General features: G+C 70.5%; 41 protein-coding genes and 1 tRNA gene. 16 read left to right on the forward strand and 26 right to left on the reverse strand.

Annotated elements, in window-relative coordinates; genetic code table 11:
- Positions 1-145: 145 nt before the first annotated feature.
- The 8 genes from DW299_RS08260 to DW299_RS08295 form a co-directional block, all read right to left on the reverse strand.
- Entirely contained in the window at positions 146-1,261 is a 1,116-nt protein-coding gene (locus DW299_RS08260; RefSeq protein ID WP_136030362.1) for an adenosine deaminase, read from the reverse strand.
- A 50-nt stretch (positions 1,262-1,311) separates the two neighbouring features.
- The gene (locus tag DW299_RS08265; protein ID WP_136036304.1) at positions 1,312-2,604 is read right to left on the reverse strand and encodes a thymidine phosphorylase; all 1,293 of its coding nucleotides are present in this window, start codon (positions 2,602-2,604) and stop codon (positions 1,312-1,314) included.
- Positions 2,601-3,059 (reverse strand): cytidine deaminase, encoded by a 459-nt coding sequence (locus DW299_RS08270; RefSeq protein ID WP_522731639.1) that lies wholly within the window; start codon positions 3,057-3,059, stop codon positions 2,601-2,603. Before DW299_RS08270 ends, DW299_RS08265 begins: the two co-directional genes overlap by 4 nt.
- Positions 3,025-4,311 carry an ABC transporter permease gene (locus tag DW299_RS08275; protein WP_136036306.1) on the reverse strand — a complete coding sequence of 429 codons (1,287 nt, stop codon included), beginning with the start codon at positions 4,309-4,311 and terminating at the stop codon, positions 3,025-3,027. Before DW299_RS08275 ends, DW299_RS08270 begins: the two co-directional genes overlap by 35 nt.
- On the reverse strand, positions 4,308-5,627 hold the full coding sequence (locus DW299_RS08280; protein WP_136036307.1) for an ABC transporter permease: 1,320 nt from the start codon (positions 5,625-5,627) through the stop codon (positions 4,308-4,310). Before DW299_RS08280 ends, DW299_RS08275 begins: the two co-directional genes overlap by 4 nt.
- Positions 5,624-7,138 (reverse strand): ABC transporter ATP-binding protein, encoded by a 1,515-nt coding sequence (locus DW299_RS08285; RefSeq protein ID WP_136036308.1) that lies wholly within the window; start codon positions 7,136-7,138, stop codon positions 5,624-5,626. Before DW299_RS08285 ends, DW299_RS08280 begins: the two co-directional genes overlap by 4 nt.
- 106 nt (positions 7,139-7,244) lie before the next feature.
- Entirely contained in the window at positions 7,245-8,357 is a 1,113-nt protein-coding gene (locus tag DW299_RS08290) for a BMP family lipoprotein (protein WP_136030376.1), read from the reverse strand.
- Positions 8,358-8,506: 149 nt separating this feature from the next.
- Positions 8,507-9,622: a mannose-1-phosphate guanylyltransferase gene (locus tag DW299_RS08295; protein WP_136030378.1), complete on the reverse strand. Its 1,116-nt coding sequence runs from the start codon at positions 9,620-9,622 to the stop codon at positions 8,507-8,509.
- Between the two features lie 227 nt (positions 9,623-9,849).
- Between DW299_RS08295 and sdhC the strand changes: the two genes are divergently transcribed.
- From sdhC to DW299_RS08325, 6 genes are all read left to right on the forward strand, one after another.
- On the forward strand, positions 9,850-10,284 hold the full coding sequence (gene sdhC, locus DW299_RS08300; protein WP_136030381.1) for a succinate dehydrogenase, cytochrome b556 subunit: 435 nt from the start codon (positions 9,850-9,852) through the stop codon (positions 10,282-10,284).
- Complete coding sequence (locus tag DW299_RS08305; protein WP_136030382.1) at positions 10,284-10,724, forward strand: succinate dehydrogenase hydrophobic membrane anchor subunit; 441 nt, start codon at positions 10,284-10,286, stop codon at positions 10,722-10,724. The genes sdhC and DW299_RS08305 overlap by 1 nt, the downstream gene beginning before the upstream one ends.
- 19 nt (positions 10,725-10,743) lie before the next feature.
- Positions 10,744-12,570, forward strand: a complete 1,827-nt coding sequence (gene sdhA, locus DW299_RS08310; protein ID WP_136030384.1) for a succinate dehydrogenase flavoprotein subunit — start codon at positions 10,744-10,746, stop codon at positions 12,568-12,570.
- 2 nt (positions 12,571-12,572) lie between these two features.
- Positions 12,573-13,340, forward strand: coding sequence for a succinate dehydrogenase iron-sulfur subunit (locus tag DW299_RS08315; RefSeq protein WP_136030386.1), 768 nt, complete (start codon positions 12,573-12,575; stop codon positions 13,338-13,340).
- A 101-nt stretch (positions 13,341-13,441) separates the two neighbouring features.
- Positions 13,442-14,656 (forward strand): YihY/virulence factor BrkB family protein, encoded by a 1,215-nt coding sequence (locus DW299_RS08320; protein WP_136030388.1) that lies wholly within the window; start codon positions 13,442-13,444, stop codon positions 14,654-14,656.
- Positions 14,657-14,665: 9 nt separating this feature from the next.
- On the forward strand, positions 14,666-15,505 hold the full coding sequence (locus tag DW299_RS08325) for an exodeoxyribonuclease III (RefSeq protein WP_136030390.1): 840 nt from the start codon (positions 14,666-14,668) through the stop codon (positions 15,503-15,505).
- Between the two features lie 135 nt (positions 15,506-15,640).
- Here the strand turns inward: DW299_RS08325 and DW299_RS08330 are convergent, their stop codons facing one another.
- A complete protein-coding gene (locus DW299_RS08330) occupies positions 15,641-16,300 on the reverse strand; it encodes a DUF4166 domain-containing protein (RefSeq protein WP_136036309.1) in 660 nt (219 codons plus the stop codon).
- A 60-nt stretch (positions 16,301-16,360) separates the two neighbouring features.
- Here DW299_RS08330 and trpS point away from each other — a divergent pair, with 60 nt between their 5' ends.
- Positions 16,361-17,365 carry a tryptophan--tRNA ligase gene (gene trpS, locus DW299_RS08335; protein ID WP_136036310.1) on the forward strand — a complete coding sequence of 335 codons (1,005 nt, stop codon included), beginning with the start codon at positions 16,361-16,363 and terminating at the stop codon, positions 17,363-17,365.
- A 49-nt stretch (positions 17,366-17,414) separates the two neighbouring features.
- On the forward strand, positions 17,415-18,092 hold the full coding sequence (locus DW299_RS19495; RefSeq protein WP_240745351.1) for a hypothetical protein: 678 nt from the start codon (positions 17,415-17,417) through the stop codon (positions 18,090-18,092).
- A 12-nt stretch (positions 18,093-18,104) separates the two neighbouring features.
- Here the strand turns inward: DW299_RS19495 and pth are convergent, their stop codons facing one another.
- Both pth and DW299_RS08350 read right to left on the reverse strand, forming a co-directional pair.
- Positions 18,105-18,686, reverse strand: coding sequence for an aminoacyl-tRNA hydrolase (gene pth / locus DW299_RS08345; RefSeq protein WP_136036311.1), 582 nt, complete (start codon positions 18,684-18,686; stop codon positions 18,105-18,107).
- A 96-nt stretch (positions 18,687-18,782) separates the two neighbouring features.
- Positions 18,783-19,397, reverse strand: a complete 615-nt coding sequence (locus DW299_RS08350; protein ID WP_136030399.1) for a 50S ribosomal protein L25/general stress protein Ctc — start codon at positions 19,395-19,397, stop codon at positions 18,783-18,785.
- Positions 19,398-19,619: 222 nt separating this feature from the next.
- Between DW299_RS08350 and DW299_RS19625 the strand changes: the two genes are divergently transcribed.
- Positions 19,620-19,745, forward strand: a complete 126-nt coding sequence (locus DW299_RS19625) for a hypothetical protein (protein WP_275090547.1) — start codon at positions 19,620-19,622, stop codon at positions 19,743-19,745.
- On the opposite strand, the gene DW299_RS08355 is transcribed toward DW299_RS19625, so the two are convergent.
- Positions 19,730-20,251, reverse strand: coding sequence for a gluconokinase (locus tag DW299_RS08355; RefSeq protein WP_136036312.1), 522 nt, complete (start codon positions 20,249-20,251; stop codon positions 19,730-19,732). The genes DW299_RS19625 and DW299_RS08355 overlap by 16 nt on opposite strands.
- Before the next feature lie 11 nt (positions 20,252-20,262).
- Positions 20,263-21,321 carry a D-2-hydroxyacid dehydrogenase gene (locus DW299_RS08360; protein WP_136030404.1) on the reverse strand — a complete coding sequence of 353 codons (1,059 nt, stop codon included), beginning with the start codon at positions 21,319-21,321 and terminating at the stop codon, positions 20,263-20,265.
- Positions 21,322-21,470: 149 nt separating this feature from the next.
- On the opposite strand from DW299_RS08360, the gene gnd reads away from it, so the two are divergent.
- Positions 21,471-22,925, forward strand: a complete 1,455-nt coding sequence (gnd, locus tag DW299_RS08365) for an NADP-dependent phosphogluconate dehydrogenase (RefSeq protein ID WP_136030406.1) — start codon at positions 21,471-21,473, stop codon at positions 22,923-22,925.
- A gap of 60 nt (positions 22,926-22,985) precedes the next feature.
- On the opposite strand, the gene DW299_RS08370 is transcribed toward gnd, so the two are convergent.
- Positions 22,986-24,236 carry an FAD-binding oxidoreductase gene (locus DW299_RS08370; RefSeq protein WP_168443099.1) on the reverse strand — a complete coding sequence of 417 codons (1,251 nt, stop codon included), beginning with the start codon at positions 24,234-24,236 and terminating at the stop codon, positions 22,986-22,988.
- A 104-nt stretch (positions 24,237-24,340) separates the two neighbouring features.
- Between DW299_RS08370 and DW299_RS08375 the strand changes: the two genes are divergently transcribed.
- Together DW299_RS08375 and DW299_RS08380 are read left to right on the forward strand one after the other, a co-directional pair.
- Entirely contained in the window at positions 24,341-25,069 is a 729-nt protein-coding gene (locus tag DW299_RS08375) for a response regulator transcription factor (RefSeq protein ID WP_136030408.1), read from the forward strand.
- 26 nt (positions 25,070-25,095) lie between these two features.
- Positions 25,096-26,589 (forward strand): sensor histidine kinase, encoded by a 1,494-nt coding sequence (locus DW299_RS08380; RefSeq protein ID WP_136036313.1) that lies wholly within the window; start codon positions 25,096-25,098, stop codon positions 26,587-26,589.
- On the opposite strand, the gene DW299_RS08385 is transcribed toward DW299_RS08380, so the two are convergent.
- The 6 genes from DW299_RS08385 to DW299_RS08410 all read right to left on the reverse strand — a co-directional run bounded on the left by DW299_RS08385 (position 26,583) and on the right by DW299_RS08410 (position 32,163).
- Positions 26,583-28,157, reverse strand: coding sequence for an FAD-dependent oxidoreductase (locus DW299_RS08385; RefSeq protein WP_136030410.1), 1,575 nt, complete (start codon positions 28,155-28,157; stop codon positions 26,583-26,585). The two genes, DW299_RS08380 and DW299_RS08385, sit on opposite strands and share 7 nt — an antisense overlap.
- Positions 28,158-28,171: 14 nt before the next feature.
- Positions 28,172-29,050 (reverse strand): FAD:protein FMN transferase, encoded by an 879-nt coding sequence (locus DW299_RS08390; protein ID WP_136036314.1) that lies wholly within the window; start codon positions 29,048-29,050, stop codon positions 28,172-28,174.
- Positions 29,051-29,065: 15 nt separating this feature from the next.
- On the reverse strand, positions 29,066-29,536 hold the full coding sequence (locus DW299_RS08395) for an FMN-binding protein (RefSeq protein ID WP_136036315.1): 471 nt from the start codon (positions 29,534-29,536) through the stop codon (positions 29,066-29,068).
- An 81-nt stretch (positions 29,537-29,617) separates the two neighbouring features.
- The gene (locus DW299_RS08400; RefSeq protein ID WP_136030418.1) at positions 29,618-30,652 is read right to left on the reverse strand and encodes a ribose-phosphate diphosphokinase; all 1,035 of its coding nucleotides are present in this window, start codon (positions 30,650-30,652) and stop codon (positions 29,618-29,620) included.
- Positions 30,653-30,659: 7 nt separating this feature from the next.
- A complete protein-coding gene (gene glmU / locus DW299_RS08405) occupies positions 30,660-32,090 on the reverse strand; it encodes a bifunctional UDP-N-acetylglucosamine diphosphorylase/glucosamine-1-phosphate N-acetyltransferase GlmU (RefSeq protein ID WP_136036316.1) in 1,431 nt (476 codons plus the stop codon).
- Position 32,091: 1 nt separating this feature from the next.
- Positions 32,092-32,163: transfer RNA gene (locus DW299_RS08410), tRNA-Gln, on the reverse strand.
- A 114-nt stretch (positions 32,164-32,277) separates the two neighbouring features.
- Here DW299_RS08410 and DW299_RS08415 point away from each other — a divergent pair.
- The 4 genes from DW299_RS08415 (at position 32,278) to DW299_RS08430 (ending at position 35,093) form a co-directional block, all read left to right on the forward strand.
- Complete coding sequence (locus tag DW299_RS08415) at positions 32,278-32,790, forward strand: GNAT family N-acetyltransferase (protein WP_136036317.1); 513 nt, start codon at positions 32,278-32,280, stop codon at positions 32,788-32,790.
- Complete coding sequence (locus tag DW299_RS08420; RefSeq protein ID WP_136030425.1) at positions 32,787-33,281, forward strand: MarR family winged helix-turn-helix transcriptional regulator; 495 nt, start codon at positions 32,787-32,789, stop codon at positions 33,279-33,281. Before DW299_RS08415 ends, DW299_RS08420 begins: the two co-directional genes overlap by 4 nt.
- Before the next feature lie 73 nt (positions 33,282-33,354).
- The gene (locus DW299_RS08425) at positions 33,355-34,104 is read left to right on the forward strand and encodes an SDR family oxidoreductase (RefSeq protein WP_136030427.1); all 750 of its coding nucleotides are present in this window, start codon (positions 33,355-33,357) and stop codon (positions 34,102-34,104) included.
- A 71-nt stretch (positions 34,105-34,175) separates the two neighbouring features.
- On the forward strand, positions 34,176-35,093 hold the full coding sequence (locus DW299_RS08430) for a pseudouridine synthase (RefSeq protein WP_205814355.1): 918 nt from the start codon (positions 34,176-34,178) through the stop codon (positions 35,091-35,093).
- Positions 35,094-35,111: 18 nt separating this feature from the next.
- On the opposite strand, the gene DW299_RS08435 is transcribed toward DW299_RS08430, so the two are convergent.
- From DW299_RS08435 to DW299_RS08460, 6 genes are all read right to left on the reverse strand, one after another.
- Positions 35,112-35,771, reverse strand: a complete 660-nt coding sequence (locus tag DW299_RS08435; RefSeq protein ID WP_136030431.1) for a methionine ABC transporter permease — start codon at positions 35,769-35,771, stop codon at positions 35,112-35,114.
- Positions 35,771-36,814: a methionine ABC transporter ATP-binding protein gene (locus DW299_RS08440; RefSeq protein ID WP_136030433.1), complete on the reverse strand. Its 1,044-nt coding sequence runs from the start codon at positions 36,812-36,814 to the stop codon at positions 35,771-35,773. The genes DW299_RS08435 and DW299_RS08440 overlap by 1 nt, the downstream gene beginning before the upstream one ends.
- 103 nt (positions 36,815-36,917) lie before the next feature.
- Complete coding sequence (locus tag DW299_RS08445; protein ID WP_136036319.1) at positions 36,918-37,820, reverse strand: MetQ/NlpA family ABC transporter substrate-binding protein; 903 nt, start codon at positions 37,818-37,820, stop codon at positions 36,918-36,920.
- 125 nt (positions 37,821-37,945) lie between these two features.
- Positions 37,946-39,712, reverse strand: coding sequence for a Na+/H+ antiporter (locus DW299_RS08450; RefSeq protein WP_136036320.1), 1,767 nt, complete (start codon positions 39,710-39,712; stop codon positions 37,946-37,948).
- Positions 39,713-39,753: 41 nt separating this feature from the next.
- Complete coding sequence (locus DW299_RS08455) at positions 39,754-41,577, reverse strand: ABC-F family ATP-binding cassette domain-containing protein (protein ID WP_136036321.1); 1,824 nt, start codon at positions 41,575-41,577, stop codon at positions 39,754-39,756.
- Between the two features lie 45 nt (positions 41,578-41,622).
- Complete coding sequence (locus DW299_RS08460) at positions 41,623-42,363, reverse strand: alpha/beta fold hydrolase (protein ID WP_136036322.1); 741 nt, start codon at positions 42,361-42,363, stop codon at positions 41,623-41,625.
- Between the last annotated feature and the right edge of the window lie 275 nt (positions 42,364-42,638).

Genomic DNA, 42,638 nt, shown 5'->3' on the forward strand with positions numbered 1-42,638 from the left:
GGCGACTCCGTCCGCGCCGGTGCCGCCTCGGCCGCCCCCCGGTTCAGCAGCAGGTATGCCGCCGCGCCACCCCCGACCAGCAGCACAGCGGCGAGCGAGATGATCAGTGCGACGCGCCCCCGTCGCTTCCCCCCGGAAGCCACGGTCAGGCGTCGAATCCCTCGGCGATCATCTCCACGAGCTCTTCGCGTTCCTCCACGGGGAGGAACGCGGCGGCCGCGGCGTTGAACTGGAAGGTCTCCAGGTCGTCGAGGTCGTAGTCGAACGTCTCCACCAGCAGCGCCAGCTCCCGCGTGAGCGAGGTCGCGCTCATGGTGCGGTTGTCCACGTTCACGGTGACGGCGAAGCCCAGCTGGTAGAGCAGGTCGAACGGGTGGTCGGCCAGCACGTTGCCCCAGGCCGCGACGGCCCCGGTCTGCAGGTTCGACGACGGCGACAGCTCGAGCGGGATCTCGCGGTCGCGCACCCAGCGGGCGAGCTCACCGAAGCGCACCTGCACCTCGTCGCCCTCCTGCGTGACGACCTCCAGGTCCTCCGCGATGCGCACACCATGGCCCAGCCGCAGCGCGCGCCCGTCGAGCAGCGCCGAACGGATCGATGCGAGTCCGGCGGCCTCTCCCGCGTGAACGGTCACGGGGAAGAAGTTCTCGGCGAGGAAGTCGAACGCGGCGCGGTGGTTCGACGGCGGGAAGCCGTCCTCCGGCCCGGCGATGTCGAAGCCCACGGCACCGCGGCCGCGGAAGTCGACCGCGAGCTCCGCGATCTCCCTGGCGCGGTCGGTGTGCCGCATGGCGGTGATCAGCTGGCCGATGCGGATGCTGCGACCGTTGCGGTCGGCGGCGTCCTCGCCCTCCTCGATGCCCTGCTGCACGGCCTCCACGGCCTGCTCCAGCGTGAGCCCCGCCGCCTGGTGCTGCTCGGGCGCCCAGCGCACCTCTCCGTAGATCACGCCGTCGGCCGCGAGATCCTGCACGAACTCGCGCGCGACCCGGGTGAGCCCCTCGCGCGTCTGCATGACGGCCGTCGTGAGGTCGAACGTCTTCAGGTATTCGACCAGCGAGCCGGAGTCGCTCTGCTTCGCGAACCAGGTGCCCAGCGCGCGCGGGTCGTTCTCCGGCACGTCGAGCCCGATGGCGTCCGCGAGTTCGATGATCGTCGCCGGCCGCACGGCCCCGTCGAGGTGGTCGTGCAACGACACCTTGGGCAGGCTCCGCAGGGAGACGCCGTTCAGGCTGGCATCGCCGTTCGCATCGATCGACATGGGGATCCTCTCGGTCGCGGGACTTCGGTTTCAGGCTACCGTCCGCGGCCTCAGGCCGTGATGCGCTCGCGGACGATCGGCCCGGCCTCCGGGGCCCGGTCGCCGAGCTCCCACGCCCCCTCCAGCGCCTCGATCGCGCGGGGGAACCGTGCCTCGTCGGCCGCGGACAGGGTGAACAGCGGCTGCCCGGCGGTCACGCGGTCGCCCGGCTTGGCGTGCAGGTCGATGCCGGCCTCGTGGATGACCGGATCCTCGGCCCTGGCCCGCCCGGCACCGAGGCGCCACGCGGCGATCCCGAAGGGCAGCGCGTCCATGCGCGTCACGACACCGTCGGACGCGGCGGTCACGACGTGCGTCTCCCTCGCGACCGGGAGCGCGGCGTCGGGGTCGCCGTCCTGCGCGCGGATCATGGCCTTCCAGCTGTCCATCGCGCGGCCGTCGTCGAGAGCGGCCTCCACGTCGGCGTCGGGCTGCCCGGCGAGGGCGAGCATCTCCCTGGCGAGGGCGACGGTCAGTGCCCGCACGTCGGCCGGGCCTCCGCCCGCCAGGATCTCGACGGACTCGCGCACCTCGTTGGCGTTGCCGATCGCGCGGCCCAGCGGCACGTTCATGTCCGTGAGCAGCGCGGTCGTGGCGACGCCGGAGTCGGTGCCCAGTGCGACCATCGTGCGTGCGAGCTCCCGCGCGCGGTCGATGTCCTGCATGAAGGCGCCGGAGCCGAACTTCACGTCGAGCACGAGCGCGTCGGTGCCCTCGGCGATCTTCTTCGACATGATGCTCGACGCGATCAGCGGGATCGCCTCGACCGTCCCCGTCACGTCGCGCAGCGCGTACAGCTTCTTGTCGGCGGGGGCGAGGCCGGAACCCGCGGCGCAGATCACCGCCCCGGCGTCGCCCTGCATCTGGGCGAACATCTCCTCGTTGCTGAGCGCGGCGCGCCAGCCGGGGATCGCCTCGAGCTTGTCGAGCGTGCCCCCGGTGTGACCGAGGCCGCGTCCGCTGAGCTGCGGAACGGCCACGCCGAACGAGGCCACCAGCGGTGCGAGCGGCAGGGTGATCTTGTCGCCGACACCACCCGTGGAGTGCTTGTCGACCGTGGGCTTGCCGAGGGTCGCGAAGCTCATCCGCTCGCCCGAGGCGATCATGGCGTCGGTCAGCACGCGGATCTCGTCGCGCTCCATGCCCCGCTGGAACACCGCCATCGCGAACGAGGCCATCTGCGCGTCCGAGACGTAGCCGCGCGTGTACGCGTCGACCATCCAGCGCAGCGCCGGCTCCGGCACCGCCCCGCCGTCGCGCTTGGCGCGGATCACATCCACGGCGTCGAACGGCTCAACGGTCATCGTGCGTCCTCCAGGTCGCGCGGCCCGAACGCATCGGGCAGCACCTCGTCGATGGTGCGGATGCCGGAGACGGTCTCCAGCAGCATGCCGGGCACGGCGTGTTCGTACAGCAGCTGGCGGCACCGGCCGCACGGCATGATCGTGTCGCCGTCGTTGTTGACGCACACGAACGCCACGAGGTGCCCACCGCCCGACATGTGCAGGTCGCCGACGAGCGCGCACTCCGCACACAGCGTGACGCCGTACGAGGCGTTCTCCACGTTGCAGCCCGCGACGATGCGTCCGTCGCTGACGAGGGCGGCCGCTCCCACGCGGTAGCGCGAGTACGGCGCGTACGCCTTCGTCATCGCGTCGGCGGCGACCTGGCGCAGCTCGTCCCAGTCGATGTCGGTCATGACGGTCGTTCCTTCTTCCTGCGTCCTACGACTTGATGTACGGCTTGCCGTCGGCGGCAGGTGCCTTGATCTGCCCGGCGAACCCGGCGACCGCGAGCAGCGTCACCACGTACGGCAGCATCAGCATGAACTCGCCGGGGATCGGCGTCTTCAGGATCGACAGCAGGTTCTGCAGGTTCGTCGCGAAGCCGAACAGCAGTGCCGCCAGCGTCGCCCTGATCGGGTCCCAGCGGCCGAAGATCACCGCGGCGAGGGCGATGAAGCCGAGTCCCGCCGTCATGTCCTTGCCGAACTGCGGCACCGAGACGAGCGTGAAGTAGGCACCGCCCATGCCCGCGATCGCACCGGCCAGCAGCACGTTCCAGAACCGCGTCGGGTTGACCTTGATGCCCACCGTGTCGGCGGCCTGCGGGTGCTCACCGACGGCGCGGAGCCGCAGCCCCCAGCGGGTGCGGTACAGCCCCCACGCGACGACGGCGACCGTGAGGAACATCAGGTAGCCGATGAACGTCTGGTTGAACAGCACGGGACCGATGATCGGGATGTCGCTGAGCAGCGGGATCTCGATCCGCGTGAACCGCACCGGCGTGTTCAGCTCGGCCTCGTTGGGTGCCAGGAGCGCGCCGTACAGGAACCCGGTGAGACCGGTGACGAGCACGTTCAGCACGACACCGACGATGACCTGCTCGACGAGGTACTTGATCGCGAACGCGGCGAGGACGCTGGCGACCAGCACGCCGCCGACCATCGCGCCGATCAGACCCACGAACGGGTTGCCGGTGATGCTCGACAGCAGGGCGGCCGAGAACGCGCCGAGCAGCAGCTGCCCCTCGATGGCGACGTTGACCACACCGGCGCGCTCGCCGATCACGCCGCCGAGGGCACCGAACACCAGCGGGACCGACAGCGACACCGCGCCGAACAGCAGGCTCGTGACGGGGACGAGGCCGCCCGCGGACGCCCACACCAGGAACCCGAACACCGCGAACACACCGTAGGCAGCGACCAGCCAGAGCGAGGTCGGACGATACACCCATGCCCGCAGGAACGAGGCGACCGTGATCACGACCAGCACGGCGAACACGAACCAGAAGGTCGACGAGGTGGGCAGGGCCACGTCGGGCAGTGCGAACGCCGACGACTGGTCGGAGAGCCGGAAGGTGCTGGTGCCGCTACGGGGTACCGCGAGGAACAGCAGCGCGAGCAGCACGGTCAGCACGGCGAGCACGATGGGCGCCTTGAGGTGGCGCTCCTTCACGGTCGCGAGCTGGACGGTGCCGTCTGCGGCCTCGGTCTGTGCGAGCGACATCATGCCGTCACCGCCTTCTTCGCGGCCTTGGCTCTCGCCTTGGAGGCCTTCTCCGCGTCGGACTTGGGCAGGAAGAACACGGTGCGCAGCAGCGGCGGCGCGGCGATGAACAGCACCACGAGCGACTGCACGACCAGCACGATGTCGACCGGGATGTCCTGCGCCTGCATCGAGAACGATCCGGCCTTGAGCGCGCCGAACAGGATGCCGGCGGCGAACGTGCCCCACGCGCGGCTGCGGCCGAGGAGGGCGACGGTGATCGCGTCGAAGCCGATGCCCGCGTCGATGGTCTCGGTGACGCCGGTGGTCACAGCGCCCTGCAGCTGGTTCATGCCCGCGAGTCCGGCGAGGCCTCCCGCGAAGAGCATCGCGTAGACGTAGATGCGCTGCACGCTGATGCCGGCGGCGCGGGCGGCGTGCGGGTTCTCGCCCACGGCGCGCATGCGCAGGCCGAGGGAGGAGCGCTCGAGGAGCCACCAGACGAACAGCGTCGCGATGATCACGATCACGAAGCCCACGTCCAGCAGCGGGAACTGCGGGCCGAGCAGCGTCGGGAACTGCGCCGACTCGGGTGTCGGCGAGCCGAGCGCCTGGTTCGTGCCCGGCTTCTGCAGCAGGCCGGGCGTCCGGATCATCCACAGAAGCAGGTAGTACGCGATGTAGTTGAGCATGATCGTGAGGATCACCTCGTGCGCACCCGTGCGGGCCTTGATGAGACCGGCGATCGCACCCCACAGCGCCCCGCCCGCGATGCCGGCGAGGAGCGTGACGGGCAGGTGCAGCCACAGCGGCAGGTCGAGGGAGAAGGTCAGCAGCGCCGCGACCGCGACACCGATGAGCATCTGGCCGCGCGCACCGATGTTGAACAGACCGACGCGGAACGCGAGCGCCACGCCGAGACCGGCCGCGATGAGCGGCGCGGCGAAACCGAGCGTGTTCGTCAGCGGACGGATCTGCGCGGCGAAGTCGGCTCCGCGGGCGTTGAAGATCGCGCCGCGGAAGAGCGCCTCGTAGCCGTTGTAGACGGCGTTCCAGGCCGCCGCCAACGTGTCGGTCGGACGGGCGAAGAAGTATCCGGACGCCTCCTGCACGTCTTCGTTCGTGAAGGCGATGAGGATGCCGCCCACGATGAGCGCGAGCACGATCGCCAGGATCGTGGTGACGGCGCTCCCCCGCAGGATCTCCTTCAGGACGACGTTCGCGCGGGGAGGCGGCGGGACGTCGGAGGGGTCGCGCGGCACGGTGCCGGTGCTCGTGGCGAGCTGTTCGGGTGGGAGCCCCTTGGTCGCGTCCCCTGCGCCTGGTGTCGCTCCGCTCACGCGGCCACCTCTCCTTCGGCCGCACCGGCCATCATGAGTCCGAGTGTCTCCCGGGGCGTGTCACCCGGGACGATGCCGACGATCGTGCCGCGGTACATGACCGCGATCCGGTCCGCGAGAGCTGCGACCTCGTCCAGCTCCGTGGAGACCACGACGACGGGGATCCCGGCGTCGCGCGTCTCGATGATCCGCTTGTGGATGAACTCGATCGAGCCGACGTCGACGCCGCGAGTGGGCTGCGCCGCCACGAGCAGGCGCAGGTCGCGGCTCATCTCCCGGGCGATGACCACCTTCTGCTGGTTTCCACCCGACAGCGTGCCCGCCGGGGTGTGGGGCCCCTGCGCGCGGATGTCGTACTCCTTGATGCGCTCGCGCGCGAACTCCTCGAGCACGGCGCGCTTGAGGGTGCCGGCGCGGCTGAACGCCGGGTCGTCCGAGCGGTCGAGCACCAGGTTCTCGGCGACCGAGAACCCGCCGACCAGGCCGTCCTCCGTGCGGTCCTCCGGGACGAACCCGACTCCCGCGTCGAGGATGGCGCGCACGCTCTTGCCGACCAGCTCCTTGCCGTCGAGCACGATGCTGCCCTCGACGCGCGCCGCGAGACCGACGATGGCCTCCACGAGCTCGGTCTGGCCGTTGCCCTGCACGCCGGCGATCGCGAGCACCTCGCCCGGTCGCACGGTGAAGTCGACGCCGTCCACGACGATCGCGCCGCCCGGGGTGAGCACCCGCAGTCCGGACACCGCCAGGCCGCCCTCGCCCAGTCGCGGCGCCTCCTTGTGCACCGTCAGCTCGACCGCGCGGCCGACCATGAGCGAGGCGAGCTCCGCGTTCGACGCAGTCGGCGACGCCTCCCCCACGATCCGGCCGAGACGGACGATCGTGATGGTGTCGGCGACCTCCCGCACCTCGCGGAGCTTGTGGGTGATGAACACGATCGCGGTGCCCTCGTCGCGCAGCTGCCGCATGATGCCCATGAGCTCATCGGTCTCCTGGGGGGTCAGCACCGCGGTGGGCTCGTCGAACACGAGCACCTTCGCGTCGCGCGAGAGCGCCTTGATGATCTCGACCCGCTGCTGCACGCCGACGGGCAGGTCGCCCACGATCGCGTCGGGGTCGATGTCGAAGCCGAAGCGCGCGGCGACCTCCCGCACGTGCTGGCGGGCCTTCGCGATGTCGAGGGTGCCGAGCGCCTTGGTCTGCTCGTGGCCGAGCATCACGTTCTCGGCGACCGTGAACACCGGTACGAGCATGAAGTGCTGGTGCACCATGCCGATCCCCGCAGCCATCGCGTCGCCCGGGCCGCGGAAGTGCTGCACCTCGTCGTCGAGGAGGATCTCTCCCTCATCGGCCTGGTACAGGCCGTAGAGGACGTTCATGAGGGTGGACTTTCCCGCGCCGTTCTCCCCGAGGAGGGCATGGATCTGCCCCGGTTCGACCACCAGATCGATGTGGTCGTTGGCCACGAGGCTGCCGAATCGCTTGGTGATGCCGCGAAGTTCGAGCTTCATATCTGCACCTTATCCAGAAGTGTCATTCAGGAGAATCGTCGTCCGTCCACGGCACGGGGCGAGTGGCAGCCTGCTCACCACTCGCCCCGTGTCGGACCGTTTCAGATCACGGCGAGTTCTTCGACTCCACCGTGATGTCGCCGGAGATGATCTGCTCCTGCAGCGTCTTCAGCTCGTCCATCAGGCCCTCGGGCAGCTGGGACTCGAAGTCGCCGAAGCCGGACAGCTTGACGCCCTCGTTCTCGAGCGTCCCGACGTAGGGCTCCGGGTCGAAGTCGCCCTTGGCGGCCGCGATCGTCGCGTCGTGCACAGCCACGTCGATGGCCTTCATGATCGACACGAGCGTCATGCCCGCAACACTCGGGTCGGCAACCGCGAGGTCGCTGTCCACGCCGAGCATCAGGGTGTCCTTGCCGCTGTCGGTGATGGCCGCCGCGGCGCTCTGGTAGACGGGGCCACCGACCGGGAGGATCACGTCGACGCCCTGGTCGAGCACGCCCTGAGCGGTCTGCTTGGCGGTGTCGTTCGCGTCGAAGCCACCCGTGAAGGAGCCCTCCTGCGTCGCCGCATCCCATCCGAAGACCTGGACCGAAGCCGACTTGTCCTCGTTGTACTTCTCGACACCGAGCTGGTAGCCGTCCATGAACACGGCGACCGACGGGATCTGCATGCCGCCGAAGGTGCCGACCTTGTTCACACCGCTCTGCGCCGACCACGCCGCGGCCGCGTAGCCGCCGAGGTAGGCGGCCTGAGCCGTGTCGAACACGAGGGGCTTGATGTTGGGCGCGTCGACCTCGCCGTCGAAGTCGTTGTCGGCCCAGTCATCGATGATCGCGTAGTCGATCTCGGGGTTCGCGAGCGCCGACTCGACCGTGGCGGCCGACAGCTTGAAGCCAACCGAGACGATGAGCGAGCAGCCCTCGGACACCGCGGTCTCGAGGTTCGGCGCGTAGTCGTTGTCGTTCGCCGACTCGAACTCGAGCGGCTTGATGTCGAGCTCCTCGGCGGCGCTGTCCATGCCCTCCTTGGCCGACTGGTTGAACGACTTGTCGTTCCAGCCGCCCGCGTCGGAGATCAGGCAGGGCAGGAAGTCGGAGTCGGCCGGCTTGTCCGATCCCCCGGCCTCGTCGGTCGGTGCCTGGCCGCAACCGGCGAGCGCGAAGATGACGCCCGCGGCGACGGTCGCGCCGAGAAGCTTCTTGGTGGTGGAGATGGTCAACTCATGCCTCCCTCAACGGAACCGCGACCATCGCGGATCGATCAAAGTTACCTAGTGTTTCAGCCTTCGTGCACGCACGTCGCCCCTGGCGCTGGCGAAAGGTTACAAAGCTGAAATCAACCCACCCGATGAGCACCGATCACTGCTCATCAGAGCACGTCGCCCTGTCCGTTCAGCTTCAGCGACTCCACGACGCCCTTCACGCGCTGCGCGTTCTCCACCGTCGTGACGAGAAGCGCGTCGGGGGTGTCGACCACGACGATGTCCTTGACGCCGACGAGGCTGATGACGCGGGAGGTCTGGCTGACGAGGATGCCGCTGGCGGCATCCGTGAGCACCCGCGCCCGCGGCCCGAGAACGGCGAGGTCGTTCTTCCTGCCGTTGGTGATGAGCTTGGTGAGCGACGCGAAGTCGCCGACATCGTCCCAGTCGAAGTGCCCGGGGACGACGGCGAGGCGACCACGACGCGCGGCGGGCTCGGCGACCGCATAGTCGATCGCCGTCTTCTTGAGGCGCGGCCAGATGCGGTCGACGACCGGGCCCCGTCGCTCGCGATCGTCCCACGCCTCGGCCAGTTCGAGCAGCCCGGCGTGCAGCTCCGGCTCGTTCGCGGCGAGCTCGTCGAGCAGGACGCTCGCCTTGGCGATGAACATGCCCGCGTTCCACAGGTAGCCCCGGTCGGCGAGGTACGCCTTGGCCGTCTCCAGGTCGGGCTTCTCCACGAAGCTCTCGACGAGCGCGGCCTCACGGGCACGCTCGACGACGAGCTCGGAGCCCTTCTTGATGTATCCGAAGCCGACCGCGGGCTCCGTGGGGGCGATGCCGATCGTGCAGATGTACCCCTCGCGAGCGACCTCGACCGCGTCCCGCACCGCGAACTCGAACACGCGCGTGCCGCGGATGACGTGATCGGCGCTGAACGAGCCGATGATCACATCGGGGTCGCGCCGGTGCAGCACGGCGGCGGCCAGTCCGATCGCCGCGGCGGACTCGCGCGGCTCCGACTCCAGGAACACGTTCAGATCGGCGATGCCGGGCAGCTCGGCCTCCACCGCCGCCCGGTGCGCCCGTCCCGTGACCACCGCGATCCGATCGGGTCCGGCGAGGGGCTCGAGGCGGTCCCACGTGTCGCGCAGCAGCGAGTGGCCGGAGCCGGTCAGGTCGTGCAGGAACTTCGGCGCATCCGCCCGGGAGAGCGGCCACAGCCTGCTGCCGATGCCTCCGGCCGGGATCACCGCGTAGAAGTCCTCGATGGGTTCGCTCACCCGGCCAGCGTACCCAGCCGGCCCGCTCGGTCCCCGTGAGCCGCTCCGCGGCGACGCGGTCCCGACCGGATCCGGGCGGCGCACGCTGGTTAGGGTCCCCTTCGTCGCCCACGGCCTTCTCACAGGAATAGGATGGAGGGCGATCGGGCGTGCCTGCCCCTCCCCAGCACTTCGAGGGGTCGAGACGGCGCACGCGACCGAGTCACATCGATCCAGGGAGGACGACCGTGTCCACAAGCGCTCGCTTGACACCGTCGATTTCGGAAACCACGTCCAAGACCCCCCGCGGCACCCTCTACCGGGGTCGCGAAGGCATGTGGTCGTGGGTGCTTCACCGCATCACCGGAGTCGCCATCTTCTTCTTCCTGTTGGTGCACGTGCTCGACACGGCGCTCATCAGGGTGTCGCCGGAGGCGTACGACGCGGTCATCGGCACGTACAAGAACCCGGTCATGGCGCTCGGCGAGGTCGTGCTCGTGGCCGGCATCGTGTTCCACGCCATGAACGGTCTGCGCATCATCGCCGTGGACTTCTGGTCGAAGGGCGCCAAGTACCAGCGCCAGCTCTTCTGGGGCGTTCTGCTCGTCTGGGGCATCATCATGGCCGGCTTCGTGCCCCGCCACCTGATGCTCGCATTCGCCGGCTTCGGAGGAGGACACTGATGAGCGCTCAGACCGCCGTCGCCCCCGCCCGCCGTCAGCGCGGGGTGAACCTGGAGAAGTGGGGCTGGGTCTTCATGCGCGTGTCGGGCGTCGTGCTCGTCGTGCTGATCTTCGGCCACCTCTTCGTCAACCTCATGCTCGGCGAGGGCATCCACGCCCTCGACTTCGCGTTCATCGCCGGCAAGTTCGCCACGCCGTTCTGGCAGTGGTGGGACGTGCTGATGCTGTGGCTCGCGCTCATCCACGGCGCCAACGGCATGCGCACGATCGTGAACGACTACGTGACCAACGCCACCGCCCGCAAGGCACTCGTGTGGGCACTCGGGCTGGCCGCCGGCCTGCTCATCATCCTCGGCACGCTGGTCGTCTTCACGTTCGACCCCTGCCTGGGTGTGACCGAGTCCAGCACGCTGTGGGAGACCTGCCAGGCGCAGGGCTAGAAGAAGAGGCATACGAGAAGTGACTACCCAGACCCAGGATTCCGTCGTCCGTGACGGCGTGCACTACCACCAGTTCGACATCGTCATCGTGGGCGCCGGCGGCGCCGGGATGCGGGCGGCCATCGAGGCGGGCCCCGGCGCGAAGACGGCCGTGATCTCGAAGCTGTACCCGACGCGCTCGCACACCGGTGCCGCGCAGGGCGGCATGGCGGCGGCGCTCGCGAACGTCGAGGAGGACTCCTGGGAGTGGCACACCTTCGACACGGTCAAGGGCGGCGACTACCTCGTCGACCAGGACGCGGCGGAGATCCTCGCGAAGGAAGCCATCGACGCGGTCATCGACCTCGAGAACATGGGCCTTCCCTTCAACCGCACGCCCGAGGGCAAGATCGACCAGCGTCGCTTCGGCGGTCACACGGCCGAGCACGGCAAGACCCCGGTCCGCCGCGCCTGCTACGCCGCCGACCGCACCGGTCACATGATCCTGCAGACGCTGTTCCAGAACTGCGTCAAGCTCGGCATCAACTTCTTCAACGAGTTCTATGTGCTCGACCTCATCACCGTGAAGGACGAGGCGGGCAAGACCCAGATCGCCGGCGTCGTCGCCTACGACCTCGCCACGGGTGAGCTGCACGTCTTCCAGTCCAAGGCCGTCATCTTCGCGACCGGCGGCTTCGGGAAGATCTTCAAGACCACGTCGAATGCGCACACTCTCACGGGCGACGGCGTCGGCATCGTCTGGCGCAAGGGCCTCCCGCTGGAGGACCTCGAGTTCTTCCAGTTCCACCCGACCGGACTCGCCGGACTCGGCATCCTCCTCACCGAGGGTGCCCGCGGTGAGGGCGCGATCCTCCGCAACGCCTCGGGCGAACGGTTCATGGAGCGATACGCCCCCACCATCAAGGACCTCGCGCCGCGTGACATCGTCGCGCGCTGCATGGTGCAGGAGGTCGCGGAGGGCCGCGGCGCCGGACCGCACAAGGACTACGTGCTGCTCGACTGCACGCACCTGGGTGCCGAGGTGCTCGAGACCAAGCTCCCCGACATCACCGAGTTCGCGCGCACGTACCTGGGCGTCGACCCGGTCGTGGAGCCCGTCCCCGTGATGCCGACCGCGCACTACGCCATGGGCGGCATCCCCACCAACAACAACGGCGAGGTGCTGGCCGACAACGACACCGTGGTGCCCGGCCTGTACGCCGCCGGCGAGTGCGCGTGCGTCTCGGTGCACGGCGCCAACCGCCTCGGCACCAACTCGCTGCTCGACATCAACGTCTTCGGCAAGCGAAGCGGCCGCAACGCCGTGGAGTACGTCAAGACCGCCGAGTTCGTTCCGCTCCCCGAGAACCCCGCCGCGTTCGTCTCCGGCATGCTCGAGGACCTGCGCAACAACCAGGGCACCGAGCGCATCGCCGTGCTGCGCAAGACGCTGCAGGACGAGATGGACAAGGGCGCGCAGGTGTTCCGCACGCACGAGTCGCTGCAGCACGTGCTGGGCGTGATCGCCGAGCTGCGCGAGCGCTACAAGAACGTGCACGTCGACGACAAGGGCCACCGGTTCAACACCGACCTGCTCGAGGCCGTGGAGCTGGGCTTCCTGCTCGACATCGCCGAGGTCGTCGTCTACGCGGCGCAGAACCGCGAGGAGAGCCGCGGCGGTCACATGCGCGACGACTTCCCGAAGCGCGACGACGAGAACTACATGAAGCACACCATGGCCTACCTGACGGGCGACCCGCACTCGTCGGACCCCAGCGACCACATCAAGCTCGACTGGAAGCCCGTCGTGTTCACCAAGAACGACAAGGGCGAGTTGAACTACCCGCCGATGGAGAGGAAGTACTGACCATGTCGAACGCCATCGCCGAAGCCCCCGCGGAGACGACCGAAGACACCGGCATCCAGTCCTTCATCGTCACGTTCAACATCCGCCGGTTCGACCCCGAGGTCGACGCCGAGCCGCACTGGGTCGACTACGACGTGGAGCTCTACTCCACCGACCGCGTGCTCGACGCCCTGCACAAGATCAAGTGGGAGGTCGACGGTTCGCTCACGTTCCGCCGCTCCTGCGCCCACGGGATCTGCGGCTCCGACGCCATGCGCATCAACGGACGGAACCGCCTCGCCTGCAAGACGCTGATCAAGGACCTCGACATCTCGAAGCCCATCTACGTCGAGGCCATCAAGGGCCTGCCGCTCGAGAAGGACCTCGTCGTCGACATGGAGCCGTTCTTCGCGTCGTACCGCGAGGTGCAGCCGTTCCTCGTCGCGAACTCCGTGCCGGAGAAGGGCAAGGAGCGCCTGCAGACCATCGCCGACCGCGAGGTCTTCGACGACACCACCAAGTGCATCCTGTGCGCCGCGTGCACCTCCTCGTGCCCCGTGTTCTGGACCGACGGTCAGTACTTCGGCCCGGCGGCCATCGTCAACGCGCACCGCTTCATCTTCGACTCGCGCGACGACAACGCCGCCGTGCGCCTCGACATCCTCAACGACAAGGAGGGCGTGTGGCGGTGCCGCACGACCTTCAACTGCTCCGAGGCGTGCCCCCGCGGCATCGAGGTCACGAAGGCGATCGCAGAGGTCAAGCAGGCGGTCCTTCGCGGACGCCCCTGAGGCATCTCCTCCCCCGCGCGAAGGGCGGCTCCGACTGCGGAGCCGCCCTTCGCGCGTCTCGGAGGCGTCCCGGCGTGGGGCGCCTTGGATAGGGTGGGGTCGTGTCCGACCCCACTGGTGCCGCGACCGAGCCCGGTCGTCTCGATGCGGCGGTCGAGCGCGCGACCGCGCTGACGCAGCGCACCCTGGGACTGTTCCCGGTGCGGGTGTGGCGACACTTCCTGCAGCACAACGGCTTCCTGCTCGCCGCGGGCGTGAGCTATCAGGCGCTGTTCGCCATCTTCGCCGCGGTGTACCTGGCCTTCGCCATCGCCGGTCTCTGGCTGGGCGGCAGCGAAGATGCGGTCAACGGCCTCATCGACATCATCAACAACTACATCCCGAACCTGATCCTCGATCAGGGCGGCGTGTTCACACCGCAGCAGGTGCAGGAGATCGCCTCCAACACGACCGGCGTGCTCGGCGTCACCGGCCTCATCGCCCTGGGCACGGTGATCTGGACCGCGATCGGCTGGGTCACCTTCTCCCGCCGCGCCGTGCGAGACATCTTCGGGCTCGAGCCCGACCGCCGCAGCTACCTGCTGCTGAAGGCCCGCGATCTGCTCGCGGCCCTCATCTTCGGGGTGGCCCTGATCCTCGGGTCGGCCCTCAGCTCGGCCAGTGCGGCCGTGCTGCGCTGGCTCCTCACCCTCCTCGGGTGGGACTCCGGATCGGACGGGCTGAACCTCAGCATCCGGATCGGGACCGTGCTCGTGTCCTTCGTGCTCCTGACCGGGGCCCTGGCCGCGATGGTGCGATTCCTCACCGGGACCTCGCTGCACTGGGGAGTGATCTGGCCGGGCGCACTCCTCGGCGGTGCGGCCATGACCGTGCTGCAGTTCGGTGTCGGCTTCCTGCTGAGCTACACGCCGTCGAACCCTCTCCTGGCCACGTTCGCGATCTTCGTCGGACTGCTGCTGTGGTTCCGCGTGAACGGCGTCGTGATGCTCGTCGCGGCGTCGTGGATGGCGGTGACGGCGCAGGACCGCGACCTGCCGCTCCTCGCCCAGACCGAGGCGGAGCGCCGCATCGACGAGCACCGGGCGCTGCTCGTCGCCGCGCGCATCCGAGCCCGAGACGCGCAGGCGGAGCGCGATGCCGCCCCCTGGTACCGCGTGTGGGCGACCGAGCGGGCGCTGCGCCGCGCACGGGAGGAAGTGGCGCACCTCGAGGCCACTGCCCCGCCGCCGCTGCCGGCGGGTTCCCCGCTGGCACAGCGTCTGCTCACAGAGCTCAACCACCGCCAGGACCGCGGTGATGTCGGAGGCGCTCGTTAGGCTGGAGGAATGCCTCATCTGCGTATCGCCACGGTCAATGTCAACGGGATCCGAGCGGCGGCTCGCAACGGGATGAGCTCGTGGCTCGACGCGGCGGACATCGACATCCTCACCCTGCAGGAGGTCCGCGGCCAGGACGAGCACATCGAGGCCGCCCTCCCCGGATGGACCTTCGTGCACGACGAGGCGACGGCGAAGGGGCGCGCAGGCGTCGCGATCGCCAGCCGCCTCCCCGCCGTCGCTTCCCGCACCGACTTCGGGCCGGAGGACTTCGATTCGAAGGGGCGCTGGATCGAGGCCGACTACGTGATCGGCGACCGGCCGCTGACGGTGGTCAGCGCCTACGTGCACTCGGGCGAGGCGGACACCCCGAAGCAGGACGAGAAGTGGAAGTTCCTCGACGCGTTCGAGGCCCGACTCGCGTCGCTGAACACCGACGGCGCCCTCGCCCTCGTCACGGGCGACCTCAACGTGGGACACCGCGAGCTCGATATCAAGAACTGGCGCGGGAACCGCACCAAGGCCGGCTTCCTCCCGCGGGAACGCGCGTACTTCGACCGGTTCCTCGGCGAGGCGGGCACGTCGATCACGGGGACCGATGGCTCGGTCGGCACCGGCCTCGGCTGGGTCGATGTCGGGCGCCGCTTCCACGGTGAGGTCGACGGTCCGTACACGTGGTGGTCCATGCGCGGGAAGGCATTCGACAACGACTCCGGGTGGCGCATCGACTACCACCTCGCAACTCCCGCTCTCGCGGAACGGGTCGAGGCTTACCACGTCGCCAGGGCCGCCGCCTACGACCAGCGCTGGAGCGACCACGCACCGGTCGTCGTCGACTACTCGTACTGACGACGCCGAGCCGGCCGCGCAAGCGGTTGCGTCGTGCCGGGCCGCGCTCGCGCACAGAGTGCGTTACCCGGACACGGATCGCGCCGAGCCGGCCGCGCGGGAGGTTACGTCGTGCCGGGCTCGCTAGGAGCCGGGCTAAGAGCCGGGCTGCGCAGCCGCGTGCCGGTCCTGTTCGCGGTACCACCCGCGGTACTCCAAGACCGTCCCCAGCACCGGGTTCACCGCGCGCATGTCGATCGTGCGACGACGGTGCTCCTCGTCCCAGCCGTCCACGAGATCGACGTGCACGCCGAGGGGTCCGCGGAGCGCGACCCGTCGACCGCACAGACGCAGCGCGACCCGCACCGTGCTCATGCGGAGGAACCCCTCCGGTGTCACGGAGCACGCCTCGATCAGCTCGACCCGACCGCGCGAGCCGAGGAGGTTGCGCACCAGCCCAGGGCGGACGCTCACGGTCAGACGGTCGGCGATCTCCTGCGCACCGCGGGAGAAGCCGAACACGCGGACGGAGTCGAGCGTGGCACGCCCCGACGGAGACCGCCCGGACACCGTCATCAGCGTGAAGGGCACCGCGCGGCCCCGGGCGGTGACGAGCAGACGCGGGCCCACGACGGGACGGGCGAGCGCCGACCATCGACCGAAGCGGCTTCCCGCGATCGCGAACACTCCCTCCGCGTGACCGACGGCCGAGGGGCGACGGAACGAGGCGAGCAGTTCCGGATGCAGTCGCTCCGCCTCCGCTCCGAGGGCGTCGAGGAAGACCTGGCCTCGTGCGGGCGGGGGTGTCTCGGTCATGCCGCCAGCGTAGGCGACGGCCGCGCGGAGGGCCGCGCGACGGGCGCATAGGATTGACGGGTGAACAAGCCTCGTCTCTACTCCGGAATGCAGCCCTCCGCCGACTCCCTCCAGATCGGCAACTACATCGGCGCTCTCCTGCAGTGGCGAGAGCTGCAGAACTCGTACGACGCCTTCTTCTCCGTGGTCGACCTGCACGCCCTGACCGTGGCCCAGGAGCCGGCGGAGCTGCGGGAGAAGACGCGCCGGACGGCTGCGCAGTACATCGCAGCGGGCATCGAGCCCTCGCAGTCGACGCTGTACGTGCAGTCCCACGTGCGCGCACACGCCGAGCTGGCCTGGATCCTCAGCACGATCACCGGTTTCGGCGAGGCCGGTCGCATGACGCAGTTCAAGGACAAGTCCGCCCGGTACGGCGCTGACTCGACCAGCGTCGGACTCTTCACCTATCCAGTGCTCATGGCCGCGGACATCCTCCTCTACCAGACCGACGTCGTGCCGGTCGGCGACGACCAGAAGCAGCACGTCGAGCTCACGCGCGACCTCGCCGAGCGCTTCAACACGCGCTTCGGTCCCACCTTCACGGTGCCGATCCCCGTCATCCAGAAGGAGACGGCACGGATCTACGACCTGCAGAACCCGACCGCGAAGATGTCGAAGTCGGCGGAGAGCGACGCCGGCGTCCTGTGGATGCTCGACGACCCGGCCAAGTCGGCCAAGAAGATCATGCGGGCCGTGACCGACAACGAGGGCTCGGTGCGGTTCGACCGCGAGAACAAGCCCGGTGTCTCGAACCTGCTGACGATCTACGCAGCCCTCACCGGTCGGCAGATCGCCGCGATCGAGGACGAGTACGCGGGCCGTGGCTACGGAGACTTCAAGAAGGGCCTGGCAGAGGTCGTGGTGGCGGAGTTCGGGCCGGTGCGGGAGCGCGCGCTCGAGCTCCTCGACGACCCGGCCGAGCTCGACCGCATCCTCGCCGCGAACGCCGCCCGCGCGGACGCCGTCGCCGATGCGACGCTGTCCGACGTGTACGACCGCGTCGGACTGCTCCGGCGGGTCTGACGGCGGCGGCGCCCGGGGGCGAGGACGGCAGCGCCTCTAGGATGGGGGCGTGACCGATCCCCAGCTGCCTCCTCCCCCCGGCGCACGCTCGACCCCCGACGGACCCCCGCCGGCACCCCCGGCATACGCCCCCGCGCCGACCGCCGCCCCGGTCCCGCCCGCATACGATGCCGCACCGGTCCCGCCGTCGTACGCAGCCGCCCCGGTACCCCCGGCATACGCCGCTGCCCCCGGCGCGTACCCGACCGCGGCTCCGGTCGCACCCGCCGCCCCTCCCGGTGCCTACGCCGTGCCCGTGGGCGGCTACGCGGTGCCGTCCGGGGCCTACAGCGTGCCGGATGCGGCTCCGCAGCGCTCCGGCGTCCTGGGCTCGCTCGCTCTCGTCTTCTCCCTCGTCGCGGCCGTCGTGGCCCCGATCCTCGGCGGCATCAGCGCCTTCGAGATCGGCCGACGACTCCCCTACGGCGTCTCGAGCGGTAATGACCTGAGCGTCCTCAGCCCGGCGCGAGATCAGGTGCTGTGGGCGGAGCTGTCGTTCTGGACCGGGACGGTGTTCGGCGTCGCCGCGCTCGTCCTCGGCATCATCGCGATCCGCCGTCGGCAGGGTCGCGGTGCCGGGATCGCCGCGCTCGTGCTCGCCGTGCTCGGCGTCGTGATCTTCTCCGCCGTCGTGCTCGTCACGTTCGCCGTCGGTGGTGCCGCCGGATTCGCAGGCTCCCCCGCCTGATCGCTCGGCCGCTCAGCGGGGCGCGTGGTGCTTCTGCTGCGCGGCCAGGAGCCCCTCGTCCACCAGCAGCTCGACCGCATCGGCGGCATCCGCGACGAGGAGCGGCAGGTTCGCCCGCTCGTCCTTCCCGAACGGGGACAGCACCCAATCGGCGGGGTCCTGACGCCCGGGCGGGCGCCCGATCCCCACGCGCACGCGCGGGAACTCGGGCGTCGTGAGCGCGCGCGCCACGTCGCGCACGCCGTTGTGTCCGCCGTGGCCGCCGCCCGTCTTCAGCTTCACCGTGTCGAACGGGATGTCGAGCTCGTCGTGCACCACGACCACGTGCTCCGGCGCGACGGAGTAGAACCGGGCCAGTGCGGCGACCGGTGTCCCCGAGACGTTCATGAAGGTGTTCGGCTTGGCGAGCACGAGCTTGTCCGCCCCCGGGCGCAGCCACGTCTCCACCACACGAGCACCGCCCTTGTGCTCACGGAACGTCTCGCCGCGCCTGCTCGCCAACTCGTCGACGACCAGCTGGCCGATGTTGTGGCGGGTCGCCTCGTACCGCGGGCCCGGGTTGCCGAGTCCGACAACGAGCCAAGTGACTGCCATTCCTCGTCCTCTCTCGCGGGCGCCGCGCACCCGGTCAGGATACGACGGAGGGGACGCGATGCGATCGCGTCCCCTCCGTGGTGAAGCTGTCGGAGATCACTCCGCGGCGGCCTCCTCGGCAGCCTCGGCGGGAGCCTCGCCCTCGGCGGCCTCGGCCTCGTCCTCGACCGGAGCGGCCGGAACGGCGATCGCGACGACCAGGACCTCGGGGTCGGTCAGCAGCGACGAGCCCTTGGGCAGGGTGACGTCGGCGGCCGTGATGTGCGCGCCCTCCTCGAGACCCTCGACCGACACCTCGATGTGCTCCGGGATGTGGGTGGCCTCGGCCTCGACCGACAGCGTGGTCGCGTCGAGGTTGACGATGGTGCCGGGAGCCGACTCGCCCGTGACGACGACGGGAACGTCGATCGCGACCTTCTCGCCCTTCTTCACGACCAGCAGGTCGATGTGCTCGATGATCTGGTGCACCGGGTCCTTCTGCACGTCCTTGACGAGCGCGAGCTGCGAGGTGCCCTCGATGTCGAGGTCGAGCAGCGCGTTCGCGCGACGCACGATCAGCGAGACCTGGTGGCCCGGGAGCGCGACGTGCACGGGCTCGGTGCCGTGGCCGTAGATGACGGCGGGGATCTTGCCGGCGGCGCGCAGACGACGGGCGAAGCCCTTGCCGAAGCTGTTGCGCAGCTCGGCGTGGACCGTGGTGTCTTCAGACATGGGTTCTCCTTCGGGGCACGCAGCGAAGGCGCCGCGCGGTGGTCTTGGAATTGTGAACTCGAACGCGGACGCGTGAGGAAAGCCACCGGGCTTGCTTCGCCGCGTCGATTACGGATATCCGCGCACGCGCAGAAGCATCCCTCGCCGAGGTACGTGTCCATGGTACCGGATCACCCGATAGGCTGAGGACACCGTCCCTTCTGCAGAACTCGGAGTACCCCCATGCTCGACGGCGCCTTCCTCTCGCACGTCCTCCTCTGGCTCATCGGCGCCATGACGCTCTGCGCCGCGATCGGTACCGCGGGCGCGCTGTTCTCGCTCGGCCGCTCCGGCTACCGCAAGGACTGATCGCCCCTCCGACGCTCCTCGTCCCGCCACGCGGCGACGATGGCGTCGACCTCCCCGGCGGGGTTCCGCGTGGCCTCGACCCGCACCCCGCGCTCATCACTCTCCAGCGGCTCCAGCGCCGCGAGCTGCGAGTCCAGCAGCGACGCCGGCATGAAGTGGTCCTCCCTCGCCCGCATCCGCGCGGCCAGCACCGCAGGATCGACGACGAGCTCCGCGAAGAACGCCTCCGGCGCCCCCGCCCTGATCGCCTCGCGGTAGCGACGCCGCAGCGCGGAGCAGGCGATCACGATCCGGTCGTGCGCGCGCAGCGTCTCGCCCACGACCCGCAACCACGGCAGGCGGTCCTCGTCGTCGAGCGGGACACCGGCAGCCATCTTGTCGACGCTGGTGAGCGGATGCAGATCGTCACCGTCGACGAACCGCGCGTCCAGCGCCTCCGCGAGGGCCCGGCCCACCGTCGACTTGCCCGAGCCGCTCGGCCCCATCACCACGATGCGGACGCTCATCGCCGCCCGGATCAGTAGAACTCGACGGTGTCGACCACGGCGCGCAGCTCGCGGCCGTCGAGCAGGCGGGTGGCGTTCTCCGCGAAGCGGCGGGCGATGCGCTCCTCCTCGCGGGAGCTGAGCGCCGCGGTGTGCGGACTCACGAGCACGCGCGGGTGCGACCACAGGGGCGAGTCCTCCGGCAGCGGCTCCTCCTCGAACACGTCCAGCCCGGCGAACCCCACGCGCCCGTCGTCCAGCGCCCGCAGCAGCGCGGCCTCGTCGATCACGCTCCCCCGGCCCACGTTGGTGACGATCACCCCGGGGCGCACCGCCCGCAGCACGTCGTCGCCGATCAGGTGCCGGGTCTGCGCGGTACCGGGCAGCGTGACCACGATCGCGTCGACCTCCGCGACCACCTCGCTCAGCGCATCCGGGGAGACGAGCCGCTCGACCCCCTCCACCGGGCGGCCGGAACGGCTCGTGCCCCACACCCGCGCACCCAGCGCATCGAATCGGCGCGCGCACTCCGCTCCGATCCCGCCCAACCCGACGACGAGCACCGTCATCTCCTCGACCTGCCTCATCTCCCACCGCTCGGGCCAGCGACGGTCGCGCTGATCCTCCAGCAGACGCGGCAACCCCTTGGCACCGGCGAGCACGGCGAACACCGCGAACTCGGCGAGCGTGCCACCGTGCACGCCGGCGCTCGTGGTGAAGACGACCCGGTCCAGGTCGGCGCGACCGAGGTCCGCGGCGCGCACCGTGCTCCCGCCGCCCGCCGCCGTGGTCATGACCCAGCGCAGCCGCGGGTTCGCGGACACCGTGCGCGCCAGGGCGCGGGGATCGACGTCCGGGATCCCGAACAGCACGTCGGCGGAGTCGACCAGGGCGTCGAAGGCCTCCTGCTGCTGCGGCGTGCGCGTGAACCCGGGGTCGCCCGACCAGTCCGCGGGCCCGCGCATCGGTGGCACGAGCGACGGATCGCTCACCACCTCCAGGCGCGGCTCCAGCTCTTCGATGAGCCGGCACAGCTCCTCGGGCAGCGGCACCGCCACCACGGCGCGCACCTTCTTCTCGGACTCCGTCACGGCGACTCCCTCTCTGCAGGCCTGCTTCGACCAGCGTAGAGGTCGAGGCGGGCCGCACCGCCGCGGCCTCACGAGGACACGATCGCGCACCGACCGACCGCACAGCGATACGCTGAACACAACCCTTCTTCACGATCGAGGAGCCCTCTGTGCCCGAAGCATCAGCGAACATCGGAGTCGTCGGACTCGCCGTCATGGGGTCGAACCTCGCCCGCAACCTCGCCAGCCGCGAGGGCAACACCGTGGCGATCTTCAACCGCAGCTACGAGAAGACCGAGACCCTCCTCGAGGAGCATCCGGAAGCCGGCTTCATCCCCGCCCGGACGTACCAGGAGTTCGCCGATGCGCTGCAGAAGCCGCGCACGGCCATCATCATGGTCAAGGCGGGTGCCCCGACCGACGCGGTGATCGATTCGCTGGTCGAAGTGTTCGAGCCGGGCGACATCATCGTCGACGGCGGCAACGCCTACTTCCCCGACACCATCCGCCGCGAGAAGGCCGTGCGGGAGACGGGCATCAACTTCGTCGGCGCCGGCATCTCCGGCGGCGAAGAGGGTGCGCTCACCGGTCCCTCGATCATGCCCGGCGGCTCCGACGAGTCGTGGGTCACGCTCGGCCCGATCCTCAAGTCCATCGCGGCGGTCGCCGAGGGCGAACCGTGCGTCACGCACGTGGGTCACGACGGTGCCGGCCACTTCGTCAAGATGGTGCACAACGGCATCGAGTACGCCGACATGCAGCTGATCGCCGAGGCCTACGACCTCATCCGTCGCGGCACCGGCAAGTCGCCCGCCGAGATCGCCGAGATCTTCGCGGAGTGGAACCGCGGCGAGCTCGAGTCGTACCTGATCGAGATCACCGCCGAGGTGCTCCGTCAGGTGGATGCGGAGACCGGCAAGCCCCTCGTCGATGTGATCCTCGACCAGGCCGGCGCCAAGGGCACCGGCGCCTGGACCGTGCAGACCGCGCTGTCGCTCGGCGTCCCGGTCTCCGGCATCGCCGAGGCGACCTTCGCCCGCTCGCTTTCCTCGCACCCCGAGCAGCGCGCCGTCGCCGCGTCGCTGCCCGGACCCGACGAGGAGTTCACCGTGCCGGCCGATCAGGTCGATGCGTTCATCGAGGACGTGCGCCTGGCGCTCTACGCGTCGAAGATCGTCGCGTACTCGCAGGGCTTCGACGAGATCCGCGCGGGGGCCGCCGAGTACGGCTGGAACATCGACCTCGGCGCGATCTCCAAGATCTGGCGCGGCGGCTGCATCATCCGGGCGCAGTTCCTGAACCGGATCGCGGACGCCTACGCCGAGACGCCCGACCTTCCCGTGCTGATGACGGCGCCGTACTTCGCCGAGGCGCTGACCCGCGCCCAGTCCGCCTGGCGCCGCGTCGTGGTGACGGCCGCGCAGTCGGGCATCCCCGCCCCGGCGTTCTCGTCGTCGCTGTCGTACTACGACGGCATCCGCGCCGACCGGCTCCCCGCCGCGCTCGTGCAGGGCCAGCGCGACTTCTTCGGCGCCCACACCTACAAGCGCATCGACAAGGACGGCACGTTCCACACGCTGTGGTCGGGCGACCGCACCGAGATCGAGGCCGAGGACACGCACTGACGCCTCCGTGCGACGAGGGCCCGGGAACCGCATGGTTCCCGGGCCCTCGTGCGTCGTCGCTCAGACGCTGATGTTGTGGTTGCGGCGGAACAGGTTCTGCGGGTCCCACTGCCGCTTGACCTCGCGGAGCCGGGCGAACGCCTCTTCGGCATACATGCCGGCGACCGTCTCGGACTGCTCCGTGTCGACGAAGTTGCTGTACTCGGCGAGGCGCCCCGCGGCGATCCGCTGGACCTCGACGGCAGCGCGCTCGCGCGCGGCGTCGTCGAGCAGTCCGGGGATGTCGAAGGCGGCCGCCATCACGAACCAGGTCGCGGAACGGGCGGGGAACGCGGTCGCCACCTGAGGCACGTCGGCGAAGGCGCCGCCGAGCGAGCGCAGGAACACGACCGACGCCGGATAGGCGCTCCGGAAGGCGATCAGGCGGTCGATCAGCTCATCATCGAGGTCGGACATGAGCCCGTTGGCCGCGATGAACCCGGGAGGAGCGGGGGCCTCCTCCCCCTCGGGCTGCGGCATCTCCAGCAGGATGTCGCGGTAGGCCGGCGTACTGACCTCACTGTGCACGCCATCGAGCGCGGCGATCGGGGCGAGGGCGGCCTGCAGCGCCTCGGGCTCGGGGCCGGCCCAGACCGCGGTGAGCCTGGCGCCCGCCGGCGCACTCGGGTCCATGGGCGGCACGTCCATGAACGTGACGGTGAGCTCGCGCGGGGCATCGCGCATCAGGTCGCGTGTCGCCCGGAGGACGTCGGTGGCATCACCGTCGACGACGTTCTCGGCCAGCGCGACGCCCGGGAGCCGGTGCGCCTCGAAGTCGAAGCGGGTGACGATGCCGAAGTTGCCGCCACCGCCCCGCAGCGCCCAGAACAGGTCGGGGTGCTCGTCGGCGGAGGTCTCGATCACGTCGCCGGTCGCGGTCACGACCTGCGCGCCGACCAGCTGGTCGACCGCGAGGCCCCAGGCCCGGACCATCCAGCCGATGCCGCCGCCGAGGGTGAGACCGCCCACGCCGACGCTCGCGGTGTCGCCCGAGCTGAGCGCGAGGCCGTGGTTCGCGAGCTCCGCGGCCACGTGGCCCCAGACGGCGCCGCCGCCGATGCGGACCCTGGTGCCCTCGACCTCGACGGAGGACAGGGCGCCGAGCTCGATGCGGATGCCGGGCGCGGGGGCGTGCGACCAGGGGCCGTGGCCGCCGGAGACGACGGTCAGCGGGACGGGTTCCCGTGCGGCGCGACGCACGAGGTCGGCGACCTCGGAGACGGTGGAGGGACGGTGGATGATGGGGGAAGGATGCTCGACGCTGTCGGTCATGAGCACACGGTAGACCCGGGCGCAGACATTCGGGAGGGCTGTTCCCAGAGAACACATAGCGGCCTCCATAGAAATCGCATAGGAGATTCCGCAGAATAGACGCTATGACCAGCGACCTGCCCGAACTGCGCCGCCCCGACGGCTCCCCTCTGCGCATCCTCGCCGTGGACGACGAGCAGATGCTCACCGACCTGCTCGCCATGGCCCTGCGGATGGAGGGGTGGGAGGTGCGCACCGCGTCGTCCGGCCTCGAGGCCATCCAGGTGGCCAAGGAGTTCGAGCCGGACGCGCTCGTGCTCGACATCATGATGCCCGACCTCGACGGGATGTCCGTGCTCAAGCGGCTCCGCGATGCGGGCAACCTCGTGCCCGTGCTGTTCCTCACGGCCAAGGACGCCGTCGGCGACCGCGTGGCGGGCCTCACCGCCGGCGGCGACGACTACGTGACCAAGCCGTTCAGCCTCGAAGAGGTGATCGCCCGCCTGCGCGCGATCATCCGCCGCACCGGTCACGCGACCGCAGACGACGGGCAGTCCATCCTCCGCGTGGCCGACCTCACGCTCAACGAAGACAGCCACGAGGTCGTGCGCGACGGCACCGAGATCGAGCTGACCGCGACCGAGTTCGAGCTGCTGCGCTACCTGATGCGCAACGAGCGCCGCGTGCTGTCGAAGGCGCAGATCCTCGACCGGGTGTGGAGCTACGACTTCGGCGGGAAGTCGTCGGTGGTCGAGCTGTACATCTCCTACCTGCGCAAGAAGATCGACGCCGGACGCACTCCTCTGCTGCACACGGTGCGCGGCGTCGGCTACATGATCAAGGCCCCGCAGTGAGCGGAGCGACGATGACGCGACGCCCCATGAGCCTGCAGACGCGGCTCATGACGGCCGTGATCGGCTTCGTGTCGCTCATCCTCGTCATCGTCGCCATCATCACCAGCGCCACCCTCGGCAGCACGCTCGAACAGCAGCTCGACGACAAGGTCAAGGGCTACGCCGTCACGATCCGCGACCAGGTCGTCGAGCGGGTCGCGCCGTCCGATGCGACCGTCGAGAACATCCTCTACCGCATCGACCCCGTGCCGGGGCTGCTGCTCTCGGTGGGAAGCCCCGTCGCCGGTGCCACGGGCGTCGCGTTCCACGACAACCGCGCCGAGCTCAGCAACCGGTCGACCACCCTCACCTCCGAGCAGCTGCGACAGCTGTACGGCACGGTCGCCCTCGGCACCCAGGGCACCATCACGTTCGACGGGCTCGGCTCGTACCGCGTCTTCGCGACCACCGCGAGCAACGGCGTCGTCGTGGTCACCGGCCTCCCCCGCGACGAGATCCAGAACCAGCTCACGCAGCTGCTCACCGTGATCGTGCTCGCGACCGTGGGCGGCCTGATTCTCCTCGCCCTCACCACCGCGGTGACCATCCGGGTGAGCCTTCGTCCGCTGCGCGCGGTCGCCGCGACCGCCACCCGGGTCGCGAACCAGCAGCTCGACCGCGGCGAGGTCAGCATCACCGAGCGCGTGCCGCCCGCCGAGGCCGATCCGCGCACGGAGACCGGGCTGGTGGGCGCGGCGCTAAACAAGCTGCTCGACCACGTGGACGTCTCCCTCGCCGCTCGGCAGAAGAACGAGGAGCGCATGCGGCAGTTCGTCGCCGACGCGAGCCACGAGCTGCGCACCCCGCTCGCCTCGATCCGCGGCTACTCCGAGCTCTCCCTGCGCGCGCTCCGTCAGGCGGACGCCGCGACCGACCCCGCCAAGGCCCCCGAGGCGATCGAGGGCACCACGTCGTCGCTGGAGCGCATCCAGGCGCAGTCGCTGCGCATGACCAGGCTCGTGGAGGACCTGCTGCTTCTCGCCCGGCTCGACGAGGGCCGCGAGCTCGTCTACAGCAACGTCGACCTCGCGCAGCTCGCGCTGGAGGGCCTCTCCGACGCGCGGCCGACCGCACCCGAGCACCACTGGAGCATCGAGGTCCCGGACGAGCCGGTGCTGATCCTGGGCGATGCCGGGCGCATGCACCAGGTGGTGGCGAACCTGCTCGCGAACGCCAGGGCACACACCCCGGCGGGGACCACGGTGACGCTCAGCGTCGCCAGGGAGGGCGACGACGCCGTGCTCCGCGTGCACGACGACGGGCCGGGCATCGACCCCGCGATCCGCGACGAGCTCTTCGCCCGCTTCGCCCGCGGTGACACCTCGCGCGCCCGTCAGACCGGCGGCACCGGGCTCGGCCTCGCGATCGTGAAGGCCATCGTCGAGGGGCACGGCGGCGTGATCGACGTGACCAGCGAGCCGGGTGACACCACCTTCACGGTGCGGATCCCGTCCGCGCCCGCTCCGGCCCCCGCTCAGTAACCCGCGAACGCGTCGGTCGTGAGGCTGCGCGCCCTCTGCAGCGCCGGCGCGAGGTCGGCGATCAGCCGCGGCGGTCCGGAGATGAACGCGTGCCGCTCGGCCAGGTCGGGCACGGCCTGCTCGAGCGACTCCGCACCCAGGCGCGCGCCCCGCGCCCAGGACCAGTGCGCGGGAAGCCCGGTGGGCTCGTCGCGCGTGAACACCACCGTCCGCACGCCGGTCGCCTCCAGCTCCTCCCGGAACGCGAGCTCCGCGGCCTCCGCGGCGACGTAGACCAGCACCACGTCGCGCTGCTGACCCGTGGCCCGCAGCTGCCGCAACTGCGACACGAACGGCGTCACGCCGATGCCCGCCGCGACCATGAGCACGGGCTGCTCGCCGCGCGGAAGGACGAAGTCGCCCCACGTGCCGGTGACCGCGAACGTCGCCCCCGGCTCCGCGGCCGCCAGCGCGCGCTTGTAGCTGGACGGGTGCTTCTGGTCGCCGTTCTTGTACGCGATGCGCAGCGTCGGCAGGTCGGCCGGTGCCGAGACGATGCTGAACTCCCGTCGAGTGCCCCGCGCGTCGGGACGACGGTGCGGCACGTCCAGCTCGAGGTACTGGCCGGCGAGGAACCGGACCCGCCCCTTCGCGCGGAACGTGAGCTCCTGCGCGGTCGGGGTGACGAAGGTGCGACGCTCCAGCACGAGCCGCACCGAGCCGCGCAGCGCGAACGCGAAGGCGAGCAGGTTGCCGATCAGCAGCGCCCGCTCCTGGCCGAGCGTGAACAGCCCGGCCACCGAGATCGGCCAGCCGGCGAGCACACCGACCAGGACCGCGACCGCCAGCTGCTGTCGCCGTCGCGGCGGGAGCGTGAGCGGCTCGGACAGCATGAACGCGCCGAGGAACAGGAACGGCGACTGCAGCACCGCGAACGACAGCGCCGTGACGAGGTCGAACGGGATGTCGAACTGCGCCGCCTGCACGGCCTGGCGCACCAGGGACGTGGCCACCGCGGCCACGAGGAAGAGCGACACGACCCGGATCTTCTCGGTGCGCCAGAGCACGGCGAGCCCGAGCAGCACCACCGGCACGGCGAGCACCGGAGTGCCGACCCACCACGACGACGAAGTGCCCAGCCACGCGAAGGCTCCGAACGCGCCAAGGATCGAGACGACCGCCGCACCGAAGGCCGCCGGGTTGAAGATGTGGCGGCCGCGCCAGGCGATCACGTACTTCGACACGCTCGCCACGGCGCCCGCGATCGCGAGCCCGAGCAAGGCTGCGGGCTCCACACCGGGACGCAGCACGAACAGCAGGATGAGCGCGGTCACCAGCGACGACTCGATCCGCCACGGCAGCCGGAGGATGCGCTGCGCCGCCGCGTCCACCGCCGAGATCACGGCCGCGAGCACCACGAACGACACCACGAGCTCGACGGGCGTCGGCGACACGATCACCCCGAACAGCGACAGGACGAGGGCGATCGCGGCGAGGGCGATGAGGGCGAACAGCACCAGGCGGTACATCGACAGCGCGCCCAGCACGGCGAGGACGCGCTGGCGTGCAGCGGCGAATGTCGTGATCACGGTTCCACTCTTCCCTAGTCAGCGGCCGCCCGGCCAGGCCCGCCCACCGTGAACAGCTCGGCCGGACAGCCCTGCGAGCACTGCAGGCGCCCATCGGTGGTCATGCGCACCCACTCCACGCCCCAGGCCAGGGCGAGCGCCGGGCCCCCGTCGAAGAACAGCGCGGTGGCCACGGCGTCGGCGATCATCGCGTCGGGCGCCAGCGCCCAGGCCGCCGCCCAGGTGCGCACGGGCACCCCGGTGCGGGCGTCCAGGACGTGATGCAGCCCGTCTCCCCACGCACGGCGGTTCACGGCCGAGGCGCACAGCGCGCCGTCACGCACCTCGACCACGCCCACGGCCTTCCGCGGGTCGTACGGATGCTCCAGGGCGACGCGCTCACCGGAGCCGCGGACCCGGAGGTCACCGCCCGCGTCGACCACGACGTCGTCCGGCACCTCCGCCAGTTCCGTCATCACCAGGTCCACCAGGCGACCCTTGCCGAGCGCGCCGACGTCGAGCAGGGCCGGAGCCGACGCGGTCACCCCGGTCGAGGTCCACGAGACCCGCTCCGTCCAGTCCGCGGGCGCGGCGAGCGGGTCCCGCGGCACGAGCGAGTACTCCCGGTCGTAGCCCAGGGCGGCGAGACTGTCGGCGACGAGAGGGTTGACGGCCCCGTCGGTCGCCGTGGTCAGCGCGCGATACGCGTCGAGCATGGGCGCCGCGTCGGCGGAGGCCAGCGTCCCGCCCTCGCGCCCGAGCCGCGAGACCTCCGAGTCGGCCCGGAACCGCGACCAGGCGCGGTCGAACCTCTCGATCACCGCCGACACGGCGGATCGGACGGGCTCCGGGAGCGGCGATGACGTCTCGATCTCCCAGTGCGTGCCGATCGCCTCGAAACGCCAACCCGCCATGACGAGGCCCCGCGCCTAGGAGGCGGCCTGCTCCTTGATCGACTCGACCGCGTCGTTGAAGCCGCCGCTGGTGAGCGACGACCCCGCGACGCGGCTCACGTTCAGCTCGTCGATGGGCTTGCCCACGACCTCGTCCGCGATGCCGTCGATGAACTGGCCCTGATACTGCTCGGTCTCGGGTGCCTTCGGGTCGCCCGTCACCTCGACGTCGGTCACGACGCCGTCCGCGAGCGTGAGAGTGACCGAGATCTGCTCGACCGTCTCCGGGGTCTGGTACGACCCCTCGGCGGTGTAGGTGCCGTCGTTGTAGGAGCCCGCGGCGTCGCCCCCGCCGGACGACGAGCTCGAACCCGTCGGCGCCGTCGAAGCGTTCGACGAGTCGGCGGCGTCGGGGGTGCCCGCGCACCCCGCGAGCACGACCAGGCCGGCGACCCCGAGAAGCGCGGAACCGGTGCGGACGGACGTGGGTACGGTCGTGCGGATCATGGGGGCCTCCGTGGGTCGGGGTCTGTCGATCCTTCGACGGTAGGGACCGCGCCTATGCTCCGGCTGTGCTGTGCCGATGCGTCAGGCGTCGCCGCCGAACATGCTCGTCACGGAGCCGTCCTCGAACACCTCGTGGATCGCCCTGGCCAGCAGGGGGGCGATCGGCAGGATCGTGAGGTTGTCCCAGCGGCGCGACGCCGACAGCGGGATCGTGTCCGTCACGACGACCTCATCGATCGAGGCGTCCTGCAACCGCTCCGAGGCGGGGTCGCTGAAGATCGCGTGGGTCGCGGCCACGATCACACGGTGCGCGCCGTTGGCCTTGAGCGCCTGAGCGGCCTTCACGATCGTGCCGCCGGTGTCGATCATGTCGTCGACCAGAAGGCACGTGCGCCCCTCGACGGCGCCGACGATCTCGTGCACCGACACCTGGTTGGCGACCTTCGGGTCGCGGCGCTTGTGGATGATCGCGAGCGGCGCACCGAGGCTGTCCGACCACGTGTCGGCGACGCGGACGCGGCCCATGTCGGGCGAGACGACCGTGAGGATCTCGCGGTCCTCCGGGCTCAGCGTGCGCTCGAAGTGGTCGAGCAGCACCGGCTTGGCGAAGAGATGGTCGACCGGGCCGTCGAAGAAGCCCTGGATCTGCGCCGCGTGCAGGTCGACGCTCATGACGCGGTCGGCGCCGGCCGTCTTGAGCAGGTCGGCGACCAGGCGGGCGCTGATCGGCTCACGGCCGCGGCCCTTCTTGTCCTGGCGCGAATACGGATAGTAGGGGGCGACGACGGTGATGCGCTTGGCCGACGCGCGCTTGGCGGCGTCGATCATGATGAGCGTCTCCATGAGCCACTCGTTCACCGGTTCACCGAAGGTCTGGATGAGGAAGAGGTCGACGCCGCGGATCGAGACCTCGAAGCGGGCGTAGATCTCACCCGACGCGAACGTGCGGTGCTCCACCGGCGCGATCTCGGTGCCCAGGGCCTCGGCGACGGCCGCTGTCAGCTCGGGGTGGGAGCGCCCGCCCGCGACGACGAGCCGCTTCTTGGTCTTCGCGATGATCCCGGGGGCCACCCCGTTGTCGCGATCCAGGTCGACCGTCTTCTTCTTCCGGGCCATGCTCCGCCTATTCCGCCGTGTTCTCCCGGGCCGCGGCGTCCGCCGCCCCCGTGCCTGCTCTGTTCTTCTCGACCCACCCCTCGACGTTGCGCTGGGGGGCCACGCTCATGGCCAGGGCACCGGCGGGGACGTCCTTGCGGACGACGGCGCCGGCACCGGTCTTCGCACCAGCACCCAGCCTAACGGGCGCGACCAGGACCGTGTGCGAGCCGGTGTGGACCTCGTCGCCGATCTCGGTGCGGTGCTTGTTCACGTCGTCGTAGTTGGCGGTGATGGTGCTCGCGCCCAGGTTGACCCCGCGGCCGATCGTCGCATCCCCCACGTAAGAGAGGTGCGGCACCTTGCTGCCCTCGCCGATCTCGGCGTTCTTCGTCTCGACGTACGCGCCGATCTTGCCCTTGGCGCCCAGCACGGTGCCGGGACGGAGGAAGGAGAAGGGCCCGACGGTCGCCTCGGCGCCGATCACGGCGAGCGTGGCGTCGGTGCGCCGCACCACCGCGTCCTCCCCCACCTCGCAGGTCACGAGCGTCGTGTCGGGACCGATCGTGGCGCCCGCGGCGACGGTGGTCGCGCGCAGGATCTGCGTGTTCGGCAGGAGCGTCACGTCGGGCGCCAGGGTGACGTCGTCGTCGATCCACGTGGTCGCCGGATCGATCACCGTGACGCCCTCGAGCTGCCAGCGGCGCACGATGCGGGCGTTCAAGCGGCGGCCGACCTCGGCGAGCTGCGCACGGTCGTTCACCCCGAACGTGACCTCGACGTCGTCGACGACCGAGGCGGCCACGCGGTCGCCGTCACGGCGCAGCAGCCCGGGCACATCGGTCAGGTACATCTCGCCCTGCGCGTTGTCGACGCCCACCTGCGGCAGGTACGTGCGCAGCGTCGCGGCACGGAACACGTACATGCCGGCGTTGATCTCGGTGACCGCGGCCTCCTCGGCCGTCGCGTCCTTCTGCTCGACGATGCGGTCGACACCGCCGTCCGCGTCGCGGATTACCCGGCCGTAGCCGGTGGGGTCGTCGACCAGGGCCGTCATGAGGGTGGCCGCCGCACCGGAGGCGCGGTGCTCCTCCAGGAACGCGGTGAGCGTCTCGGCGTCCGCGAGCGGGCAGTCGCCCGAGAGCACGAGCACATCGCCGTCGAAGTCGTCGGGCAGCGCATCGACCGCAACCTGCACGGCCCGCCCCGTGCCCGGCACGTCGTCCTGGTCGACGAACACCGCATCGGGGTAGTCCTCCGCGAGCGCGGCCACCACCTGGTCGCGCTCGTGACGCACGACGACCTCGATGTGCGCGGCCTGCAGCCGACGCGCCGTGGTGAGCACGTGCCCGACGAGCGGTCGGCCGCCGATGGGGTGCAGCACCTTGGGCAGCCGCGACTTCATGCGGGTGCCCTGACCTGCGGCGAGGACGACGATGGCGAGATTGTTCCCAGTCATGCTCCGCCGCCAGGACTCGAACCTAGACCTCACAGCTCCAAAGGCTGTCGTGCTGCCATTACACCACGGCGGACCGCGGCCCCCGCGTGGGCACCGCCCGACAAGTCTGCCACGTCCCCGCTCGTGTTCCGATGCACGCCCGGGTGGCCGACATCGCGACGAAACACGGCTCTGCGATGCTGGGGCCATGAGCGACGTCGTCATCACCCGCATCGCCTCCGCCACGCCGGACCTCGCGGCGTTCGTGTCCGCGCATCACGCCGAGATGCAGGGCACCGCGCCACCCGAGAGCCAGCACGCCCTGCCCATCGAGGGACTCCTCGCACCGCACGTGCGCCTGTTCGCCGCCACCCTGGACGACCGCATCGTCGGCACGGGCGCCCTCGCCACGGTCGACCACGGGCACGAGGAGCTCAAGTCGATGCGCACCGACCCCGCACTGCGCGGCCGCGGCATCGGACGCACCCTGGTGCGGTTCCTCCTCGACGACGCCACCGCCCGCGGGGTGCGCCGGGTGTCGCTGGAGACCGGGCGCGACGACTTCTTCCTGCCCGCGGTCGCGATGTACACCCGCGCGGGCTTCCGCGAGTGCGCGGCGTTCGGCCGCTACCGGCCGGATCCGCACAGCGTGTTCCTGACCCTGGAGCTGCCCGCCCGCGGGTCGGCGGACGACGGGGCGCACGCGATAATGAACGCATGAGCGAGGTGGATGAGGTCGACCGGATCGTCGGCGCGTGGAACACGCAGCGGCCCGACCTCGACTTCTCCCCGCTCGAGGTGCTCTCGCGGATGGACCGGCTGTCGCGTCACCTCGACCGCGCCCGCCGCGAGGTGTTCCGCCGCAGCGACCTCGAGTCGTGGGAGTGGGACGTGCTGTCGGCGCTGCGCCGCGCCGGCGCCCCCTTCCAGCTCTCCCCGAAGCAGCTGCTGCAGCAGACCCTCGTGTCCAGCGGCACCATGACCAACCGGATCGACCGGCTGGTCGGGCGGCGGCTGGTGCGCAGGGAGGCCGACCCCGGCGACGGCCGCAGCGTGCTGGTGACGCTCACCGACGACGGGCGCATCCGGGTGGACGCGGCGATCACCCGGCTGGTCGACGCGGAGGCCGAGCTGCTCAGGGCACTGTCGCGCGGCGACCGCGAACGGCTCGCCGGTCTGCTGCGCAAGCTCAGCCTGAGCTTCGACGCCTGACGCCGCTCACGCGTGCGCGGCGGATGTCGGCGGCCCGGGGCAGGATAGCCACGGATCACGACAAAGGAGCGGCATGCGCATCGCAGTGGCAGGCGGGACAGGACGGATCGGGCGGCTCGTGGTGGAGGAGGCGCGACGGCGAGGCCATGACGCGATCTCCCTCAGCCGCGGCGAAGGGGTGGACCTGACGACGGGCGAGGGTCTCGCGGCGCGACTCGACGGGGTCGACGCGGTGATCGACGCGACCAATCCCCCGGTGTCCGACGTGGCGGAGGCCGAGCGTGTGTTCGCGACGGTGACGCGCACCCTCCTGGTCGCCGGAGCCGCCGCCGGGGTCGCCCACCACGTGGCCCTGTCGATCGCGGCGCTCGATCGGGTGCAGGGCAACCCGCACTACTTCGGCAAGCGGGCCCAGGAGCGCGAGGTCGCCCGCGGCGCCGTGCCCTTCACGATCGTGCGCGCGACGCAGTTCCACGACTTCCCCGCCATGATCGCCGAGTGGTCGATCGTCGACGGCGAGGGCGTCGTCCCCCCGCTGCTGCTGCAGCCGATCGCCCCGGCAGACGTGGCGGTCGCCCTCGTCGAGGCGGCCGCCGCCCCCGCACTGGGCGGATCCTTCGACATCGCCGGGCCCCGCACCGAAGACGCCGTCGACATGGCCAGGCGCACCCTCGCCGCTCGCGGACGAGAGCTTCCGCTGCGCGCCTCGTGGCGCGGTGCGGCTCTGGGCGTCGAGTTCGCGGGCGAGGTGCTGCTCCCCGCCGAGGGAGCCCGGCTCGCCCCCACCACGTTCGACGACTGGATCGCCGCCGGGGCGGACTGAGCCGAGCGGACCGGCGCCGTCGCCTAGGGTGGAGGGGTCCCGCCCCTCCTGCCGAAGGCCGAACAATGGGCATGCCCTCCCCGCTTCCCGTGCGCGACGGCGTCGGCGCCACGCGACTGCACGTTCCGCTGACCGGGGATTGGCCGACGATCGCGGACTACATGGTCGAGCGGTTCTTCCACCTCGACCCCGAGCGGCTGCTCGTGCGGTTCGACCGCGGCGAGATCGTCGCCCGCGACGGACGACCGCTCAGGCGGGAGACGCCGCTGGGCGCCGAGGAGTTCGTCTGGTACTACCGCGAGCCGCCCGTCGAGAAGGAGATCCCCTTCACCGAGGAGATCCTGCACGAGGACGACCACCTCGTCGTGATCGACAAGCCGCACTTCCTGCCCACCACCCCGGGCGGCAAGTACCTGCAGAACTCCGCTCTCGTGCGGCTGCGCAACCGGCTCGGCAACCCGGAGCTCACGCCGATCCACCGCCTCGACCGCGCGACCGCCGGGCTGCTGATGTTCTCCGTCCGCCCCGCCACCCGCGGCGCCTACCAGCTGCTGTTCGAGGATCGACGGGTCGAGAAGGTGTACGAGGCCGTATCGGCCCGGCCCGCCGGCTGGAATCCCTCCCGCTTCCCGCTGGTGTACCGCACCCACATCGAGAAGCACCGCGGAGAGGTGCGCGTGCAGGTCGACGACACCCGGGAGCCCAACTCGGAGACGCTCATCGACGTGATCGACGCCGACGACCGCGTGGTGCACACCCTGCTGCGCCCGCACAGCGGCAAGATGCACCAGTTGCGCGTGCACCTGGCCGCGCTCGGGCTCGGCATCCTGCACGACGGCTTCTACCCGGAGCTGCTGCCCGAGCAGCCCGACGACTTCTCCCGGCCCCTGCAGCTCCTGGCGCGGGAACTGCGGTTCCTCGACCCGCTCACCGGTGAGGAGCGCGTGTTCACCACCCGCCGGAGCCTGCAGGACGCCCCGGCGCGCTGACCCGCGCCCCACCGGGGGTCAGCGTCGCATGATCCTCCGGGCGAGCCGCGTGCCCAGCAGCTGCACCAGGTGCACGAACACCACGATCAGGATGATGGCGGCCCACATCACGATCGGCTCGAACTGCCGGAAGCCGTAGATCTGCGCGAACGCACCCAGGCCGCCGCCGCCGATCAGACCGGCCATCGCGGTCATGTCGATGAGCGCGACCACGATGAACGTGTAGCCGAGGATCAGCGGTCCGAGGGACTCCGGGATCGCGACCGTGAACAGGATGCGCCACGGTCCCGCCCCCATCGCCCGCGCGGCCTCGATCACGCCGGGCGACACCGACACGAGGTGCTGCTCCACGATGCGGCCGATCGCGAACGCCGCCGCGAGCCCGATGATGAACGCGCCCGCCGTGGTGCCGATGCCCGACCCCACCACGAGCCGCGCGAACGGCTGCGCGACGGCCATGAAGATCACGAACGGGATGGGTCGGAAGAAGTTGACCCCCAGGTTGACGAGCACCGAGACGACCCGGTTCTGCAGGAGTCCACCGGGGCGCGTGATGTAGAGGATGATGCCGATCGCAAGACCGAGGATCCCTCCGAGCACGAGCGCGAACGACGCCATGTACAGCGTCTCCAGTGCGGCCGACCAGAACTCGGGCCACAGTTCGTTCAGACGATCCATCAGCGGGCCTCCTCTGCGGCGATCACGGTCACGTCCACGCGCTCACCGATCGTCGTGAGCGCCCTGTCGATCGCGGAGGAGTCTCCGCGGATCGCGAGCGTCAGGTGCCCGAACGCCCTGCCCCGGATGTCGTTGATGCCGCCGTACACGAGCTCGAAGTCGAGTCCGGCGGCCGCGAGGTCGAGGAACACCTGCGCCTGCGACGAGTCGCCGTCGCGGAACGAGAACGTGACGAGACGCCCGCGATGCCGCTCGCGCAGCACGGCGAGCTCGGACGGCGACGGCACGCCCTTCACGACCGTGCCGACGAAGCGCTGCGACGCCGGGTTCTGCGGCGCCGAGAACACGTCGAACACGTCGCCGCGCTCGATCACGCGACCGTTCTCCATCACGGCGACCTTGGTCGCGATCGTCTGGATGACGTCCATCTCATGGGTGATGACCACGATGGTGACGCCCTGCTCCTCGTTGACCCGCTTGAGCAGGTCGAGGACCTCGTGCGTGGTCTGCGGGTCGAGGGCGCTGGTGGCCTCGTCGGCGAGCAGGATCGCGGGCTTGGTGGCCAGGGCCCGGGCGATGCCGACGCGCTGCTTCTGGCCGCCGGACAGCTGCTCGGGGTAGGCCTTCGCCTTGTCGGACAGCCCCACGAACGACAGCAGCTCGGTCACCCGCGCCTCGATGTCGGGCTTCGACCAGCCGGCCAGCGTCAGCGGGTAGGCCACGTTCGACCGCACGGTGCGCGAGGAGAACAGGTTGAACTGCTGGAAGATCATGCCGATGCCGCCGCGCACGCGGCGCAGTTCGCGTTCGCCGAGCGTGGTGAGATCGACGCCGTCGACCGTGATGGTGCCGCTCGTCGCCGGCTCCAGGGCGTTGATCAGGCGCACCAGCGTCGACTTGCCGGCGCCGGAGTAGCCGATGATGCCGTACACGTCGCCCTGGTCGATGTCGAGGGTCACGTCGTCGACGGCGACGACCTCCGGTTCACCGTGACTGCGGGAGGGGTAGGTCTTGGACACGTTCGTCAGGGAGACGATCGGCATGTGCTGCTCCGGTCTGGGTCTCGGGAAACGGAGAATCGGGCGACGCGAGAGGCGCCACCCGATTCTCCCTCATGGGGTGGGGGTGCCCCGCACCCCCACTGCGTCACTTCTTCGCGTCGGCGTCCTTCTGGACCTTCTCCAGCGAGGCCACGAGGTCCTTCACCGGGGTCTGCAGCGCCACCGCCGTGCCACCGGAGGACTCGAGGAGTCCCGCCTGCACGTCCTCGTTCGTCTGGAAGATCTCGACCAGCTTGTTGTAGGTCTCGTTGTCGGCATCCTCTGCGCGGGCCGCGAAGATGTTCACGTACGGCAGGGCGCTCGGGTCCTCGGGGTCGTCCTGCGCGATCGCGTCGTCGAACGTGAGCCCGGCGTCCTCCACGAAGTCGTTGTTGATGATCGCAGCGGCGACATCGGGCAGCGAGGTGGGGATGAGCGCCGCCTCCAGCGCCTTCACCTGCACCTTCGACTTCTCGGTGTCGACGTCGGCGAGGTCGGAGTAGGGCGTGCCGCCGCTCTTCAGCTCGACGAGGCCGGCCTGCTGCAGCACGTTCAGCGCGCGGGCCTGGTTCGACGCGTCGTCCGGCACGGCGACGGTCTCGCCCTTGGGGATGTCGTCCACGTCGTCGTACTTCTTCGAGTACAGGCCGAGCGGGTAGATCGCGGTGGAGCCGATCGGCGTGAGGTCGGAGCCCGAGGCGTTGTTGTACTCGGCGAGGTACACGATGTGCTGGAACTGGTTGAGGTCGATCTCGCCCTCCGTCAGCGCGGGGTTCGGCTGCTCGTAGGAGCCGAAGTCGACCAGCTCGACCGTGATGCCCTCGTCGGCGGCAGCCGCGACGAAGGCGGGCCACTGCGCGTCGCCCTTGCCGACGACCCCGATCTTGACGGTCTCGTTCTCCGCGTCGCCGGAACCGGCGTCGGAGGAGGCCGTCGCGCATCCGGAGAGCGCGACGAACAGCGGGACCGCGGCGAGCGCGGCGAGGACGGTGGTGGTGCGGCGGGACATGATGAGGGGGTTCCTTCCTGGCGGGACCCGACTACGTTAGGCAGGTCGGGCGCAGGCGGCGGAATCGCGCCGTCACACGGCGTCACAGGTCCCGGCGGCGCCCGGGGCGGACCACCGGGTGAGGGTCAGTCGAACTCCTCGATGCCCTGCAGACGCACCTGTTCGAGGTCGAGCCGGGCCGAGATGCGCCGCACCACCAGGTCGTCCACGGTCCCGGCGCTGCGCAGCCCGAGCAGCACCTCGCGCTTGCGGTCGAGCAGCGCGAGCTTGAGTCGCGTGTGCTCCTCGTGCCGGATGAGCGGAGAGCGCTGGGCCAGGTCGACGTCGGCCGAGGTCGCGATCATCTGCAGCACCGTGCCGTCGCTCGACTCGGGGTCGACCGCGCCGCCGACGCCGCCGTCGGGTTCCGGCTCCCCGGTGCCCTCCTCCCCGCCGATGCCCAGGGGGTCGGGCTCGCCGAGCATGTCGTCCAGCGCCTCGGCCTCCGCGTCGATCAGGGCCTGCTCCCGCGCCAGGGTCCGGGCGTTCGCGAACTCCAGGTTGCGATACCCCTCGGCCCGCACGTGATCGCGCACCTCCGCGCCGACGCCGTGCTCGGCGGCCAGGTCGTCCAGCGCGGCCAGAGCGGCGCCGGAGATCGCACGCTCCGCGAGCTCGAACTCCTCGGCCTCCGCGTGGTCGACCGGGAACCGCGCCCAGCGCACCAGGGCGGGCAGCATGGGGGCCTGCGCGAGCAGACTGAGCAGGATCACCCCGGCCGTCACGAGCACGATCTCGTCGCGGCCGGCGATCGCGCCGCCCTCGGTCACGGTCGTGGGCACCGACAGGGCGATCGCGAGCGACACGGCTCCGCGCATCCCCGCGACGGTGGACACGAGGCGCGCACGGGAGCGCGAGCCAGGGGCCGGGCGGGCGGACGGCCTGCCCTGGAACAGCACGTTGAGCAGCTGGAACAGGTAGCGCACGACCAGCAGCGTGGCCCACACCGCGAGCGTGATCAGCACCAGTCGCCCGATCACCGACGGCGGCACCTCGTGCACCACGTACTGCACCTCGAGCCCGATGAGCACGAACAGCGCGCCGTTGAGGAGGAACACGCCGAAGGGCCACGCCGCGTCCGCCTGGCGCCGCGACGCCGCGGTCGTCACGCGCGGCGACACCCAGGCCACGATGAGTCCGGCCACGACCACGGCCAGCACCCCCGAGGCGTGCACCATCTCGGCGACAAGGAACGCCGAGAACGGCACGAGCAGCAGCGTCACGTTGATGACGATGGTCGACGACATGCGACGCAGCAGCAGGTACGCGATCGCGGCGACCGCGACGCCCGCCGCGACCCCGCCGACGTACGACACCAGCACGTCCCACGTGACCGAGAGCGGCGTGACCTGGCCGCCGAGCGCGAGCGACACCGCGATCGCATACAGGACGAGCGCGGTGCCGTCGTTCGTGAGGCTCTCCGCCTTCAGCTTCATGAACATGCGTCGCGGCAGCAGACGTCCGAGCGCGGCGACCGCGGTGGCATCGGGCGGGGCGACGGCGGCGCCCAGGATGAGCGCGACCTCCCACGGCATCCCGAACAGCACGCCGATGCCCGCGACCGCGAACGCCGAGGCCACCACGAGCAGGGTGCTCATCGGCAGGATGTAGCGGAAGTCGCGGCGGATCGAGCGCAGCGACGTGGTGAGGCTCTCCCAGAACAGGATCACGGGCAGGAACAGCAGCAGCACGGTCTCCGGCGGCAGCTGCACCTCGCGCAGCTCCGGCACGAAACCGAGCAGCAGTCCGAGCAGGACGAGGACGAGCGGGAGCGCGAGACGCACGCGCGGGGCGATCAGGGTTCCGACGAGGATCGTGAGTCCGAGCAGGACGGTGACTTCAAGGCCTTCCATCCCTACCTCCCAACGCTATGGGGAGAAGGATATTCCTGGTCTCAGCCGATCTGTTCGGTGAGTTCGAACCAGCGCAGCTCGAGCTCCTCGATCTCGGCCTCCTGCGCCGAGATCTCCTTCATCCGCTCCCCCAGTCCGGCGTAGTCGGACTGGTCGTGGTCGGCGAGTGCGTGCTTGGCCGCGTCGACCTGCGCGGTGAGCTTCTGGATGCGTCGTTCGAGCGCCGCGACCTCCTTCTGCGCCGTGCGGAGCGCGGCACCGTCGAGGCCGGTCGGTGCCGCCGCAGCGGCACTCGCGGAGGGCTTCGGCCCCTCGGCCTCCACCCGCTCGCGCAGCCGCAGGTACTCGTCCACGCCGCCGGGGAGGTGGCGCAGCCGTCCGGCGCCGTCGGGCCCCGGGAGGATCGCGTACTGCTGGTCGGTCACGCGCTCCAGGAAGTACCGGTCGTGGCTGACGACCAGGAGTGTGCCCGACCAGGAGTCGAGGAGGTCCTCGATCGCGGCGAGCATGTCGGTGTCCATGTCGTTGGTCGGCTCGTCGAGGATCAGCACGTTGGGCTGGTCGAGCAGCACGAGCAGCAGCTGCAACCGGCGCTGCTGGCCGCCCGAGAGGTCTTTGACCGGTGTCGACAGCTGCGCCGACGAGAACCCGAGCCGCTCCAGCAGCTGACCGGGCGTGAGGTCTTGCGCCTTCGACCCGGCGCCGAGCGTGTAGGAGGTGCGCAACCCGGAGATCACCACGCGCACCGGGTCGTTCCAGTGCGGCGTGAGCTCGTCGAGGCGCTGCGTGAGGGTGCGCACCTGCACGGTCTTGCCGCGCTTGACCCGGCCCTCTGTCGGCTCGACGGCACCGGAGATCAGCCCGAGCAGCGTGGACTTCCCCGCCCCGTTCACCCCGAGGATGCCGGTGCGCTCCCCCGGTGCGATGCGCCACTCCACGTCCTTCAGCACCGTCTTCACGCCGCCGTCCTCGGTCGGGTAGGTCACGCCGACGTCGAGCAGGTCGACCACGTCCTTCCCGAGCCGCGACACCGCGAGCGACTGCAGCGACACCTTGTCGCGGATCTCCGGCACGTCCGCGATCAGCTCGTTGGCCGCGTCGATGCGGAACTTCGGCTTGCTGGTGCGCGCGGGGGCGCCACGGCGCAGCCACGCGAGCTCCTTGCGGGCGAGGTTCTGCCGCTTCGCCTCGGTCGCCGCGGCCATGCGGTCGCGCTCGACCCGCTGCAGGATGTACGCCGCGTAGCCGCCCTCGAACGGCTCGACGATGCGGTCGTGCACCTCCCACGTCTCGGTGCAGATCTCGTCGAGGAACCAGCGGTCGTGCGTGACGACCAGCAGCGCCCCGGCATTCGGGGACCAGCGCTTCTTCAGGTGACCGGCGAGCCAGGTGATGGCCTCGACGTCGAGGTGGTTGGTGGGCTCGTCGAGCGCGATCACGTCCCAGTCGCCGGTCAGGAGCTTGGCGAGCGACACACGCCGCCGCTGGCCGCCGCTGAGCGATCCGATCCGCGCGTCCCACGGGAGCTCCCGCAGCAGCCCGTCGATCACATCGCGCACCCGGGCGTCGCCCGCCCACTCGTGCTCCGGCACGTCGCCGACCACGGCCGCGCCGATCGTGAGGTCGTCCGGGAGCGTATCCGCCTGGGTCAGCACACCGATGCGGGTGCCGCCGCGCACGGTCACCCGGCCGGAGTCCGGCTCCTTGGTGCCGGCGAGCATGCCGAGGAGGCTGGACTTGCCGTCGCCGTTGCGGCCGACGATCCCGATGCGGTCCCCCTCCTCGATGCCGAGGGTGACGGAGTCGAAGACGACGCGGGTCGGGTATTCGAGGTGCAGGGCTTCGGCCCCGAGAAGATGTGCCATGTCCTCTCCAGGGTAGTCGCGGATCGCGGGCCGCCCGCCCTGTCGTCAGCGGGAGCCGAAGAGCTCCGGCAGTGCCGCGGTGAACACGTCGAAGTGGCTGTACCAGACGGTGTGCGCCGCGCCGGGGATGCTCCGCACGCGGACGCCCTCGTGCTCGAACCGGCGCGCGTCCTCGTCGGTGACCCACGCGCTGGGGTCGGCGCGGACGACGATTGAGCCCGGTGCGGCGCTCCAGTGCCCATCGGAGCCGCACGACACGGACGCGGCCGTCGCGGCATCGAACCGCTCGGCCGCGCGGGCCTCCGCCTCGGCATCGGCGACCGAATAGAACGGACGCGCGCGGCGCAGCTCGGCCGGCGACAGGCGTGCACGCCGGTCGTGTTCGTACTGCGACACCAGCGCCGCGCGATCCTGACCGCCCTGCAGGGTCAGCGCCGCGTCGACGTAGACGGCGAGCGCCGGTTCGAGTCGCGGGGCGGCCGCGGCGAGGACCGTGGCACCGAAGGAGTGTCCCATCGCGGCGATCAGGGGCGGGCCGGGGGTGGCGGACGGGGGCTCGAGGAGGCGCGCCAGGGTCTCGACGACCGCGTCGGCCGCGCTCTCGATCGTGAGCTGCGGATCGCGCGGCGAGAGTCCGTGACCGGGGAGATCGAGCGCGAGCACGCGGAAACCGCGCTCCGTCAGCGCGGGCACGACGCGGTGCCAGCTCTCGGCGGAGCCCATCATGCCGTGGAGGAGCACGACCGTGTGCTCGCCCGAACCGGCTTCGACGACGTTGAGAAGCATCGCGTCAGTAAACCACGACCGTTACCTTTCCGTGACCTGACTTTCGTCCACACTCGTTCGATCCTTTGTTCGAATGTCGGTGGTCGGTGATGGAGTGAAGTCATGACCGCGCTGCTCGACGCCACCGACTCCCAGCGGGCGATGCTCGCCGAGCTGGTCGCGGGCCTGGTCGCGGCGGAGCAGACGCTGAGCAGCATGCAGGCCGCCCGCGACGGCTTGCTGGCCCTGGCCGGGCGCCTCGCGGTCGACATCGCCCGGCAGGGGCGCCACCCCGA

It is taken from the genome of Microbacterium sp. K35 (genome assembly GCF_004794375.1).
GTDB lineage: Bacteria > Actinomycetota > Actinomycetes > Actinomycetales > Microbacteriaceae > Microbacterium > Microbacterium sufflavum.

Bases quoted from the DNA above. Each gene is read 5' to 3' on its own strand.
- DW299_RS08260 (WP_136030362.1), bottom strand. From the start codon at position 1,261: ATGTCGATCGATGCGAACGGCGATGCCAGCCTGAACGGCGTCTCCCTG.
- DW299_RS08265 (WP_136036304.1), bottom strand. From the start codon at position 2,604: ATGACCGTTGAGCCGTTCGACGCCGTGGATGTGATCCGCGCCAAGCGC.
- DW299_RS08275 (WP_136036306.1), bottom strand. From the start codon at position 4,311: ATGATGTCGCTCGCACAGACCGAGGCCGCAGACGGCACCGTCCAGCTC.
- DW299_RS08285 (WP_136036308.1), bottom strand. From the start codon at position 7,138: ATGAAGCTCGAACTTCGCGGCATCACCAAGCGATTCGGCAGCCTCGTG.
- DW299_RS08305 (WP_136030382.1), top strand. From the start codon at position 10,284: ATGAGCGCTCAGACCGCCGTCGCCCCCGCCCGCCGTCAGCGCGGGGTG.
- DW299_RS08315 (WP_136030386.1), top strand. From the start codon at position 12,573: ATGTCGAACGCCATCGCCGAAGCCCCCGCGGAGACGACCGAAGACACC.
- DW299_RS08325 (WP_136030390.1), top strand. From the start codon at position 14,666: ATGCCTCATCTGCGTATCGCCACGGTCAATGTCAACGGGATCCGAGCG.
- DW299_RS08330 (WP_136036309.1), bottom strand. From the start codon at position 16,300: ATGACCGAGACACCCCCGCCCGCACGAGGCCAGGTCTTCCTCGACGCC.
- pth (WP_136036311.1), bottom strand. From the start codon at position 18,686: ATGGCAGTCACTTGGCTCGTTGTCGGACTCGGCAACCCGGGCCCGCGG.
- DW299_RS08350 (WP_136030399.1), bottom strand. From the start codon at position 19,397: ATGTCTGAAGACACCACGGTCCACGCCGAGCTGCGCAACAGCTTCGGC.
- DW299_RS19625 (WP_275090547.1), top strand. From the start codon at position 19,620: ATGCTCGACGGCGCCTTCCTCTCGCACGTCCTCCTCTGGCTCATCGGC.
- DW299_RS08355 (WP_136036312.1), bottom strand. From the start codon at position 20,251: ATGAGCGTCCGCATCGTGGTGATGGGGCCGAGCGGCTCGGGCAAGTCG.
- DW299_RS08370 (WP_168443099.1), bottom strand. From the start codon at position 24,236: ATGACCGACAGCGTCGAGCATCCTTCCCCCATCATCCACCGTCCCTCC.
- DW299_RS08375 (WP_136030408.1), top strand. From the start codon at position 24,341: ATGACCAGCGACCTGCCCGAACTGCGCCGCCCCGACGGCTCCCCTCTG.
- DW299_RS08380 (WP_136036313.1), top strand. From the start codon at position 25,096: ATGAGCCTGCAGACGCGGCTCATGACGGCCGTGATCGGCTTCGTGTCG.
- DW299_RS08390 (WP_136036314.1), bottom strand. From the start codon at position 29,050: ATGGCGGGTTGGCGTTTCGAGGCGATCGGCACGCACTGGGAGATCGAG.
- DW299_RS08395 (WP_136036315.1), bottom strand. From the start codon at position 29,536: ATGATCCGCACGACCGTACCCACGTCCGTCCGCACCGGTTCCGCGCTT.
- DW299_RS08400 (WP_136030418.1), bottom strand. From the start codon at position 30,652: ATGGCCCGGAAGAAGAAGACGGTCGACCTGGATCGCGACAACGGGGTG.
- glmU (WP_136036316.1), bottom strand. From the start codon at position 32,090: ATGACTGGGAACAATCTCGCCATCGTCGTCCTCGCCGCAGGTCAGGGC.
- DW299_RS08415 (WP_136036317.1), top strand. From the start codon at position 32,278: ATGAGCGACGTCGTCATCACCCGCATCGCCTCCGCCACGCCGGACCTC.
- DW299_RS08420 (WP_136030425.1), top strand. From the start codon at position 32,787: ATGAGCGAGGTGGATGAGGTCGACCGGATCGTCGGCGCGTGGAACACG.
- DW299_RS08425 (WP_136030427.1), top strand. From the start codon at position 33,355: ATGCGCATCGCAGTGGCAGGCGGGACAGGACGGATCGGGCGGCTCGTG.
- DW299_RS08430 (WP_205814355.1), top strand. From the start codon at position 34,176: ATGCCCTCCCCGCTTCCCGTGCGCGACGGCGTCGGCGCCACGCGACTG.
- DW299_RS08435 (WP_136030431.1), bottom strand. From the start codon at position 35,771: ATGGATCGTCTGAACGAACTGTGGCCCGAGTTCTGGTCGGCCGCACTG.
- DW299_RS08440 (WP_136030433.1), bottom strand. From the start codon at position 36,814: ATGCCGATCGTCTCCCTGACGAACGTGTCCAAGACCTACCCCTCCCGC.
- DW299_RS08445 (WP_136036319.1), bottom strand. From the start codon at position 37,820: ATGTCCCGCCGCACCACCACCGTCCTCGCCGCGCTCGCCGCGGTCCCG.
- DW299_RS08450 (WP_136036320.1), bottom strand. From the start codon at position 39,712: ATGGAAGGCCTTGAAGTCACCGTCCTGCTCGGACTCACGATCCTCGTC.
- DW299_RS08455 (WP_136036321.1), bottom strand. From the start codon at position 41,577: ATGGCACATCTTCTCGGGGCCGAAGCCCTGCACCTCGAATACCCGACC.
- DW299_RS08460 (WP_136036322.1), bottom strand. From the start codon at position 42,363: ATGCTTCTCAACGTCGTCGAAGCCGGTTCGGGCGAGCACACGGTCGTG.